The sequence below is a fragment of the Candidatus Paceibacterota bacterium genome, assembly GCA_035530615.1.
In the GTDB taxonomy this organism is placed as follows: Bacteria; Actinomycetota; Actinomycetes; order Nanopelagicales; family Nanopelagicaceae; genus QYPT01.
In genome coordinates, this window is sequence record DATKUL010000003.1 from 173014 (window position 1) to 230684 (window position 57671).

The following is a 57671-nucleotide window of genomic DNA, read 5'->3' on the forward strand; positions in this document are numbered from 1 at the left end:
GGTACAACTCTTGCTCCGTGGGGACTTGCTTTCATCCAGTCATATGCAGTTGATAAACGCCTTACTCGCGATGATCTAAAACTATTGCGCGTTGATGTATGGACTGGATCCTTGCTTACGGGAATCATCGGATTCTTCGTCATTGTTACTTGCGCCGCAACTCTGAATCGCGAAGGAATCTTCACCATCACAGATGCATCTCAAGCGGCAGCCGCATTAAAACCACTTGCCGGAACATTGGCGAAAGAGTTATTCGCGATTGGTTTAATTGGCGCGGCGCTATTAGCGGCATCAATTTTGCCTTTGTCTACAGCTTATTCAGTCAGTGATCTCACTGGCCGACCAGCTGCCCTCGATGATGGATTTAGAGAAGCTCCCCTCTTCTACGGAACCTTCGCTGCGATCACCATTATTGCGGCCGGGTTGATTCTGCTTCCAGGTGCCCCGTTGGTCACGATCTTGCTTTGGACTCAAGTACTCAACGCTGTTCTACTCTTACCTCTTCTTTGCTACATGCTCGGAATTGCACGAGACAAACGCCTGATGGGTGAATATCGAGCTGGAGCCCGTATGCAAAGTGTTTATCTACTTATTATTGGAATGGTCGCCGTCTGCATCGCTAGCATGATCTGGTTTACTTTTCATTAATTGATCTGCCTCGCGGGCGAGGGCGACAAGATCTGGCCGTGGGATTTTTGGAACATCACCTCTCATTAGCCGCCTCCATAGGTAGATGGCAACGCCAGCGAAGAATGGCCACTCAAAGGTGTAAACCCAAGCCCGCCAATTGCCCTCATGAGCGCGGCCCCACTCGAACCAACCAGCCCACATGCAGAATGGCACCGCGGCCACCATTGCCCCGGTGATCCACTTCTTCGCTTTATCGGAAACCGGTGTAGTGCCGGCTTCCTCTTCGTGGATCCAGGTTGGCTCATTTGTTTCAAAATCTTTCATCGCGCCTCATTCGCAATCTCTAGATCGACGGCCATTGAAGCGCGTTCCTCGCTTTTGATCCAGTGGTAGACAGCAAAAGCCATCCAGACAGTATCAATGATCATTCCGCCCGACCACATAATGGATCCACCGCGACGCTGATCCGAGAGCGTGAACATCTGGTTGTAGAGGGAGTTTGGCGCCACGTAGATAAAGAAGCCGGTGAGAGTTTCTGGAACCATCATCAGGAAGAGGGCGATAACCGACATTGCGGGCGTGACGCGACGACCCGTGAGATTGCGATCGAGCAGATTGAAATAGAAGAGATAAGGGAGCGCTATATAGAGAGGGACCTCGACAAAAGTGTGTGCCCAGGGGTGATTGGTGATGAATTCATGTGGTCCGGGTAGGTGGACGCCGATCATTAAGGCGGCGTATGTAACCCAACTGAGAATCGGATGAGTCAAAAGTCCGAAGACCTTATTCTTTGGGCGGAAGGTTCCAGGTGTCCCGAGCACCAGAAGTGGCCCGCTGATCATCATCAAAGTGATGTGCTGGATCATGTGACACCAGAAGAGATCAGCCGAGCGGACCCCAATGGGGGAGGTGATGACCAAAGCAATTGTGAGTAACCCGGCCAGGAAGAAGCGGCGCTCGCGTGCACTCGCCCACGTCGGATTGCGGAGGCCCTGGCGCAGATAGAGGTACTCAGCGGCGATGAGAGGGAGGGTGATCTCTGGAGCCACCTGCCACGAGGTCCAAAATTGGGCACTTTGGGTCATATTCATATTCGGCGAAGATTAGACCCCTCGCTGCCGTATAGATAGACGGCGGGTGTCAACCCCATTCGGGCCGGCAAGTTGTCGTTCCAACTCAGCAAATGCGGCGATAATTTCTGGGGCCTCATACACTCTATTGCGCATTCTGCTGGACATAGATTTAAGAATTTCGGCTTCCACCAATACAGATATGGCTTCATTGGTCTGCTTATGAGTTGTTCTTGTTAGATTCATCGCTGTTGCGACGGTTAAGATCGGCATGCCGACTAAGCCTTTCAAGAGAGTATCGAGGGAGGATCCCTTTCGTACAGTGCCCAACTTGCTCCGCCACCGCTGTTCGATTGTGCCCACCTTAGTTTCAAATTCCAATGAGTCGCTCACTGCTCGCTGACAAGCTGCCGCAAACCTTCCAACCCAAAGATTGAATCCTGCATGTGCCGATGCTGAGTCTGATTCCCCGACATAGCGAGTACCCATCAATCCCTCAACGTAGTCTCGTGCCCAGGTGGCAAGAACGAGCGAAACTGGTGGGATAACTCTTTCGGCAAGCCCTCGCCGACGCAGAATCATTTGAATGAGAACCCGCCCGGTTCTGCCATTTCCATCTAGGAATGGGTGGATTGTCGCAAATTGGGCGTGCGCAATCGCTGCTTGCGCTACTGCAGGTAAATCATCGCTGTTGCAAAACTCAACTAAGTCGGCCATAAGAGGGCTCACTACTTCCCAATGTGGTGGTACAAAATCGGCCGAGCATGGATTGAAGTTGTTGCCTCCGATCCAATTTTGCTGCTCCCTCAACTTGCCGCCTACGCTTGAGAGAGTTGTGCTCGCTAACAGTTCTCTGTTTATCTCCAGTATCTGATCCAACGTAATAAGGTCGCCTTTTTCGATCGACGCAATTGCGTAGTTCATTGCGTTGATATTGGCTAACACTTCCTTGGCCGATATTTCTACGTGGAGACCTTCAGTGCCTTGGTCGACTTCTGCTTTTAGTATCCGACGCGCTCCCATGACTAAGCCCTCAATCCGAGAGGACGCGACGGACTCGGCCCGCAGCAGAATGCGTGCGAGAGCCTCAGTGTTGACTAGCGCAGAGGCATCCGTGTTGAACCGGGCAATTGCTGCTTCGGCATCGGCCACATCGGCGGCGACCGGACCATCGAGTAGAAATTGCCTGCCCAGGAGATTGTCTGGGATGTATACCTGGTACTTACAGGGTTGCCGGTCCCTTCGAGATCGCCCGACACCGCCGTCTCTCCAGACCCTTTCTTCTATGTGGGACATGTGCTCACCTCTTGTGTTGGCTTATTGTACAGACCAACATAAGAAATGCCCCTATGTTGGTTTACAAATTAAACCAACATAGGGGTGGCCATAACTCACCCTCGTCAGTGCCTGCCAACCTGAGAAAAGGGCGTGAATTACCTTGGAAAATGGAGTGCCAGCCCCTATTCTCTGGTGATTAGGGTCACATTCTCGCAGAACTGATCCAACTAGGGGGATAGATATGAACAAACGCTTGTTTGCGGCACTTGGCACAGTGATTCTCGGAGCGGGGCTGATAACTGGCATTGGTACATATGTCTCATCGGCCAAGAACGACTCCCGCGTTTTGGCTGCAACACCGGCGGGCACGATCGATACACCGCAGGGAAAGCTTCCGCATTACACACTTGATCTGTCCTCCTATCCGGACAGCATGGCGGGAAGCCATGGAGCCGGCGGGGGTGCCCACCCTGACTGGGTAACTTTTGGACCGGTAACAAATTTTGAAGTCCCTGCGCACTCTGCAATCACGATAACGGTTAGGCAGTATGACGGCGGCGAAACGATAACCAACGATTTTTTCGCAACGGTGCGTGGCACGGTAGATGGCACGATGACAGTTAACGGCGAGAAGGTGACGTCAATCCCCGCTAATCAAATTGGTCACACCTGGACCTTGCACGGATTATCAGATGGTCAGGATCAATTATTTGTGAGCGTCCCATTAAAGGCTGTACCCGAGGAGGAGATGCCGGAAGAGGGTTACTCGAGTAATCCTCCGACCACAACATTTACTTTCATAACTGGGGATGCAGGTGAGTACATCTGGAACTGCGAATTTCCTTGTGGCGACGGCACAGTCGCACGATTTGGTGCAGCGATGTCCACCATGGGTTACATGTCCGGCCACTTCACTGTAGTGAACGCGTAAGGGGGCCGCGATAATGTCTGACTTAGAAACTCAGAAGCGCTCTTCTATATTCAAGCGCAAAGATGTGCAACAGACTGGATTGCTCTGGATTGTTCTAACAGCAATTATTGGATTCGTCGCTTCCGAAGTGCAGATTCGATCAATGGGTGCACCTGCCTCCGAAACTATGGCGACGACCATAAATATGATGCGCGTATTTACGTGGGCCGCCGCACCAATCGCTGGTTTGGTAGCCGCCATGGCTTTAACTACTTTGTTAGCAAAGCGCCACTATGGAGATACTCCACCAGATGATGCTGATCATGAAATCCGCGACAGTCCGCGGGTAGCAGGCACTTGGATAATTGTGTCGGCATTGATGTGTCTCTTCGCACTCATTTGGGGCATGGTTGCTTTGCAGCGCGAAAGTGCGGGGCTCTTTGATCCGAAGGCCATGCACGTCAATGTTGTCGGCCAGCAGTGGGCTTGGAATTTCGATTACGTGGATAATGGGACGGTTCGAAGTTAGGATCTGTATCTTCCAGTCGATAAACCAGTTGTCTTTAACGTAACAAGTAAAGATGTGATCCACTCTTTCTGGATCGTTCAAATGGGTATCAAGATTGATGCCAACCCGGGCTATATGACACAGACCTCGGTAACCCCCGACAAGATCGGCGTGTACGACTTAAGGTGCGCCGAACTATGCGGGCTACTGCACGCTTATATGCAGAAGAAAGTTCATGTTGTAAGCCAGGCCGATTACGACGCGTGGATTACGAATAATGGGGGGCAAATTTAATGACAACAATGATGGATCGTTCACCTTCTGCTCCCGGATATTCCGCGTCTAAGAAAGCTCTCATCGAGCGCCTTAACATGTGGACTGGGTTTGCACTCGGAATCATTATGGCGGTCGTTTTTTACTATCTCTCTAAAGCACTCCTGCCGGCAAACACTGAAGAGTCATTCATCAAGACCAATCAAGATCAGTATGTGCTTCTGTCAATGATCGGTTGGCTCATCGGATTCATGACAGGAATAGGTGCTCTTATTGCTCCCTTCCGTTGGGTCATGGGTAGAGATCTGAGCCATGATGAGAATTTGTTTTATGCCGGCAAGGATCAGGGGATTAAGCGATATTTTCGTTTTACCACAGATCACAAAGTGGTAGGCATTCAGTATTTAGTCATCACGATGGTGATTTTCGGCGTAGGTGGAATTCTGGCGATGTTGATCCGCACCAACTTGGGTCACGCTGGAGGAGGGTGGTTGCACCCACAGGCTTACAACGCAGTTGTCGGTTATCACGGCATCATCATGATTGTCGGAACGATCATCATGGTGACTGGACCATTCGGTAACTTCATTATGCCGATCATGATCGGCGCTCGCGATATGGCCTTTCCTCGTTTGAATGCACTGAGCTTCTGGCTCGTTGTGGCAGCTATTCCACCACTGCTTGCCTCATTCTTCCTGGGAGGAATTTCAACAGGGTGGTCGGCTTACAATCCACTTGCGTCACAGGCACCTCATGGCATGGATGGGTACATCATGTTCATCGTGATTTTCGCTCTCTCGACAATGGTCGCAGGTGCAAATATCACAACCACGGTAGTAAAAATGCGGGCAAAGGGAATGACATGGAATCGCACGCCAATATTTGTTTATGGTGTTGTCGCCTCCGTTGCGTTGGCATTGCCTGCGTTCCCAGTCTTCTTCTTGTCACAAGTTATGTCGGCGATGGATCGGGCAATGGGATCCACTTTCTTCGACCCGCGCGGTGGTGGGAGTGGCTGGCTTTATGAGAATCTCTTCTGGATCATGGGACACCCTGAGGTCTATGTCATTTTGATTCCAGCTGTCGCGGCGCTTATGGAGATGGCCCCGGTATTTACGCGCCGCCCACTCTTTAGTTTCAATGTTGCGGTTCTGGGGATTGCAGGAATTTCTGGCTTGAGCATTCTCGTTTGGGCCCACCATATGTATACGACTGGATGGGCACCGCTTCTCAACGGACCATTTATGTTGACGACTGAGCTAATTTCGATTCCAACGGGAATGTTGTTCTTTGTTCTCATCGGAACCCTCTGGCGCGGTCGGCTCTGGATGACAATGCCGACAGCGTCAATTTACGCTCTGCTCTGGAATTTCATGATTGGTGGCATCACTGGGATTTATCTTTCAGATGTGCCAATTGACGCCTTCCTGCATGGTTCGATGTACGTAACCGCTCACTTCCATTACACCTTGATGGGTGCTGGCTTGACTGGGGCACTTGCCGCGCTGGTCTACTGGTTCCCAAAGATGACGGGTCGTATGTTCGATAAGTCCCTGAGCTGGATTTCATTCTGGTTGGTGCAGATCGGATTCAATGTGACCTTCATCGGTATGTTCCTGGTCGGGCTTGCCGGACAACCTCGCCGAGTTGAGGCATACCCCGCGGCATTTAGCCAGGGCAATCTGATTACGACCATGGGCGCCTACACAATTATGGCCGGCATGCTGGTCCTGCTTTATGGCGTTATCTCCTCGTGGCGAAGTGGGGCGCTGGCTCCTGCGAATCCTTGGTTTGCCAAGACTCTGGAATGGTCGGTGCCTAACCCGGTGCCACTCGAGAACTTTGCGGTGCTTCCGGTAGTCACATCAGATCCTTACGGATACGGAAAGGCGAAGTCATGAGCGTCGAGACACATGGACATTCAACCCCGCATGATGAAAATCCTAATTACCATCACGAACATCCCGATGTAGTTGGTTCACGTAATCGACTTGGTCTCATATTGATCCTGGTGGCAGACATCGCCTTCGCGTTGAGTGTGATCTTTGTTTACTTCTACCTCAAAGGCCAGAACGTCAACGATATGTGGCTTCCAAAGGCGAGTACTCATGATGGTGTAGTCAGCCCTGGAACAATCCCGGTTTCAAGTATGGGCGCCTGGTATCTCACCGTCATTGCTGCCTTCGGATTGGTGATGCATCGGTACGCACTTGCTGGAGCGAGAGCTAAGAATCAAACCCAACTTGTCCTTGGATCTGGGGTCGCCTTCATTGCAAGCTTTGTTGCCCTCATCTACCAAGGAGTTCAGTTTGGTGGCGCCCCATTCACGATCACTATGGGTGCGTACGCATCGTGCTACTTCTTGATCGCCGGGTTGAACTTTGTGCATCTCTTTATTACTGCGTTTATCGCACTAGGCAATTGGAATCGCTCCCGTCTGGGGTTATACCAAGCCGACCACTGGCATGTTGAAATCGTAAAAGTTTGGTGGATCTGGATGACCGTCTCTTCACTGCTGGGAGCCTTCGCTCTTTCCTTTACATAAGTAGAGAGTAAGTAATAGCCCGCCCGGGAATTGGGCGGGCTATTACTATTCCTAGATGAAAGATCGCGGCTGGTTACCGGCTTACATAGCTCTCGGAATTGTGTGGGGCTGCTCCTTCATCTTTATCAAACTTGGACTCGAATTTCTCACTCCAGTTGGTGTTGCTTTTGGTCGGACCGCCCTTGGGGCACTCGCATTGGTGACGATCTCGAGAGCGAGAGGAATTGCCTTGCCGCGGACTCCAAGCGTATGGCTGCATCTCTGGGTCGTCGCGATGCTGCTCAACGTTGTGCCTGGAGTTCTCTTCGGAGTCGCAGAGGAGGATGTGACATCTGTTCTTGCGGGGATTATTAACGCTGTCACTCCGCTGATGACTTTGTTGGTAATCATGACTGTCTTTCGCGAAGAGAAGATTCTGGCTCATCATGTAATTGGTCTGATTATTGGTTTCCTGGGCGTGAGTACAGTCCTGGGGATTTGGCAGGGATTGGGTAGTAATCCGCTGCCCGCGATCCTTGCTCTACTGGGAGCAGTGACCTGTTATGGATTTTCATTTCCATACTCACGCAAGTTCATCTTGCCCCATAAGTTGCAACCAGAGGCACTTGCGACTGCTCAGGTCTCTCTTGCCGCGCTCACTCTTCTCCCCTTTTATCTCATCGATGGAATTGCCAAGGACGAGTACCGATTAGGTCCAGTCGCAGCGATGCTAGCTCTGGGTGTGCTGGGTACTGGATATGCATATATCTGGAACTTCAAAATTATGGCTGCTGCTGGAAGCGCAATTGCAAGTTCGGTTACCTATGTAACTCCGGTGGTTGCAGTCATCGTAGGAATAATTTTTCTCGGTGAGAAGATAACGTGGAACGAACCTGTTGGCGGGCTCATCGTCCTACTCGGTGCAGCAATCGGCCAGGGGAGAATCAAACTTAATCGAGTTTAAATGCCTCGCGGATTGGTCCTAGTTCGACGCCCGCCTTGGCGTGATCGGTATCTTCGCCCCGCGCAAGTTGAGCTGAATGTGCGTGCTCGTGCCAGCGTTCTTCGACCCGTCCGTATTTCCAGAGAAGTAGGGCAGCGCCCCAGACAACGACGAATAGCCCAACGATGACGTAGCCGGCGGAATTCAAATTGAATGCAGCCGCATAATCCCAGAATCCACCCGTGAGATTGAGTTGGCGGGCGGCCACTTGAAGGATCTCCAAGCCGCCAACGTAGAGAGCGACTGCGACTGACAATCCTGTGATGACAATGTTGTAGTAGACCTTTCGAACCGGTTGGGAGAAAGCCCAACCGTATGCAAAATTCATAAATGAGCCATCAATCGTGTCGAGCAAGCTCATGCCGGCGGCGAAGAAGAGCGGCAAGGAAATAATTGCCCACCAAGGTAAACCGGCAATTACGGAAGATCCGGCAAGAACTAGCAACCCTATTTCAGTTGCAGTATCAAAACCCAATCCGAAAAGTATTCCCAACGGGTACATCTTCCAACTGGCATCAATCCGACGTGCGATTGGACCAAAGAATCGCATAAGTAATCCGCGCGAATTCAAGTGTTTCTCTAATTCCGCTTCGTTGTACATCCCTTTGCGCATTTCTACGAAGACTCGAACTATTGAGACGAGGATGATCAGATTCAAGATTGCGATGAGCATGAGGAAGGCGCCACTGATTGATGTTCCTATCAACCCCGTGTAGTGGTGCAGTGTGGAATCAGAGTCTTTCAATTGAGATCCAAGCGCCTTAATTCCAAAGTTGAGCAAAATGGCCAGACCGGCCACCACGGATGAATGACCCAGAGAGAAGAAGAATCCGACGGCAAGCGGGCGCTGACCCTCACTCATAAGTTTGCGAGTGGTGTTATCAATTGCCGAAATATGGTCGGCATCAAAGGCATGGCGCATTCCCAGGGAATAGGCCAGTAGGGCTGTACCCCAACCAAAGAGGGATCCATCGGAGAGTTGGTAATGCCCGCTGGTCGCCGCGAACATCAGGGCCGCCCCGGCGATATGGAGAAAGGCGATAAAGCCAAACATGGCGTAAAGACGACGCCATTCAACTCGAGTAAGGCGTGAACGGATTCCCTGGACCTGGGAGGCTATCTGGTTCACTGATACCTCCCCACGTAGATGCGAACCGTTTGCAGGTAGAGATTAAACGCTCCCTGGGTCTCTGTCCACTTGAATTTTAGGGCCGTACGAGTGAGTGTCGTCTTCTGGAGGAGCGGCTAGCACGTTCTTATCTTCGCAGATGAACTCGCCTAAGTTGAGTGGTGCTATTCCATTGTGTTATTGCCTGCATCTCGGCAGGATGAGCCGATGTCAAAGGTGCGCCCTGCGGGCTGGAACACGATTCGCGTCATTGCTTCAGCACGTGCGCTATCTATTCTCGGCGACGAACTCGCGATCTTCGCTCTTCTACTACGTGAGAAGCACCATGGCGGGGGAGCCCTCTCCATCGCTGTTATTTTGGCGGCCGGGCATCTGCCTCTGATTCTACTTTCGCCTTGGGCGGGCACTGTTGCTGACCGAGTGCCTGTTCGTCGCTTGGCTCCTTTCGTCAATATAGGTCAAGCAGTCTTTGCTGCGCTCCTGGCATTTAACACGCCGCTGTTTGTTTCACTCGGGCTCATAATTTTGATCGGAGCCGGCCAGGCATTCACCGCTCCTGCATGGTCTGCCACCTTGCCAGAAATTGTTGGCAAAGATGCCTTACCGCGCGCCATGTCACTCATACAGGCGCTTTATGCATTAGCCGGAATAGCTGGGCCGGGGATAGCCGGGCTCATGGTTAGCCAGTTCGGTTACGTAACGCCCATGCTTACCAATGCTGCGACATTCGCCCTGCTTGCCCTCGTTCCTGCATTTTTGACTCTGCCGTTTCATGCTCGGGAGAGAGGAGCACGCAAGCGAGGGGAAGTATGGGCCGGATTGCAAATCGTGCGAGATGAACCCGTCATTAGGGCTCTGACCATTCTGCAGTTCAGTCTCATCGTTGCTCTCGGAGCGTTCGCTGTGGCTGAATTATTTTTCGTGATTGATGTCCTTCATGCATCAACATTTATTTACGGTCTTACCGCCTCAGTGTTCGCAGTCGGTAGCCTCGTGGCTGCGTTTGTCAACGAACGGCGCGACGTAAGCCAGGCTCGGCTACCCGCTAATGTCATCATGGGATCTTTGATGCTTGGCCTCGGAGTGTTGCTAACTGGTTGTGCTTGGCACTGGGGGCTCCTTTTCCCAACTGTCGCACTGGCTGGTATGGGTTTGAGCACATTGTCGGCATACGCAATCGCGCTCATCCTTCAACGCGCACCGGATGCAAGTCGGGGTCGCGTTTCCTCCGCGGTGCAGGCAGTACTTTCATTCGCGCAAATCACCTCGTTCGTAATAGCGGGTTTTGTTGTTTCTCTCATCGGTCCGAGAAATGCAATTCTGCTTAGTGGCATCGCCTCCACTCTTGTGGTTGTTGTACTTTCATCTTCGTTACTCCGATCCGTGGGCCGTAATTCAGTCAAAGAAATCACTCCACCACCACTTGTTACGGATTTGCTAGGAAACGAGACGGAGTAAGGACTCGGCTCAGGTATTTCTTTCTCGTCCAATCACCCCAACGAGGTGTTCTTTTTGGATTCTGCTCGGCGCGATCCCAAGAATGCTTCGGCTCGAAGCGTCGCCAGTCCAAGTTTGGGCAGATCTGAATTCTTTCTAAAGATGAGGTAGCGCGGAATCCACTCGGGACGGAACTTGGAATTGAATCTATAGAGCGATTCCATCTGCAACCATCGAGAGAAGAAGAGGAGAATATTGCGCCAGGATCGAATGACTGGTCCAGCACCAAGTTGGGCGCCGCGCTCAAAGGCGGATCGAAAGGCAGCAAAATTGAGTGAGATTTGCTCGATACCGTTTTCGGCACCGTACCTAATAACTGCGTTAATCATCAATTCGTTGATACCCGCATCGGCTTGCGGTGAACGACGCATAAGATCTAATGAAAGGGCGCTATCTCCCCACGGGACGAATTGGAGCAGTCCCCGCACCTGACCATCTTTGAGTGCTGTAACAATAAGTAGATCTGGCTCATCGATATCGGCAATTCTTCCCAGTCCCATCATGAATCCGCGTTCGGTTGCAGCACCGCGCCACTTTTTTGAATCCTCCGTAAGTATTGTTCGCATCTCAGGCGGCATCTGCGAGGTTCGGAAAATATTGGTCGTGTAGTTCTGTTTGAGAATACGCCTGGATGTTTGTCGGACATTCCGATAGCGCGGACTCTCGGGGTCGTACTCCTTCACATGGACTACCGCCTCATCGCCAATTTCCAATGCATTCATCTGCGTTTCACGGACCCAGATTTCACCGGCATCTTCACTGCATCCGATAGATGCCGGAGTCCAGCCGTTTTTGAGACAGAGATCGATAAATGCGTGGATAACTTGGGGCCACGCATCTGGATTTCCTATTGGGTCTCCGCTGGCGAGAGCGCAGCCACCAACAACTCGGTAGGTAATCGCAGCTTTACCTGTGTTGGACCAGATGACGCTCTTATCTTCCCGAAGGGCGAAGTACCCAAGAGAGTCGCGCTCCCCAAATTCGGCTAGAAGCACCCGCAGACTTTTTTCGTCTGCATCGCTCATGTGAGGCTTGGGTGGACTCGGTTGAAGAAGGGTGAGAATGGGGACAATGATTGTGAGAAATCCAAGGCTGGGCATTGCATAATTGAAAATGTCTTGTTCCCTGTGGCTTATAAAGTAAGCGGGACCAGAAAGACCGATGAGTCCTCTCAAGACGGTTTCGAAAATATGTGAAATTGTAATTTCACCACCGAATAATCGGTCGGGGGCAAGGATGAGGATAAAACCAATTAGAAGGCTCATAAACGCCATCTGTCCAAAGACAATCAACGCACGACTTATAACGCGCCTTACCGGCTTCGCATAGAACTCCCGCCGTATGAGAAATAAGAAGATGAAGATAGTGAGCGTCGCAACTGCCTCCACCACATACAAACCCCTTAGTAAGTTCAATGAAATACTTATGAGAAGAAGGAGTTGGGTGAGCAAGTAGGCTGCCCGATTTCGTCGCGCAAGTGCAAATGAGAGCACGATCAGGAGAACGCCGATGATGATGACCCCTGCAGTCGCCAAATTTGGCCAACCTGTGGGAAAGGTGGACTCAAGGATACGTAAGCGGCGACGGAAAGGTTTCAAAGTGCTGGACGCGATGCTCGCCGCACCAATAATGAGCAGAACTCGGGCTGCCAGAACAACCTTCCAGCGCGAACCTACTGGTCTTTTCACCTTTACTCAGCCTTCCTTCAAGTTGTGAGTATAGAGTTTAGTAATGGGGAGGCGACGATGAGCGATGACGAAGAAGCGGGACAGGACGAACTCATAACAGAGGAGATGCTCTGGGATCGGATTCCGGAGGTAGAGGGCGCCGAACGAGCCAGCACTTATTACGAGTTGAGTGCACGAATTTATGCTCGTGGTCAATATGACGAGGCATTGGCGTTGGCTGAAACTGCGTGTGACATCTATTCAGGTCTCGGTGTAGGCGCATCAACTGAAGGATTGGCACAGGCTTATTCGGCAATCGGTTACAACCTCAATCAACTCAAAAGGATGGACGAAGCAGCGACCGCAATGAGCAAGGCGGTGGAGATTCTGCGTCGCAATAAGTCGCCCATCGCTTTAGAACTCGCCTGCACTCTTGGGGAGTGGTGGTATTCGTCTAAGAATTACTTCAAAGTCATTGAGACGATGCAGGAGTGTGCGCAGGAGCATTTGCTTGATGGTAATGAGATTGGTGCTGCCAACGATTTACACCTGATTGGCTGCGCATACCGCGAGATTAAGAATTATGAAGATGCGATAATTAGTTTTAATGAGGCTAGGGCATTGTTTAAGAAGAACCGCGAGGTCATTCATGTTGCTCGTTGCGATCAGAAAATTGCGGCATGCCAGATTGAACTTGGCAGGGGAGAAGAAGCCCTTATTTCTGCTCGCAAAGCTTTGGATGTTTTTGAGACTGCCCATGATCACCGTCGGGAAACCTTTGCCTTATTTGAATATGCCAAGGCTCAAATTCTCCTTGGTCGCCTCGACGAAGGATTGATTACTCTCGAACAAGTCCTCCAGGCCTCAACAGATGAAGATTCGCGGGACTTCGAATTGATTGTGGATGTTGAAACTCGCATGGCTTCCGTGATGCGCTCGCAAGGGAAAGTGGCTGAAGCCGATGAAATTATCCGGCGGTTAGCGACGGTTTCGGAAGTTCTCGACGATAAGCAGGAGGGCTCCTAAAGCTGCACCGACCGCCGCGATCATGAGCGGCCATTCGCGAACACCTGAGGTCCATAGGGCGCCTCCCCATATTCCTGCACCAAGAATTGCGAAGTTCATGCTGGCTTGGTACACGCCTTGGGCGCGTCCGCGATGATCATTTTCGCTCAGGCCAGCAATCCACGCTTTACCTACTCCGTCCGTGAGCGCTGGGAAGATTCCATAAAGAATGAGGGCGAAAATCGCAACCAGATGATTACTCGTGTATCCCAGGGTGAAATATGCGATAGCAAAGGCGACTAATCCAATTGTGTAGACCGCTTGAGGTGAAAAACGATCTGCAAAGTATCCGGCGGGGAATGCCATCAGCATCGTGACACTACTAAAAAGGACGTATGCAATGACAACCCCTTGAGTATCGAAACCAATATCGTGCAAGCGAAGTAGTAAGAGCGCGTCTGGAATATTTGTCAATTGAATTAACACGAGAATGGTAATTGCCCTCTTTAAACTCGCCGGCAGCACGCCGTGCGAGGGCTTTGGCGGCTCTAACTTAATCTGCGCCCGAGACTTGTCTTTTATGAAGAAAGTGAAAGACACAGAAATAATCGCCGGGATGATTGCCCACATTGCGACTTTGCGAACATCTCCATCAAGCAAATAGAGACCGAACAACGCAAGAAGTGGTCCGATGACAGCGCCTAAATTGTCTCCCGCCCGGTGAAATCCGAAAGCCTTCCCGAGGTGCTCCTTCGGCACTGAATCATGAATCAGGGCATCTCGCGGAGTACTCCGAAGGCCTTTTCCTACGCGGTCGATGACGCGACCAAAAAAGAAAAGCGGCCAGGCGGTTGCTGTCACAACTAAGACTTTGCCTAAGCCGGCAACTGAGTACCCAGCCATGACAAAGGGTTTGCGTCCCAGGCGATCACTCGCTCTACCTGAATACAATTTTGTAAATCCCGCAGCAGCCTCAGCACACCCTTCGATTACTCCAAGTGCAAGCGGGGCGGCACCGATAACACCAGTAAGAAGTATCGGCAAGAGTGGGTAGAGAAGTTCGCTTGCTGCGTCTTGCGCTAGCGAGACAATCGTCAAGACCATGAGGTTGCGAGAGAGCCATCCGTATTTCATGATGTCACCTTTCTCATGTGCAGCCTGGCCAGGAATTATCGCGGAAGATGTTGGAGAGCCCAGTGGTACATAGCAATTGCGCCAGCGGCTGAAGCATTCATAGATCGTGTCGAGCCGTACTGCTCGATGGCGTAGAGCACCGAGCAGACTGCGACTGCTTCCTCTGACATTCCTGAGCCCTCTTGTCCAAAGAGCAGAACACATTCCTCAGGAAGTTCTGAACTTTCCAACTTGAGCGAGCCGGGAACGTTATCTATTCCAATGATTGGGATTGAATGCTCTTTGCACCAGAGGGAGAAATCTTGCACGCTCGGGTGATGGATAACGCTTAGGTATCGATCTGTGACCATTGCGCCACGCTTGTTCCAGTCACGCTTGCCAACGATATGTACCGCTGAGACGTTGAAAGCGTTTGCGGTGCGCACGACTGAGCCGATGTTGAGGTCGTGTTGCCAGTTCTCAATTGCAATCTGCAATTTGTGACGCTTGGTATTGAGGTCCGCAACTATTGCTTCAACGCTCCAGTACCTGTACTTATCGAGGACGTTGCGGCGATCGCCGAGTTCGAGTAATTCCGGGTCAAATTGGTTACCATCAGGCCATGGCTTTGGATGAGGTCCAACGCCGACAACCGGGAAAAATTCGCCGGGGCCGATAGTTGCAGGTGGAAGCATGAGTCGCACTCTAAACTGATTGGTTTAGAAAGGCTATCCGTGCATAATCAGAACCACTAGAAGGAGAATTTGATGGGCGCTTTAAGTTTGATTAGCGATGTAGCACTAGCAATACACATTATTTCCATCATTGGACTGATGGTTTTGCTTCTTATGCAGGTTAACAAGAGCCCGCGTCGGATTCACCCTGGCACATGGCACAGCGCCCTCACCGCCCTCGCAATGGGCCTTCTCATGGTTGGCATCCGCACCCCACTTCACAATGACGATCCCGCTAAGTGGCCCGAATTAGATAACACGATTATTGGAATCAAGTTCAGCATATTGATTGTGATTTTGGTGCTTATCCATCGCAATTACAAGAAGCCTCAAGTGCGCAATTCCATCTGGGCCGCGCTTATCGGGCTCACCACAGCGAATATTCTCCTCGCTTTATTCGGGTAGTCCTACACATGAAGCTTTCCCCATTTCGGTCAACGGCACTACTAGTTATTGCAGTGCTGGGGATCAGCACGCTCCCTGCCTCTGCTGCAAATCTTGTTAGTACCGCAGAGATCTCTCGAGTTTTTAGCAAGATTTCCTTATCGCCCCACCTGGCCAATCCTTCAATGATTTTGATTGATAGGAATACGGGTGAAGTGCTTTTCCAAAAGGGGACTGGAGCTCCTCGTAAACCCGCCTCAATTTTGAAACTCCTCTCAACTACAACCGCGTTAGAGTTTTTGGATCCAAACTACAGATACGTAACCCAGGTGTCACTCGCTACTACGCCGCAGACCGTCATTATCCAAGGCGCACTCGATCCTTGGATGACAACTAGTTATAAGTTGGCTAAAACTCAAAACCGTGCTCTATTGCCTTATCTTGCGACCAAGGCAATTTACGGACTGGTAGCGAAGGAGAATGGGCCACTTACAGACATCTCGGTTAGGCACATTGGACTCTTTACGGCAGATATTAATTATTTGCGCGAGTTTTTTAAGAGCAAGGGAATAACCGCACATTTTTCGACAATCGGACCGAATTACGTTGCTATCAATACTGAACGTGTGATCGCAAGTGTGACTTCGCCAACGATAACCGAGATGGTCAAATTCGCTCTTACTTGGAGTGACAACCTTCTAGCCGATCGACTAGTAAGAGCTGCAGCGCGTGCCACGGGTTTCACAAATGATGACGTTGGTATTTCGAATGTTATTAAGAAAATGTTGACGACTCTTCAGATTAGCGATGCCGGACTTTTTGTTCTTGACGGGAGCGGGCTGTCGAAAAGTGATCGCGTGACGGTCAGGCTGGTAGCGGATTTACTTTTGAAAATCAGGGGAGATGAGAAATTTGCAGCGGTTTATGAAGGTTTGCCCGTTTCGGGAATCACCGGGACTTTGGAAGATCGCTTCTTAACAACTGCCCCACAGGCGGTCGGGCTAGTGCGTGCCAAGACAGGAACACTCAACGGCACTGTGAGCTTGGCGGGTTACGTCGAATCCGGAGATCATGAGTATGTATTTGTGGCGATTGCAGACCGCATTAAAAAAGGATATGTGGCTGCCAAGATGGCTCGGGCGACCTTGGACAAATTGCTGGGGCGTATAACCGCCCCATTCATTTTCCCGACTCAGTCGTCGTCTTCGACGCCTTCGTCATCATCATCTGAGCCACCAGTGGGCATGACAGAGATGCCTCCTGCAACTGAACTACCGATTGGCGCAGATACGACTTCGTCGTCATCGGAGCCACCCGTTGGCTTGGTGAGCGGGGCAATTTGAGATGAAGGAGTCGTGGTGAAGGAAGACGAGGCTATCCGCGCTTGAGAACCCGATGGTGCGGCCTGATTGGTAGCTGGCGTTGAATTGGAACCTTGAGTCTGTACGGGCGCCGCTGCCAGAATCGAATGTGCAGGCACTCCGGCGTTCGAGCCCTGGGCGACCATATAACTCATCCCCAAGACGAGGAGAGGGGTAGAGAGGGCAAGCATCCGCGTGACCCGATTGATACGGGGTCTAGGTTGGATTGAATCATCCTCTGTGAGCTGGAACCATTCTGGTTTTGGAATCTGGGGTGTCATGGGCTTCCCTTTCGTTGACCAAAAAGTAACTGACCAATCTGGGAGGTATCTGAGAACGCGATTTGGCGTTGCTGAGTAATCTAAGCCAGTGACAAATTTTCCTCAGTTGCCCGCAAAGATGCCCGCAAGGATGAGCGCGAACCTGAGCAGTGGGGCGGCCATTCGCGGTTACGTCGATCTGATGAAACTTCGCGTGGTAGAACTCCTACTTGTTACTACGCTGCCGGCAATGGTTCTGGCCCGCAAAGGATTACCGCCGATTGATCTCACCTTAGCCACAATCCTGGGGGGCACTCTTGCCGCTGGATCGGCGAATGCCTTCAATATGGTCATTGAGTGTGATCTAGATAAATTGATGCTACGGACGTCAAAGCGACCCTTAGTCACGGGCGTTGTTGGCAAGCGGCAGGCGACGATTTTCGCGGCCATGATTGGGGTTATCTCACTAGCCATCTTCTGGATCTTCACAACTGCGTTGGCGACATTTTTAACGTTTGTTGCCATTGCCTACTACGTCCTTGTCTACACGGTTGGCTTAAAGCCCCGAACCGTGCAGAACATCGTGTGGGGAGGCGCAGCTGGGTGCATGCCTGTCCTGATTGGATGGGCTGCGATTACAAATTCACTTTCGTGGGCCGCGGTTGCTTTTTTCTTTGTAATTTTTTTCTGGACCCCGCCTCACTTCTGGGCGCTGGCAATAAAATATAAGGACGATTATGCAGCAGCTGGTTTTCCGATGTTGCCCGTGGTCGCTCCAAAATCAAAAGTCCGCGTTGAAATGTGGTTTCACACAATAGCAATGATTATTTCTTCCATTGCTCTCATCGAAATTGCGAAGCTTCCCATCTGGTCGTTATTAATTACTCTATCTTTGGGGTTGGTTTTTGCTTACCAACTTCTCCAACTCCGTGATGATTCGGACTCCTACGGAAAAATCGCGGGAAAAATTTTCCAGTGGTCTATCAGTTACCTGAGTTTATTCTCAGTACTGCTTGTGGTCGCGCAACTTATTGCGTGAGCGCCTGCTCGATATCTTTGAGTAGGTCAGATGGATGCTCTAATCCCACCGAAAGACGCATGACGGATTCAGTAATTCCCATTTCTGCCTGAACTTCTGGGGCAAGCCGTCGATGAGTTGTTGACGCGGGATGCGTAATCAGCGATTTGCTATCGCCAAGATTGTTTGAGATATCAATAACCCGCAAGGCATTCATGAATTCAAATACGTTCTTTTTTCCGCCCGCAAATTCGATGCCAATTGTTGTCCCGCCGCCCGACATCTGCTTCTGGGCAGTTTCGTAATCCTTATGCGATTTCAATCCTGGGTACCTGACACTTTTTACTTGCGGACAGGTTTCAAGATATTGAGCCAGGGTGTGCGCGCTGTTGCTCATCTTTTCCACCCGCATCGACATGGTCTCGAGGGATTTCACCAAGACCCAGGCATTAAATGGGCTCAGTGATGGCCCGGTGTGACGAATAAATGGATTGAGGCTCTCGTGGATATACGAGAAGCTTCCGAGTATTGCGCCTGCTAATACGCGACCCTGTCCGTCAATGTGTTTGGTCGCAGAGTACATAACAACATCTGCCCCAAGTTGGAGTGGCTTTTGAAGTATGGGTGATGCCATGACGTTATCGACAATGACAACTGCGCCGACTTGATGGGCGAGATCGCTCACCATTCTTATATCGACGACATCCAGCATGGGATTGCTCGGAGTTTCGATAAAAACCGCTGCAGTTGGCTTGGAGAGTGCTTCTGCCCAGGCAACTGGATCGTTGCCTTTCACCAATTCTGTAGTAACCCCCCACTTAGGAAGAATTTCCATGAGGACCACATAGCAAGAACTAAACATTGATGCGGAGGCGACGACTCGGTCTCCGGCCTTAACTAGGCAGGCGACGGAGGCAAACATCGCTGACATTCCAGATCCTGTTGCTACGCAATATGGTGCACCTTCGATTGCTGCCAGGCGTTCTTCGAACATGGCGATCGTTGGATTGGCAAAGCGACCGTAGACAAAGTGGTCGGTTTCGTCGGTGAAGGACTCAACTGCTTGTTCTGCGCTGGCGTAGGTGAATCCGCTGGTGAGGTAGAGCGCTTCGGCAGTTTCACCGAAACCTGACCGAGCCAATCCGGCGCGAACTGCGTGCGTTTCGGGATGAAGGGACCACTGTGGATCCGGACGTTCGGGCAGAGGCTGGTATCCCCACGGGCGTTTACTCATAGCCAAAGTGTAAGGTGGTCGCCATGTCCGATCTTGCACTCTCGGTTCTGGATCTGAGCAAGAGCTACGGCGAGCAGAAGGCCGTCTCCCATGCCAGTTTTGCAGTTCCTTTCGGCACCATCTGCGGTTTTGTCGGACCCAATGGCTCTGGAAAAACGACCACCATGCGGATGCTTCTCGGTCTAATAACCCCGACGGGTGGAAATGCACACGTGCTAGGCGAGCCAATCAGCCATCCGGAGCGTTACCTAGATCGGGTGGGGGCGATGATCGAGGGTCCGGCGTTCTATCCAGCCTTGAGTGGTGCGGAGAACTTGAGAGTCCTGGCCACACTGGGAGGGCTTTCAATTGATCGAGTGCAGGGGCTCCTTGATCGCGTAGGACTGGGCGATAGAGCCAATTCAAAATACAAAACATACTCGCTCGGTATGAAACAGCGGCTTGGAATTGCGGCTGCGCTTCTGCCCACTCCGCAACTTCTCTTACTGGACGAACCAACAAATGGTTTGGATCCGGCAGGGATTCAAGAGGTTCGCGAACTGCTTCGCTCACTTGCAGATGATGGGACAACGGTATTTGTTTCTTCACATTTGCTCTCGGAAATCGAAACGATCAGTGATTCACTCGTCATGCTCCGTAAAGGCGACGTTATATTTGCAGGAAAGACTCAAGAGCTCCTCTTGCAACAACAACCAACGATTATCGCAAAGAGCGCTGATCCGAAAGATCTCTTGAGATTGCTGGAGATTGCTCATCATGCCGGGCATGAGGGGTCGATAGTTGATGGCGTCGCTCGCATTCTTGGTCCAACTGAATGGGCTGTGACGCTAAATAAATTGGCATTCGACTCAGGAATTATTCTTTCGCAACTTTCTCCTGTCCTGCCAAGCCTGGAGGCGACCTTCTTTGAAATGACGGGGGACCCGCAGTGATCAATGTATTTTTTGCCGAGTGGCGTAAGTTGCGTCGCCCCGGACTCTTTGTTGGAACAATGGTGGCGGTTGTTGGAGTGAGTGCACTTGTGACCTCACTTCTCTTTCTCATGATCGACTCAACTCAAAATAATCCACATCAAGAGCAAATGGCCAATCGAGCAACTCTGGAACTTCCGATTGGAGTGTCGGTTGGATTTGCCGCTTCCGCAGGATTGCTTGGATTGGTTGCCCTCTGTATCTTTGCTTCCCAGACCGCGCAGGAGTTCACCTACGGGACACTGCGCAATTTGTTGGTTCGTCAACCGCGCAGGCTGACACTTTTGCTCGGTAAGTTTTTTGCGATGAATCTCTTTGCACTCATTTCTGTTTTTCTTTCAGCGATTGTGAGTGTTTCACTGGCCTTCGCACTGTCAGGAAAGGCGAAAGTTGCCACGACTGCCTGGTCAACATCGGAGGCGAGGACTGCACTCCTTCACACCTTTGTTAATGTCCTTATCTCTGTGATTGCTTCCGGAACTATCGGCATGATTCTTGGACTGCTTCTACGTTCGCCTATTAGTTCAATCTCAATTGGAGTCGGATGGTTGCTCGTGGTGGAAAATATAGTCGCCGCAACCGTGGATCGTTCAGGCAGATGGCTGCCTGGGCAGTTGATCAATTCAGTTGCAGCAGGAGGCGATTTCAACGCTTCTTATTCGCATGCATTGCTCATACTTTCCGCGTATCTGGCTACCGGAGTGATTGTCGCCGCGGTGCTCTTTGGCCGACGTGACGTAGCAAATTAAAGACACAGACTCCTAGGCAGGCGCATTCTCAGGATCGGCCTTTATTATTGACCCTTCAGGAGGTTTCCCTTGCGTTTGATTCCCCGCAACCGCGTTTTAGTTATCACACTAGCCCTAGGGCTAGTGTGTAATGTCGCGCCTGCCTTCGCAAAATCTCCAAAGCCGACTTTGGCGCAGATCGAAGCCGCCAAGAAAGCAGAAGCAGCTAAACGTGCGGTCGCAAATGCGGCCGCAGCTGTACTAGCACAGGCAAACCAAACCCTCCGAACCCTTACTTCCAAATCAGATGCTGCGCGCGCGAAGTATCTGCGCTCTCTCCAGGATCTGGCCGTCGCACAGAAGATTTCCAAAGCAGCAGCACGTCACGCACTCCAAACTTCAGCTGCAGTGTTCCAAGCGCATCGAGTGATCGGGCAACTTGCAACGAATGCTTACATGATGGGTGGTGGACTCGCAGATATCGAACCATTGTTAAGTTCGACTGGACCACAGGATCTTGTGGATCAACTTTCTAATTTGAATACGCTGGGTTCTAACAATTCAACTGCGCTCGATCGATACAAGGCGGCGGAAGTAGTTGCCCGAGCGGCACAAGCCGAGGCAGATGCGGCAAAGTTGGCACAGCAGAGGGCGACCATTGCAGTTGCAAGTGCAAAAAAGAGTGCGGACGAGGCCAAGGCGGCACAGCAAGCAGAAGTTGATAAATTGCAGAAGGTGCAAGACGATTTGATGAAAGAACTTGCAAGTGCGAAGCGAGTACGTATCACTCTTGAACAGCAACGGCAGTTAGCACTTCTGGAAGAGGCGCAGGCAAATCAAGCCGCACAAACTCCTGGTCAAGCAAAAATTTGGCCAGATCGTGGATTTAGGGGCCGATCAACGCAACGGACTAATGCGGCTCAACAGTTACAGGCGGTTGCGTATGCTCGTGCTCAAGTTCTTGCCGGAAAGCCTTATGTCTGGGGGGCACAAGGTCCCAATTCCTTTGATTGCTCGGGGTTGGTTTACGCCGCCTTCAAAGCCGCAGGATTAGGGTGGCCAAACTGGGATCGTCTCAATGCCGCTTTATATGCAGGCTATGTGAAGCATGTTTCGCTCAGCGAACTTCAACCCGGTGATCTTCTCTTCTACTCGTATAAAGGATCTATTGCTACGATTCATCACATCTCAATTTACGCTGGCGATGGCATGATGTGGGAAGCGCGATCAACCAAGTCGGGTTTGAGATTCTCAAATATGTACAGCGTGAGCGGACTTATGCCATTCGGCGGTCGGGTCTAGTCTTACCTGCATGAGAGCATCCGCCACCGGTTCGATGGTGGCAATTCGCAGTGCGCTCCGCTCAGAGTTAGCGAAAATTGCCCCAGGTGAGAAAGTCATTGTGGCCTGCTCGGGCGGCGCCGATTCTCTCGCTTTAAGTTTTGCACTATCTGTTGAGGCCAAGCAGCGCGCTATCCAAGTTATCGGGGTTACGGTCGATCATCAGTTGCAGGAGGGCTCTGGTGAACAAGCCCAGAGAGTTGTTGATCAATTAGCAAGGATGGGAATCCAGCTCTGTGAAATTGCGAAGGTGAACGTCTCGCTCTCGGATGGTCTGGAAGCATCGGCCCGGCGGGCTCGGTATCTTGCCCTGGATGCCGCATGCGAGAGGCATGGTGCACGTAAAGTCTTCCTGGGCCACACCCGAGATGATCAAGCAGAAAGTGTTCTCCTCGGCCTAGCCCGTGGATCCGGGACACGATCCTTATCTGCAATGGCTACCTATTCGGGCAAGTACGTCCGCCCCCTGCTGGGGATTACTCGCGAACAGACGGTGGGCGCGTGCAAAGAAGCGGGGCTCATTGTCTGGGATGACCCGCATAATGAAGATCCCAAATTCCTCCGTTCGCGGGTTCGAACCCAAGTCCTTCCTTTCCTGGAAGAGAAGATTGGTCCGGGTATTGCCGCGGCCTTGGCCCGCAGTGCGAGCCTGCTGCGAGATGATGCCGATGCGCTGGATGAATGGGCCATGAGCGAATTTGAGAAGGTGGACCCTACTTCGATGGATATTGCCGCTCTCGCACTGCTCCCCAGAGCGGTGCGGAGTCGGGTAATCCGAGCCGCCATCTATGCCAACGGAGCCCCGCCGGGCTCGATTTCGCTCGAGCACCTCAATCCAATTGAGGCTTTGGTCACCTCGTGGAGCGGGCAAGGGGCGGTCAGCCTGCCAGGCGGTGTGAAGGTGGAGCGATTATCGGGCAGACTTTCGCTCTCACCCCCAGTTAATTAAGACCGGCGAATTAGGACAAGCGAGGAACCGTGGAGTTATCAATGATTGGCAGCGATGTCGAACGTGTGATTGTGACTGAAGAGGAGATTGCCGCCAAAATAAAAGAGTTGGCGGCCAAGGTCGAGGAGGATTACCGCGGGCGAGACCTGCTGATGGTGGGAGTGCTTAAGGGCGCTGTCATGGCAATGGCCGATCTATCACGCGCGCTGCAACGCCACGTGGATATGGATTGGATGGCAGTATCGTCATACGGTTCCGGAACGAAGTCCAGCGGCGTTGTTCGGATTCTTAAGGATTTAGATAGAGATATCACCGGCCGTGAAGTTCTTATTGTCGAAGACATTGTTGATTCGGGCCTCACGCTTTCGTGGCTGAAAGCCAATCTTGAGTCGCGTGGCGCTAAAAGTGTTGAGATACTGGCAATCTTGCGAAAGCCCGAAGCCGCCAAGGTTGATATTAAAGTCAAGTATGTTGGATTTGAAATTCCGGCAGACTTTGTTGTCGGCTACGGCCTCGATTTCAATGAGAAGTATCGCAATCTTCCGTTCGTTGGCGTACTCGCCAAGCATATGTACTCCTAAGAGAAGAGAACCTCCAAAATATGGCTCAGCAGAAGAAGGATAAGACAGAGAAGAAGATGAATAAGAAGAGCGAACGAAAGAAGCCTCAAACGCGCCCGCAGCGAATTTTGCGTGGGCCGCTTTTCTGGATCATCATCGCTATCGTCGCGGTGACGATCTTTGGTCAAGTCTCTGCAGCCAGTAATAAATATACAAAGGTCACTACCTCCCAGATAATTTCGGCCATCTCTAATGGGCAGGTTGATTCAGCTCTGCTCATTGATAAAGAGCAGCGGATCCAAGTCATTTTGAAATCCGGAATGCAGATAAATGGCTCTTCAAAAGTTGAAGCCAACTACATAACCGGTCAGGAACCGACACTTGTCGAGTTGCTGGTTGGCAATCCACCACCGCATGCATGGTCGGTAAAGATTGCCTCGCAATCTCTCTTGATCTCGCTCTTCTTCTCCTTCGGACCAATTCTTGTGATCGGCCTCCTCTTCTTCTTGATGATGGGACAAGCACAGGGCGGCAATAGGGCCTTTTCCTTCGGTCGCTCAAGGGCAAAATTGCAGAGCAATGATGTTCCTAAAACAACATTTGCGGATGTAGCTGGCTCAGATGAAGCTGTGGCTGAACTCAGTGAAATTAAGGACTTCCTGGCGAATCCTCCCAAATACGTTGCGCTGGGTGCCAAGATTCCTAAGGGTGTATTGCTTTATGGCCCACCAGGAACCGGCAAGACGCTTCTTGCGCGCGCGGTTGCGGGCGAAGCCAACGTGCCGTTCTATTCAATATCAGGTTCTGATTTTGTGGAGATGTTTGTCGGTGTCGGTGCTGCGCGCGTTCGAGATCTCTTCAATCAGGCAAAAGAGAACGCTCCGGCAATTGTCTTCGTTGATGAAATCGATGCCGTGGGTCGTCAACGTGGGGCAGGCATGGGTGGCGGTCACGATGAACGCGAGCAGACTCTCAATCAATTGCTGGTTGAGATGGATGGCTTTGAGACAAACAGTTCTGTTATCTTAATTGCCGCTACTAACCGTCCAGATATTTTAGATCCTGCACTGCTGCGTCCGGGCCGTTTTGACCGTCAGATTCCAGTAGAGCGACCTGACTTAAAGGGGCGCGAGGAAATTCTAAAAGTTCACGCCAAGGGCAAGCCCCTTGCAGATGATGTTGATCTCCTCAATTTCGCGCGTCGCACTCCGGGATTTACCGGAGCTGATTTAGCGAATGTTCTCAATGAAGCCGCACTTCTCACTGCGCGTGAAGAGAAGAAGCTCATTACCAATACTGAATTGGATGAAGCGATTGACCGTGTCATGGCGGGGCCACAGCGTAAGAGTCGTTTGATGAGCGAAGAAGAACGACGTGTCACGGCTTACCACGAAGGTGGGCACGCCCTTGTTGCTCACGCTCTGCCACACACCGATCCAGTCCACAAGATTACGATCATGCCGCGCGGTCGCGCCCTGGGTTACACCATGGTTCTGCCAGATGATGATCGGTACTCCGTGACAAGAAACCAACTGCTCGATAAATTGGCCTACTCACTTGGTGGCCGCGCTGCTGAAGAATTAATCTTCCACGATCCATCGACCGGCGCGAGTGATGACATTGATAAGGCGACAACTCTTGCACGCGCGATGGTTACTCAGTACGGAATGACAGAGTCAATAGGTGCGATCAAATTGGGCACAGATGCTTCAGAACCGTTTATGGGTCGCGATTACGGACACACTCGTGATTTCTCTGAAAGTGTCGCTGCATTGATTGACAGAGAGATCCGCACCTTCATTGAGAATGCTCACCAGGAGGCTTTCGATATTTTGGATGAAAACCGCGCCATTCTTGATGAAATGGTGGTGCAACTGCTCGAACGCGAAACTCTGAATAAAGAGGAGATTGCGGAGATTTTTGCGCAGGTTAAGCCGCGCCCTAATCGTCCGGCATGGACAGGTTCGAGCACTCGGAAGCCATCCTCTGTGCCACCCATCGCCACGCGGATAGCACTGTCGCGGGTCGCGCAAGAAGAGGGTACAAAACCTGCGAAAGTTAAGCAGAAGAGAACTCGCGCAAAACGAGTAACGTCGGCTCCAACTGTCAAACTAACGCCTGCGGAAGAGGCGCAAGATGAGTGAGATCAGTTCGGTCTCTATGGGACCGCAGGATGGTCGTGCATCCGAACCTTACGATCAAGCGCGGGCCGAGCGCGCGGTCCGCGAACTTCTTTTAGCACTTGGCGAAGACCCCGAACGTGAGGGGTTGCGAGATACTCCGAGTCGAGTAGCCCGCGCGTTTGCAGAGAACTTTGCTGGACTATGGCAATCGCCAGAAGACGTGTTAACGACGACTTTTGATATCGGTCACGAGGAACTCGTGATCATTAAAGATATCGAGGTTTACTCTCACTGCGAACATCATCTCACCCCGTTTCATGGCGTAGCTCATGTGGGTTACATTCCCTCAGGAAGAATCACCGGCCTTTCCAAAATTGCGAGATTAGTCGACCTCTTTGCTCGTAGACCGCAGGTACAAGAACGAATGACAACGCAGATTGCGGATGCGCTCGTCGAAATTCTTAAGCCAGCTGGCGTGATAGTCATTATCGAGTGCGAACACCTCTGTATGTCTATGCGCGGTGTTCGCAAAGCCGAAGCACGTACGGTGACAAGTGCGGTTAGAGGAATATTGCGCGACCCAGCTACCCGTGCAGAAGCCATTAGTCTCATTACCCGAAAGTAGACCGTGATGGCTCTGTCGGATTTGGGCCTGCCTATCGACCGGACGATTGTCATGGGTATTCTCAATGTCACTCCTGATTCTTTTGCCGATGGCGGGCGTTACTCCAATTTTGAACGAGCCGTCGCGCGCGGAACCGAATTGCTTAAGGAAGGCGCAGACATCATTGACATCGGCGGTGAATCCACCCGTCCGGGATCGACAAGGATCTCGGCTGAGGAGGAGATGGAGCGAGTTCTTTCCGTTATCGAAGAGTTAAGCGCTAGAGGTGCTTTACTGAGTATCGATACGACGCGGGCCACCGTTGCGAATGCCGCATTTGCGGCTGGTGCCCGCATAATCAATGACGTAAGTGCCGGATTAGCAGATCCAGGAATTCTCGAAGTGAGCGCTGCTTTGGATTGCCCATATATCGCGATGCATAGCAGGGGCGATTCCAAAGATATGCAGAGTCGCGCAATTTATGGCGATGTTGTTAAAGAAGTCATTGCGGAGTTGAGTCAGCGAGTAAGCGCAGCGTTGGCGGCAGGGATTAAGCCAGAAAACATAATCTTGGATCCAGGTATTGGATTTGCCAAAGATGCGGATCACAATTGGGCTCTCCTCAACAATTTGAATTCAATTGAGGCGCTGGGATTTCCCGTACTGGTGGGTGCATCGCGGAAGCGTTTTTTAGGAGCCCTTGTTGGATCAGAGGCACCTGATGACCGAGAGTCCGCAACAATCGCATTGACGGCGTTGCTTGCCCAACGAGGCACTTGGGGAGTCAGAGTCCATAACGTGAAGTCACATCTGGATGCGGTAGCTGTGGCGGGGAGATTCAAATGAGTGACGCAATAGAGATTAAGGGAATCCGTGCGTTTGGTTATCATGGAGTTTTTGATCATGAACGTGAAAATGGGCAAGAGTTCTTGGTTGATCTTTCATTGAATTTAGATCTAGGAAAAGCTTCGCGGAGCGACTTAGTGGAAGACACTGTCGATTATGGAAGTGTTTGCAATTTAGTTTTAGAGATGATTGTGGGTTCACCCGTCTCACTGATCGAAACACTCGCTTCGCAGATCGCGGACGGGCTGCTTTCAAATTTCTCACTTATCAACTCAGTTGTTGTAGTGGTGCATAAACCACAAGCACCGGTGGAAGTAAATTTTGCGGATATCGCAATCAGAATTGAACGATCCCGTTGAGAGCAGTTGTCGCGTTAGGTGCCAATTTGGCAGAGCCTGCAGAAGCCGTTGAGTTGGCCCTGGTTCTTCTAAAGGAATCAACCGACCTCGTTAGTAGGTCCCGACTCTATGTAACTCGACCAGTCGGCGGACCTTCACAACCGGATTTTGTAAATGCGGTGTGCATTCTTGAATCGAACTTACCCGCACTTGATCTGCTGGGCGTGTTGCAAGGAATTGAAAAGAGCATGGGACGAGTTCGCACAGAAAAGTGGGGACCACGTGTTATCGATTTAGATCTCATTCAGTATGGACCCATTCTTAGCCAAGACGAGACTTTGACACTGCCACACCCTCTCGCCCATGAGCGACGCTTTGTTCTAGAGCCCTGGTTGGAGATAGATCCGGAAGCGGTCCTTATTACTCACGGGAGAGTAAGTGAAATTTTGGCGCAACTACCGCCTGCCTAGTAACCTGTAATTCTTAGCCCGGTACCACGGAAGGACTGGAGCAGATGCGCGAAATAACCCATCTCAATCAACTTTTGCCTCATGAGGCCAGCAACATCGCCTTTGTTCCAACCATGGGTGCGCTCCATGCTGGCCACGCAAAGTTGATAGAGAGAGCAAGGCAGTGCTCCGCGAATGTGCTGGTGAGCGTTTTTATAAACCCCCTTCAATTCGGTGATCCCAAAGATTTGGAGAAGTATCCGCGCAATCCCGAGGCGGATGCCGTAGTAGCCGCGCAATCTGGCGCGTCGATTCTCTGGCGGCCAGAGTTTAAGGAGATTTATCCCGGCCCGATCGACTTGATCTCTGCCGGCCCACTGGGCGAACTCTTCGAGGGAGTAAGCCGAAAAGGGCACTTTGATGGAATGCTGACCGTGGTGAATCGGCTTTTCAACCTCACCCGACCTCAGTGGGCTATTTTCGGCGAGAAGGACTTCCAGCAGCTCTTCTTGGTTGAGCAGATGGTGCGCCAGCAGGGCAAAAAGATCGAAATTATCGCCGTTCCGATTGTTCGGGATGTGGATGGTCTCGCTCTTTCTTCACGGAACATACGATTAAGCGATGAGGACCGGGTCGCAGCGCGCATCATATCCAGGGCGCTTATCAATGCTTCGATGGCGAATTCGCTTAAAGAGATGCAGGAGCGATTGGACAATACTCTTGGGCAGGAGCCAAGATTTACGCGTGATTACTCCGCAATTATTGATGAGGAGAATTTCACATTGGCGAGCGAGAAGAGTATTGCTAAACGTGCCTTGGTTGCGGGCTGGATTAACGGTGTTAGGTTGATTGACAATATGGCGATACGAAATCAGTCCCGATGAAATTACTAGCTCCCAGCCCTGGTTGGACTGCGCGCGCAGACGTCATCGTGGTTGGATCTGGAGTGGCCGGACTTACCACTGCTCTGCAAGTGAGAAGTTTTGGGCTTTCAGTTTTATTAGTGACAAAAGCTCGCGTAGATGAGGGTTCGACAAAGTGGGCGCAGGGTGGAATTGCTGCCGCATTAGGCCCGGGGGATACGCCCGACCAACACGAAAAAGACACACTTGTTGCAGGTGCTGGTTTGTGCGATAAGACCGCAGTAAAGGTTTTGGTATCCGAAGGTCCGGAGGCCGTCCGAAAGTTAATCGCCCGTGGCGCTGTTTTCGACAAAGAAGCAAGTGGGGAAATTTCCCTCACTCGTGAGGGCGGGCATCATCGCAATCGAATTCTGCACGCTGGCGGGGACGCAACTGGCGCAGAGGTATCTCGCGCCTTACTTGCAGCAGTAAGAGATGATCCAGAGATTGAAGTCATGGAGCACGCGCTCGTGTTGGACGCGCTTAAGGATTCAAACGGTGCCGTTTGTGGCGTGACACTTCACGTTATTGGTGCAGGCACTAGGGATGGAGTCGGCCGCGCCATGGCACGGGCAACAGTTCTTGCCACCGGAGGACTGGGCCAAGTTTTCGCACAGACCACGAATCCATCTGTATCAACTGGTGACGGAGTTGCACTTGCGCTGCGAGCTGGAGCCGAAGTGGCCGATGTGGAATTCATTCAATTTCACCCAACCGTTCTCTGGCTGGGTGACGCATCGCAGGGACAGCAGCCGTTGATTAGTGAAGCGGTGCGCGGTGAAGGCGCATTCCTGGTTGATGACGATGGTGTTCGATTTATGGTTGGGCAACATCCCATGGCAGAGCTTGCCCCGCGCGACGTGGTTGCCAAAGCGATCATGAGACATATGAATGAAACAGGTGCGCACCACGTCTGGTTGGATGTTCGCCACATTGCTGGCTTCGTCGAACGGTTCCCGACAATCTATGCATCTTGTTTGGTCCATGGAATAGATCCACTTACGGAATTGATTCCAGTTGCGCCCGCATCGCATTACGCTTCCGGCGGAGTACGAGTCGACCTTAATGGGCATTCAAGTATTTTCGGTTTGTATGCATGCGGCGAAACTGCCTGCACGGGAGTCCACGGTGCTAATCGCCTGGCATCTAATTCTTTGTTGGAAGGACTGGTCTTTAGTGCCCGCATTGCAGCCGATATTGCCGCGAATCCGCGGGAGTTTACTGAACCTGTTGATATTGCGCAGCCCACAATTCTCCTGGACCCAAAGGCGCGAAAAACACTACAGGTGAGCATGAGCAAGGGCGCCGGAGTTCTGCGATCTGCACGTTCACTTCATAGCGCTGAGAAGGATTTGGTAGAAATTGCCGATCGAGTGAGTCTAGAACCCTGCGTAGAAGCCTGGGAAACAACCAACCTCTTCCAACTTGCGCAGGCCATTGTTCGTTCGGCTCTGACGCGCGAGGAGACGAGAGGCTCTCATTGGCGCGAAGATTTCCCAGCGCAACTTCCACGTTGGTCGCAAAGAATTCTGCAGCGGATGAGCATTGATGGTAAATGGGAAACCAGTTTTGAGGCGGTGGAAGAGTCATGAGGTATGAAGAAATCTCCGATCAAACACGGGCAGATTTGTTTGGGGCATCGCTCAACCCTGATCAAGTGATTGACCTGATTCACCGGGCATTTGAAGAGGATTTGCAGGGTGGGGAGGATGTGACATCCGTGGCTACCATCCCGGCAGATCATTTTTCCACGGGTGAATTTCGCACCCGTGCAACGGGAGTGGTTGCTGGGATTCCCATCGCGAGAGCTGTTCTTGAAACGGTAGGAATCGGAGATATTACGACTCCAATTTTGTGCGCTCATAAAGTGGAGTCCGGCGCAGTACTTATGAGCGTGCGCGCAAACACGAGAGCACTTCTCTTAGCGGAGCGAACTGCCCTGAATTTCTTGGGTCACCTCAGCGGCATCGCAACGTTGACGAGAAGATGGGTAGATGAAGTAAGCGAATTTGGAACGTTGATACGAGATACGCGTAAGACAACCCCAGGTCTACGGGAGTTGGAGAAATACGCCGTGCGAAGGGGTGGCGGCACCAATCACCGGATGTCGCTCAGCGATGCTGCCCTCATTAAGGACAACCATATTGCGGCCGTCGGTGGAGTCGTCAAAGCTTTGCAAAGTGTGCGCTCGCTTTATCCAAATATAGAAGTCGAAATTGAAGTTGATACCTTGGAACAATTACAAGAGATACTTCCTTATAATCCTGATCTGGTGCTGCTCGACAACATGAGTGTTGAGGAGTGCCGGCAGGCGGTTGAAATTACTGCTGGCCGATGTGAATTGGAAGCATCGGGAGGGCTATCTCTTAAGAACGCCCGCGCATATGCGCAAACGGGTGTGGATTATTTAGCAGTTGGTGCCCTTACTCATTCGGCACCAGTTTTTGATATCGGACTCGACCTAAAGGCGGAGATCTAAATGTTACTTGCCATTGATGTTGGAAATACAAATACCGTTCTGGGAGTTTTTGATGGCAAAGTGTTGGTTCGCTCTTGGCGAGTAAAGACTGATCCACGCAATACTTCCGATGAGCTATGGCTTCAATTCGACGCCTTGGTTGACGGATATGCCATAACCGGCCTGGCTATCTGTTCGACAGTTCCGGCCAGTCTGCGCGAGATGCGAACGATGATCAATGCATATTTACCCGAAATACGGACCACTATCGTCGAGCCGGGAATCAAGACAGGCGTCCCACTGCTGGTTGATAATCCTAAGGAGATAGGTGCCGACAGGATCGTCAACACGATGGCAGCCCACACCCTTTATCCGCACGGCCCAGCAATAGTCGTCGATTTTGGGACTTCAACGAACCTAGATGTCGTCTCTTCGAAGGGCGAATTTATGGGCGGGGCGATCGCACCCGGAATTGAGATTTCAGTCGACGCTCTGGCATCGCGCGCGGCGCAGTTGCGTAAGGTGGAGTTGGTTCGACCGCGCGCGGCAATAGGAAAGAACACGGTAGAAGCGTTGCAGTCTGGGACGATTTTTGGATTTGCAGGTCAGGTCGATGCCTTGGTCCACCGAATTTCGGCCGAACTCAAAGAATCCCAACCGGGAAAGCCGGCGGTCATTGCCACTGGTGGATTGGCTCCGCTGGTAATAGGTATTTCAGAGACCATCGAGCACCACGAACCAGATCTCACATTGATCGGTCTACGTCTGATTCACGAGAGAAATGGCTAAATCGCTAGACTCACCCCATTATGGCTGAGAATATAAAGATGGTTCCGGATGACAACCTGCCGGAGCAGTTACGCATTAGGCGTGAAAAGCGAGCCGATCTTCTCGAGCGCGGAGTGGAGCCATACCCGGTCTCGGTCCCACGGACAACGTCTCTGGCGCAAGTGCGTGCTACTTATACCGATCTTGCAATCGATGTTGCTACCGGAGATATTGAAAGTGTCACGGGACGAATTATTTTTAAGCGCGACACCGGCAAACTCTGCTTCGCAACCCTGCGCGAAGGCGATGGAACCGAACTTCAAGCAATGCTTTCTCTGAATAAGGTGGGTGAGGATTCTTTAAATTCTTGGAAGAGTGACATTGACCTGGGCGATATTGTGAGTGTGACTGGAGAAATCATCACATCTAAGCGTGGCGAACTCTCCGTGCTGGCTAATGATTGGTCCCTTGCTGCCAAAGCCCTGCGTCCGCTTCCCAACGATTACACGCCGATGTCGGAGGAGACGCGCGTGCGGATGCGTTACGTCGATCTTATAGTCCGTCCCGAGGCGCGCAGTAATGCTCGTCTGCGCCCAGCTGTCATGCGATCTCTCCGAGAGACTTTTCATTCTCGTGATTACCTCGAAGTCGAAACGCCAATGCTGCAGGTGCAAGCTGGTGGTGCGGCAGCTCGCCCCTTCAAGACTTTTAGCAACGCATATGACATGGATCTTTTCTTACGTATCGCTCCCGAACTATTTCTCAAGCGGTGCGTAGTTGGCGGCATAGAACGAGTTTTTGAAATCAATCGCAATTTCAGAAATGAAGGCGCGGATTCCAGTCACTCTCCGGAGTTTGCGATGATCGAAAGTTATGAGGCGTATGGCGACTGGCGTACCACTGCTGAGCTTGCCCGTGCGCTGGTACAGAATTCGGCCCAGGCGATTTTCGGATCACACGTTGTTATCCACCATGATGGAAAAGAATCCAACTTGGGTGGCAATTGGCGGGAGATCTCTCTCTTTGACGTCATTTCTGAAAATGTGGGCGAACCTATTACCGCACTGACTCCAATGAATGAGTTGGAGAAGTTAGCAACTAAGTTGGGAATGAAGATTGACCCTAACTGGATTGCGGGCAAACTGGCTGAAGAAATCTTTGAGCATGTTGCGACTGGCAAACTGAACGAACCAACCTTTGTCATGGGATTCCCAATTGATAATGCCCCGTTGGTTCGCGGACATCGAGAGGTACCAGGAGTTGTTGAGAAGTGGGATCTCTATGTCGATGGATTTGAATTGGCGACTGGATATTCCGAACTCATTGATCCAATCATTCAACGCGAGCGCTTGGTCGAACAGGGCCGCCTGGCCGTGAAGGGCGACTTGGAAGCAATGGGAGTCGATGAGGATTTCTTGCGCGCGATGGAATTTGGAATGCCACCGATGGGCGGATTGGGAATGGGTGTTGATCGCTTGCTGATGGCTCTGACCGGACTGGGAATTCGAGAGACGATTCTCTTTCCGCTCGTGAAGCCCGAGATTGATTAGCAATGATTGAGATTCGTCCCGCGAAATCAACCGATGTTAAGGGCATCCGCAAGCTCATTGATGCATACGCACCGCAACGTCGCTTGCTCTCCAAAGAGACAGTCACTCTTTATGAGAGCGTGCAGGAATTTACGGTGGCCATTGAAGCCGGCGAAGTAGTCGGCTGCGGTGCGCTCCATGTTCTCTGGGAAGATCTGGCAGAGGTCCGTACGGTTGCGGTTGCAGACCACCTGCGCGGACAAGGTGTTGGTGGGAAAATTCTGGAGGCAATCATCGGGCGCGCCCGCACGATTGGGGTGAAGCGGATCTTCTGCCTAACATTTGAGACCGCCTTCTTTAGTCGCTTCGGCTTTGAAGAGATTCAGGGAACTCCCGTGGAGCCGGAGGTGTATACCCAGCTTCTCCACTCGTATGACACCGGTATTGCCGAATTCCTTGATCTGGAGTCTGTGAAGCCAAATACGCTGGGAAATACCAGAATGCTCAAGGTCTTATAGGTATTTGGGCATAAATAGTCCTGATCTACGGTTACAAGAATCAAGGAAGAGATTTCGCGCCTCACCCCCGCCTGGTATTAGGCTTAGAGCGAGAAGTCCAGCGAGTAAATCAGAGAGTTCGCAGAAGAAAACCAGAGGAGTTCCCCGATGTTTGAGCGCTTTACGGATAGAGCCAGACGGGTCGTTGTCCTGGCCCAAGAAGAAGCTCGTATGCTCAACCACAATTACATCGGTACTGAGCACATCCTCCTTGGTCTCATTCACGAAGGCGAAGGCGTTGCCGCTAAAGCCCTCGAATCCCTTGGCATCTCCCTGGAGGCGGTCCGCTCCCAGGTTGAAGAGATCATCGGACAAGGCCAGCAAGCACCAAGTGGTCATATTCCATTTACGCCGCGCGCCAAGAAGGTTCTCGAACTATCGTTGCGGGAGGCGCTTCAATTGGGCCATAACTACATTGGCACCGAACATATTTTGCTTGGCCTCATCCGCGAAGGCGAAGGCGTTGCCGCGCAGGTTCTGATGAAACTCGGTGCTGACCTAGCTCGGGTTCGGCAGCAAGTGATCCAACTTCTTTCGGGATATCAGGGTAAAGAGGCGGTTACAACTGGCGGTCCTGCGGAAGGCACTCCATCGACCTCTCTCGTACTTGATCAATTCGGTCGTAATCTCACCCAAGCGGCTCGCGAGGGAAAACTCGACCCAGTTATTGGGCGCGAGAAGGAAATCGAAAGAGTGATGCAGGTTCTGTCGCGCCGTACCAAGAACAACCCAGTTCTCATTGGGGAGCCGGGTGTTGGTAAAACCGCAGTGGTTGAAGGACTCGCTCAGGCGATCGTACGCGGAGATGTTCCAGAGATGTTGAAAGACAAGCAACTTTACTCACTCGACCTGGGCGCACTCGTTGCGGGTAGTCGTTACCGCGGAGATTTTGAAGAGCGCTTGAAGAAAGTCCTCAAAGAGATTCGCACACGTGGCGACATCATTCTCTTTATCGATGAGATTCATACTCTTGTCGGCGCCGGAGCGGCTGAAGGTGCGATTGATGCCGCCAGCATTTTGAAGCCAATGCTTGCCCGTGGCGAACTCCAGACGATTGGCGCGACAACACTTGACGAGTACCGCAAGCACCTTGAGAAAGATGCTGCACTCGAGCGTCGCTTTCAGCCGATCCAAGTTGCGGAGCCAACGCTCGAACACACCATCGCAATCCTCAAAGGTCTACGTGATCGATATGAATCGCACCACCGCGTTTCGATTTCTGATGCCGCACTGGTTGCTGCTGCGACCCTCGCGGACCGATATGTCTCGGATCGATTCTTGCCAGATAAAGCAATTGACTTGATTGACGAGGCAGGATCGCGACTTCGCATCCGTCGCTTGACCGCACCTCCGGAGTTGCGTGAATTTGACGAGAAGATTGCCAATGTCCGCCGCGAGAAGGAATCGGCCATTGATAGCCAGGACTTTGAAAAGGCTGCCGCTCTTCGTGACACAGAGAAGAATCTGATCAGCGAGAAGCATGAGCGTGAAAAGAACTGGAAGGCCGGCGACTTGGACATGGTCACCGAGGTAGATGAAGAACTCATTGCCGAAGTACTCTCAACCGCAACGGGGATCCCGGTCTTTAAGTTGACCGAAGAAGAGACTGCCCGTCTGCTTCACATGGAGGACGAGTTGCACCGCCGCGTGATCGGCCAGGATCAGGCCATTAAGGCTCTTTCGCAAGCGATCCGCCGCACGCGCGCAGGATTGAAAGATCCAAAACGTCCCGGTGGCTCCTTCATTTTCGCAGGGCCATCCGGTGTCGGCAAGACCGAACTCTCCCGAACTCTTGCTGCATTCCTTTTTGGAACAGCAGATGCGCTCATCCAACTTGATATGTCCGAGTACTCCGAGCGTCATACTGCTTCACGTCTTTTCGGAGCACCTCCCGGATATGTTGGTTATGACGAGGGTGGCCAGCTCACCGAGAAAGTGCGTCGCAAGCCTTTCTCTGTCGTGCTCTTTGATGAAATTGAGAAAGCACACCCAGATATCTTCAACTCACTGCTTCAAGTTCTTGAAGACGGCCACCTGACTGACGCACAAGGACGGCTCGTTGATTTCAAAAACACCGTCATCATCATGACCACCAACCTTGGCACACGCGATATCTCAAAGGGCGCGGGTCTTGGCTTTGCCAATTCCGAAGATGAAATGTCGAACTACGAGCGGATGAAGGCGAAAGTTGGTGATGAGTTGAAGACTCATTTCCGTCCTGAATTCCTCAACCGCATCGATGACATCATCGTCTTCCACCAGTTGACGAAGTTGGAAATTATTCAAATTGTTGATCTTATGATCACCAATCTTGATGAGCGGCTCAAGGCGAAAGATATGGGCATCGAACTCACGACCGCGGCGAAGAACTTGCTGGCGGCACGTGGATACGAGCCACTCCTTGGTGCCAGACCACTTCGACGGACAATTCAGCGTGAGATTGAAGATAGTCTTTCTGAGAAGATTCTTTTTGGCGAACTTAAGGCAGGCGAAATCGTTCTGGTTGATGTCGAGGGTGAAGGCGCTGAAGCAAAATTCACTTTCGTTGGCTCTCCGAAATCGCTGCTGCCTGACACGCCTAGTGATCTGACTGAAACTGAAGCACCAACTGCCTAAGTTCTTGGGAGAACTCTCAGCCCATTCTTCTTTGCACAATTTGCGAGGCGTTTGTCATATGTGAGGAAAGTCATCTGTTGCCCCTTGACCCGTAGAGCAGAGGCAAGATGGATGGAATCTAGCGTGGCAAGGTTGTTTCCGGCGGCGACGTCACTTGCCCGCAAACTTAACTCTGAATCAAACTCCACTACATCAAATACGTTTATGTCTGTTTGAAACAGCTTGGCTGCGATTGCAAATTCAGTCGTACTCAATCTCTTTCGCAAGTTGATCAAGGTTTCAGTAATAGTGATTCGAGACGTTATCCAGTGAGAATGCACATTTAGGATTGACTGACAGTCATCTGATTCAGGTTCTTGTACATACCGTTTTAACAGGGCGCTCGTCTCAACATAAAGGGAAGCCATTAGAAGCGCTCGGCGCGAGACTCGCGCAGGAGCTCGGTAGTGGATTTTCCAGTTTTCCTTGCCTTGATCGGCTTCACTATTTGACGAGTATGCACTTTCGCTGGCGTTAGCCAACCTTCCTCAATTCCCTTTGTTAGATATGCAGGTCGTTTGACTTGAGTTACTTCTGTGGGTGAAATCTCGCAAAGAGGGCGGCCATGATGCGTAATAGTGATTTTCTCTCCAGCGTGAGCTCGGTGCAAAATTTCTGAAAGACGGTCTTTCAGTTCGCGGATGCCAATTTCCATGTGGGTACAATATCATGAAATTGTGGCCACAATTTATCTGGTGCCGTTCCATTTCACGTTGCCTAAGGCGACGAGTGCGAGGATAAGGAGCACCTGAATCGCAATTGCCCAAGGCGACGTGATCTCACGGGTGATGAGCTTTCCGAGCGAGGAGTCCTTTAGCGCGCTCGCACTTGTGACGTAGAACGAATAACTAATGAGGCGTCCGCCCGCGAAGGCAATTAATAATGGTTTCAGGTCGATCCGCTTGATTATTCCAGCTCCCTCAAAGAGTTGTGCTGATGAGAGCGGGGAAATAAAGAAAAGAGCCAAGAGTCCGAAGACTCGACTCCGGTTCTTCTCGATCTGCATCCCCATGGTTTCCATGTTGGCGACATATCCCTTTGGCAACCAATTTCGAATTGCCCGGAAGGAGTAGGCAAGGATTGTGCGCCCCATTGTTGCGCTCGCAACTCCGCAGAGGACTAGTGCGACAGGGTCCAAGTGGTATCTAATTGTGAAGAAAACAAGCAGTGACCACGTTGGTGGCGCGAATGCCGGGAGCATATTTGCGAAGGTGATTATCGCTACAACCGCCAGATAATTGGACACATCTTTAGCCTAGACATATATTGAACTGTTTCCAATGAAACTAAGGTCGGCAAAACCTTGATTTGAACGGAAGGTCTTACATGGGCGGCATTAAAGATTCATCTCTCGGCTTACTTCGCACGGAGCAGGTGAATTCCAAATTTCGGCACTTGGATCAGATGAGTGTTTCTGAACTTCTGCGTGCGATGAATGAAGGTGATGCAGAAGTCCCAAAGGCCATCGCACTTGAACTTCCCAAGATTGAACGTGCCATCGAAGCAATTGTTGAGCGAATGATGCACGGTGGGAGATTGATTTATATTGGAGCCGGAACTTCGGGCCGCCTTGGCGTGCTGGATGCGGTTGAGTGCAGACCGACATTCTCGGTTTCCGAAGACCAGGTTCTTGGATTAATGGCTGGTGGTGAACGCGCGTTGACTCATGCAGTTGAGGGCGCTGAGGATGATTTCCAAGCGGGGGAGAAGGATCTGATTTCCATCAATCTTCGCCCCGCAGATTGCGTGGTTGGAATTGCTGCCAGTGGTCGGACTCCCTACGTCAAAGGAGGGCTGGCATACGCACGACAGGTTGGAGCCCTGACGATCGGGTTGACCTCCAATCCAGATTCGCAGATTTCTAAGGATGTGGAGCACCCTCTTGAAATCGACTCCGGACCCGAATTGCTGGCCGGATCAACCCGACTGAAATCTGGGACAGCTCAGAAGTTGGTACTGAACATGATCTCTACGATCACGATGGTCCGGCTGGGCAAAACATTTGGCAATCTGATGGTGGATCTGCAGATCACCAATGAGAAACTGCGAGATAGAGCGGTTCGCATCATTATGCAGGCCACGGACGCTCCTAACGAAAGGGCCTCGGCAGCGCTAGCGGAATCTGGGAATGAAGTGAAAGTGGCGATCTTGATGCTCCTTCTGAGCGTGGATGCTCCTAGCGCACGCGCACGATTGCTGGCGGGCTCGAATCGAGTGCAGGAAGCGCTCAATTTAAATTAGTTCTGCCCTTCATCTCCCAGTAGTCCGTCCAAAAGTTATGCGAACGTTATGAGGCTCTCCGCCTAGCTCCACTTGACCAACTCCAACTTTGAGGCAATGATTTCCACGGATAGACAGGGTCTATGAAGTTTTTTTTCATGATGCCGCTACCGATGTCTTTCACCTTGAAAGGGGAAATAAGTGAAATTAGGAAAGAAGATTGCAGTCGTGGGTGTCTCTGCCGCCCTTGTGGCTGGAGTTGCTTTCGTGGCGCCTGCACAGGCCGCGAGCAAAGATCTCGTCATCGGTATCACTCTTGATATCGACAAACTAGATCCGCAGGGCGCAACCGGTTTCGGAACCGTCCGTGTACTTGGCCTGGTTTATGGCAGTTTGGTTGAAGTGGGACCCAAGCTTGATATTCGCTCTGGACTGGCAACATCCTGGGCTTTTAACGCTGCTGGCACTGCGTTGCGTCTGCACCTTCGCAAGAATGTGAAATTCCAAGATGGATCTACCTTCGATGCAACAGATGTGAAGGCATCTATCGAGAGAATTCTTGACCCCGCCAATAAGGCGGCTGCGCGCGCTAACTTGCTAACCATCAAGTCGGTCACTGTCGTCAGTAAGTACGACGTCAATTTGGACCTGACGACCCCTAATTCAGCGATTTTGGCTTCGCTAGATGGCGTCAACATTGCGATGCTTTCCAGTGATGACATCAAAGCCGGCAACGTTGGAAAGGTCGTCAACGGAACTGGGCCATTCGAGTATGTTTCTTGGGAGCCAGGTCAGTCGGTTAAGTTGGTAAAGAATTCAACCTATTGGGGTAAGACTCCCAAGTTGGATACCGTCACTTTCCGAATAATTCCAAGTGAGTCATCAGTTCTTTCTGCTCTCAATGCTGGAACAGTGCAGTTTGCAGTCATCACTGATCCATTGATTGCCAAGCAGGTTGGCAAGAATCTAAGAATGTATAAGACTCCTGCCCTTGCTTACATGGCACTTCAATTGAATGCTAGGAAAGCCCCTTTGGACAATGTAAATGTTCGCTTAGCAATTCAATGCGCGATTGATCGGGCTGAAGTTGTTAAGACCGCTCAATCTGGTGAGGGAACCGTCATCGGACCGATCACCAGCCCAGCCTACAAATCAAACCCAAATGATCGTCCATGTCCAAAGGCCAACATTGCCAAGGCCAAGCAGTATCTAACAACGGCGGGCTATCCAAACGGTCTCACCATTAAGACAATGGTTGCTCCTACCCAATTCGCAACCGCATCTGCAGTTGCACAGAGCCTGAAGGCCCAGTTGGCAAAGGCTGGCATCACCATGGATCTCGAATTGGTCGATGACTCGACTTTCGTATCTCGTTGGTTGGCTGCCGATTTCGTTACTTCCATTGCAAATAACGGTGGACGCATCGATCCAGACACGATGTACACCCGCTACTTCACCTCAACCGGCAACCTCAACAAGGTTGCAGGTTACTCATCAGCGACACTTGATGCGCTCATGGCAAAGGGCAAGTCCACCGGCAACGTCACTCAGAGGAGAGCTGCTTACAAAGCAGTTTCTGAGGAACTTGAAAATAATGCAGTTTGGATTTGGCTCTTCTCGCCATACGAGTACCGCGTTACTTCAAAGTCGTTGACTGGATTCATTCCGCTAGCGACTGGTTCACTTCTCGAACTTCGCAAAGCAAACCTGAACTAAATAAGTAGGGAACGGTGTGTAGATTTCTATCTCCACACCGTTCCCATTTCTTAGCATTTCGCAGGCAAGTCTCGTAATTAATTCGAAGAATTCTTAAAGAGGGGAGTAACCGGAGATGCAGGGCGTAACTAAACTGCAACGGTTCCTCTTTTCTGCTATTACCTTACGTATCTTCAGCATCATCACCACACTCTTTGGTATCTCCATCTTTGTCTTCCTGGTTCTTCGGGTCATTCCAGGCGACACGATTACCGGCTCTTTCGGGATTGAGACTGGAGTATTAACACCAGGTCAAATTTCCGAACTGCGCCATTATTACGGCATCGATCAATCCCTCTTTCTCCAGTACATCTCTTGGATGGGGAGCTTTCTGACCGGGCACTTTGGATATTCTTTCTCAACTGGCGTCTCTGTCATGGCGTTGACCAAGTCAGCGCTACCGGTGACGATCGAACTTGCACTCATCGGCACCATTTTGGGTGTCATCATGGGTATTGCCATCGGAATGTTCAGTGCTCGTAAACCCGGCAGTTTCCGCGACTTCGGTGGACAGTTATTTGGTTTGCTGGCATTGGCGATTCCGGGATTTGTATTGAGCACTGCAATGGTGACAATCATGGCCAATGTTTTTCATTATTTTCCAAATGGTTTGGAGTACATGACACCATGGGAAGACCCCTGGGTTAATTTTCAACAGATGATGTTTCCGGGCCTAGTCCTCGGTATCGCCGTGGCTGCTCCCATTATGCGGACCACTCGTTCAGCTCTATTGGAGACGGTAGATAAAGATTTCATACGAACCGCCCACGGCAAGGGTGTCCCGCCACGTAAGGTGCAATTTCGCCACGTCCTTAGAAATTCTTTGATTCCTATTGTCACAATGACGGGAATTCAATTCGGGTACTTGCTAGGTGGCGCCGTAATTGTTGAGAAGATATTTGCCCTGCCAGGAATGGGCCGACAAGTCTTGGATGCGATCACCAAACGTGAGTACGCAACCGTACAGAGCAGCGTCATGATCTTTGCGATTATGTTCGTGACTATCAACGTTCTGACCGACGTCATTTATCGAAAGATCGATCCGAGGATTAAGTGATGAAGCGAAAAGAGGCAGGGACCAAGGGCGGACTGCACTACTACTTGCAGAGTACAAGTGGAATTATTGGGGCGATCTTGGTTTTCATTATGGTCATTGGAGCACTCTGCTCTGCTTTTGGTTGGCTGCCGCACGATCCCTTGAACCAGAATGTCAATGATGTTTTGAAGGGACCGTCAGGGAAATATTGGTTTGGCACTGATCAATTTGGCCGAGATATTTTCTCTCGAACCTTGGATGGACTTCGTCGTTCATTAACCGTCTCCATAGTGGCGGTCTCAATAGCGGCCTTTGTCGGCGTCACCCTGGGGATCTTGGGTGGTTATCTGGGTCGGTGGTTCGACATGCTCATTACGCGTCTGAGCGATGTTATTTTTGCCTTCCCTGCCATTCTCTTGGCTCTGGCGATCGTAAATAGCTTGGGTAACTCTTGGGTTGATACTGCGCTCTCCATTGCCATTGTTTACACGCCAATCTTCATTCGAGTAGCGCGCGGGCCGGTCTTGGCCGTGAAGGAGATGGATTACGTCAAAGTCTCGCGAATTCTTGGATATTCCTCGCCGCGAATTCTCCTCAAACATATTCTCCCTAACGTCACTGCCCCAATTGTCGTCCAGACTGCACTCTCACTCTCTTGGGCGATCCTGACTGAGTCTGGTCTGAGCTTTCTGGGCTTGGGCACGCAACCACCTGATGCCTCGTTAGGTCTCATGGTCGCTGACGCACAGTCACTGGCGGCATTTGCGTGGTGGACTCTCGTCTTCCCATCCCTCTTCATCACCATGGTCGTAGTAGGACTTAACCTTGTAGGCGATGGACTCCGTGACGCATGGGATCCGGCGCGGAGGAGTTCATGAGTACTCCGCTTCTGTCGGTAGAGAATCTCGCGATCTCCACTATTCAAGATCCACGCATCCTCATCAACGATGTCACCTTCGAGATTCGCGAAGGCGAAGCCGTTGGCGTAGTGGGTGAGAGCGGTTCTGGTAAGACGCTTACCGCGCTTTCGATACTTGGACTTCTGCCGCGCGGCGTTGCAGTGACACAAGGGTCGATAAAGTACAACGGGATTGATCTCAACGCCATCTCAGCGGAGGAGATGCGCAAGATAAGAGGATCTGATATTTCCATGGTCTATCAAGATCCTATGACGGCGTTGAACCCCGTTATGAAACTTGGCAAGCAGCTGCGAGAGGTCATTGAGTCCCATGAAAAGGTGGATAGCAATACGGAGCAGCGGGTACGTGATGCTTTGATGGAAGTTGGCATTCCCGATGTCGCTCGCGCTATGGAGAGTTATCCTCATGAATTTTCGGGAGGGATGCGTCAACGAGTGATGATTGCGATGGCTCTCATTCTCTCTCCCAAATTACTTATTGCCGATGAGCCGACAACGGCCCTCGATGTCACGATTCAACAACAAATTTTGGCATTGGTAGCCGAAGAGAGACGCAAGCGGAACATGTCCATGCTCTGGATTACCCATGATCTCGGAGTCGTTGCTAACTTGGTCGACAGACTCATAGTCATGTATGCCGGCCGCATTGTGGAAGCGGGTACCGTGAAAGAGATCTTTACCCATCCGCAACATCCATATACCTATGGACTTCTCTCCTCTCTTCCAACGACCGCTGATAAAGAGCGTAAACGTCTCACCTCCATTGCTGGGGTTCCGCAGAAGCCCTGGCTCGTAGGTCAATCTTGTTCCTTTGCACCGCGTTGCTTCAAAGCCACACCTGAGTGCCGCAGCACGATCCCCCAACTCGTCGGGACTCTTGAAAAGAGTGTCTCCTGCTTTCATCCCATAGGGGCCAAAATATGAGCCTAAATATTGAAAAAGTCGAGAAGCAGTACAAGATTCTTGCAACTGGCACCCTCATTAATGCTCTCAATGGCATCTCCATTTCTTTAGAGAACGGTCAAACCCTTGGCATCGTTGGGGAGAGCGGTTGTGGAAAATCCACCCTGGCTCGTGTGATTTCTGGCCTGGAGAGGCCAACAGTTGGAAAAATCACGTGGGAGGGTGGCGAAATTGCTGACAAGGCGAAGAATCATATGCGTCCACTTCGCTCCAGGGTCCAATTAGTTTTTCAAGACCCGTACTCATCGCTAGACCCACGCCAGCAGATTGGTGCCGCGATTTCTGAAGTGCTTACCGTGCATAAATTGGTTCCGAAGAATCAAATCGTGGCACGCGTGGAGGAGCTTCTCTCAATCGTCGGTCTTACATCGGATCTAAAAAATCGCTACCCTCATCAACTTTCGGGCGGACAGAGACAACGAGTGAGTATTGCGCGAGCTCTGGCATCTGAGCCAGATCTTCTCATTCTGGACGAGCCAGTGTCTGCCTTGGATGTTTCGGTACGCGCAGAAGTCATGAATCTCTTAATTGATTTGCGTGCCAAATATGGACTCACTTACATTTTTATCAGTCACGACCTAGCAATGGTGCGCTATGTAAGCGATGTAATTGCCGTGATGTACTTAGGAAAAATAGTGGAGTTTGGTAGTTGGGATCAGATTATTGAAAGGCCGCTGCACCCTTACACCCGAGCTCTTATCGCTGCTATGCCCGATCACAGCATTATTGGAAACCCCGAGACTCTTTCAAAGACACTTCAAGGTGAAGTACCAGATCCGGCACACTTGCCAACTGGCTGTGCCTTTCATGCGCGTTGTCCGATTTCAGTGCCGGAGTGCAGCACTCGAGTGCCTCTCTTACTAGAAGTTTCGCCGAAACACTACGTTGCATGTCCGGAGGTTAGTGAATGAAAGTAATTGGAATGATTTCCGGAACGTCCTACGATGGGATAGATGTCGCCTGCTGCGAATTCACACAGGTGGGCGACGTGATCGAAGTCAAGCAAGTAGGTTTTTCATCCCTTGAGTATTCAGATGAACTTCATCAATTGATCGCTGATTCAATGCCTCCTCGTTCGATTGATATGGAGCGAGTATGCGTCCTGGATACCTTGATCGGCCAAGCTTTTTCACGTGCCGCTCAGAAGGCAATTGCAGAAAATTCCTTTGAGCCCGATCTCATAGTTTCACACGGACAGACACTCTTTCATTGGATTGATGCCAGCCACAAAGCCAAGGGGACGTTACAACTCGGAGAGGCTTCATGGATTGCCGAAGAAACGGGAGTGCAGGTGCTCTCTAACATCCGCTCCCGCGACATAGCCGCGGGTGGGCATGGGGCGCCACTGGTGAGTGTTTTGGATCAATTGCTTCTGGGCCACAGTGAAAGTCCAGAAGGTGCCCTTAACTTGGGCGGAATTTCGAATATAACAATTGCTGGAAAATCGGTCCTTCCGATTGCCTATGACATCGGTCCGGCAAATGGATTACTTGATGCGGCAATCTCCGCCCATTCGCAAGGTCGCGTCTCCTTTGATGAGGATGGGAAAGTTGCAGGCGCAGGAACTGTTGATACCGAACTCCTCAACTCATTTCTTGCGGAGCCTTATTATGCTTTGCCCGCCCCAAAAACCACTGGCAAAGAACTATTTCATCTTCCGTATCTCATCACTCATGCAGGTCCTGTGGATTCGTGGAATATCGAAAACCTGATGGCCACATTATTGGAGCTCACCGTCGAAACGGTGGCACGTGAAGTGGAGAGAAACTCCCTCTCAAAACTATTCATTGCAGGTGGCGGAAGTGCGAATCCGGTCATGATGAAGCGACTGCAGGATCGCTTAACACAATGTAAAGTCTTATCGATCTCCGAATTAGGAATAGATCCACGAGCAAAAGAGTCAATCACCTTCGCGCTGATTGGATATCTCACTCTTCATGGGTTGCCTGGCCAGATACCGAGTTGCACCGGGGCGGATGGCGAGAGACTCCTTGGTTCACTGACACCCGGCTCAGGGCCTTTTGTCGTGCCAACACCGCTTGATGTTAAGCCGGCAAGAATTAGAGTTGTGAAGTAACTTGGCTGCGAAGCAGTTCCATTTCCAGAGTGCGCCAACGAGGATCTGTGCGCTCTCTGCCAGTAGGTGCAAAGCCCAATTTCTTGTAGAGGCCGATTGCGCCAGGATTAGCTTTGAAAACCCAGAGTGAGATTTCACTAAATTTACGCACTGATAATTTATCTAGTGCAGCGGTGAGGAGCGCCTGTCCAAAGCCCTTTCCGGCACTTTTTGGGTCTACATATAAAGAAAATAGGTGTCCTCGAGACGGAAAATCAGGATCGGAGCCTATGCGAGCAATTCCGATGGGAGCATCATCAATACAGGCAACGAGAGTCTCCCGATCAGCATGTGTAGATAAAGACGGTAACCAAAGTTCGTATGCTCTCTCTTCCGTCATGGCATTTCGAACTTCCTCATTCAGTACATCACGGTATGACTTCGTCCAGCAAGAACGAAAAATCCGGACGATGGCATCAATGTCTTCCGCTGCGCCAGTGCGAATTGTGAATTCCATGGAAGTTAGCCTACTCAATTTTTGGAGGTTCGATGAATTCGGTTAGTCGCATCTCTATTCAAACTAAGTTGCGCCAACTGAAGGAACCTTTCCGAACATCCTTGCGCACTGTCACAAACTTTGAAGTAATTGAATTCAAGATTGAAACAGATGATGGATTTATTGCATACGGTGAGGCAGTTGAGACACCAGCAATTACCGGCGATACCCTGGAGATGATACTTGTTGATTTAAATGGGCCCATAAAGGAATTTCTTAGTGGTTCTACATTCTCCTCTGCACGTGAACTGTGCGCCGGTATTGCAGAGTTGTCGGTCGTATCGAGTACAAAAGCTGCTGCTGACGTAGCACTCTTCAATCTCTCCGCGGTGATGGAAAATCTATCCTTACCTGCATTTCTTGGTTGCCGAGCGCAATCTATTGCTACCGATGTGACGATTCCGATCTCCGAGTTGGCTGACCTGTCTGCAATAATCCAGAACCGCATTGCAGAGGGATTTCATTCGTACAAAGTGAAACTTGCCATGGAGTCAATCGAGTTATCTGTTCAAAAACTTCAGTTGATCGATCATATGGTTGGGGATCTATCGAGCATTAGGGTGGATCCAAATCAAGCGTGGACAGTAGGGCACACCCTTGACTTTTTGAAAAGGGTTGAGTCGGCAGGGCTCATCATTGAATATTTGGAACAGCCAACTCCTGCGAAGGATAAGACGGCGTTAGCGCAGATTCGCCGTAATACTGATGTGCCGATCATGGCCGATGAATCATGTTTTACCATGCAAGACCTTCATGAACTCATTGAGTTGGATGCGGTGGATTTCGTAAATCTCAAACTTCTTAAATCTGGCGGGATTTCTCCGACACTTGAAATGGCTGAGATAGCCAAAGAAGCCGGAGTAAAAGCCCTGGTTGGAAGCATGATGGAGGGTGATCGAGGCGTGTATGCCGCCGCAGCATTGGCGGCCACCATTGCGCCTGATGCGGTTCATGACCTGGATGCATCTTGGTGGGCGACAGATTCCCAGATCAAGTATGCCAATGGAGAGGTGAGCCTGACATGAAGCATTTGATTGATCAGACGCTTACCCAAGTCCCGGGAATGGTGCTGGGGCTCTCCGTCGGCGGAGTCAGAACAATTGATGCCTATGGAGATAGGCAAATCTTCGGACTCGATTCCCCTTTGCCCATGACAGTGGAGACATCTTTTGATGCAGGTTCGATTACCAAAGTTCTCGCAACCACGGCTTCGATAATGCGATTGGTCGATGTAGGTGAAATTTCCTTAGATGCTAAAGCATCGAAATATTTAAGTGCATGGTCAAATTCCGATAAATACGAAATAACGGTGCGTGACCTACTTCTCCACAGAAGCGGATTATGGGAATGGCGACCACTTTACATTTCGGTGCACGACCCTGCGATGATAGTTGAGGAAATTGCCCGGATGCCCTTGAGATATCCAATAGGTGAAGGCCGGCATTACTCTGATCTTGGCTTCATTTCACTCGGGCAAATTCTCATCTCAATAGTCGGTGCAGATTTGCCTACCTTGGTGAAGAATCTGGTTCTACAACCTCTTGGCATGAATGCAACATGGTATGCAAGGCCACGGCCGGGTGTCCCCGTGGCTGCTACATCCCTTGGGGATGTAATTGAAAAGCAGATGGTTGTTTCCAAGATTCCATTTCCAGTTCCGGAGGAAGCCACGCAATTCAATCGGTGGCGAACTCACGTGTTAGTCGGCGAAGTCAATGATGGAAATGCATTTCACCTCTTCGGAGGAGTCTCCGGACACGCTGGACTTTTCACGGATGCCGAAGATATGTTGACATTTGGCGAAGTGATGAATGCAAGTGCGCGAGATGAGGGGAGTTACTCTGGAAAAGTCACAAGTGAGTTCCTCACAACTGGCCCTGATTCTGGCCAGCAACTTGGTTTGAGGAGCTGGACTGATACTTACGAGGGGTGTACCTCTGAATTTTTTGGGCACACCGGCTTCCCCGGTGTTGTCCTTGCTTTCTCTCCGGAGCATGATTGCGTGGCTACTCTCCTGACAAACCGCCTTCACTGTGAAGGAGAAATACCCGTCACGGAACTGCTCTGGCAACCTTTTTTGAGGGCAATTCACCAGAAGATTCACGGCTAAGGGGACACTATGGTTATGGATGATGGTACGAGGCAGATATCCAAAAATTACCAAGATCTTTTAGGAGATATTGCCAATTCATTCTCTTCATTTCACGCAAGCGAGGCGGCGATTGCGCATGCGGTCCTCGATCATCCTGACGAGGTGGCTGGGATGAATATCTCTCAACTGGCGACATTTAGCGAAACTTCAGCTGCCTCTGTTGTTCGCTTTAGCAAGGCCATGGGTTTTAAGGGGTTTCCAGATTTTCGCATGGCTCTTGTCGGCGATTTGAGTCGGAGAGAGCACCTCGGAATTCATGGAAGTGAACTTGATGGTGGTATCACCATTCAGGATTCACCAGAGGAAGTCATTCGCAAGATTTCGCAAGCGGATGCAAGAGCCATTCAATCTACAGCTGAGCGCCTCGATGTAGATAGTTTTGTGGCCACCGTTGATGCTTGGGAGAAAGCGGATGTAATTGGGTTGATCGGCGTGGCATCCAGTGGTTATGTGGTGATGGATTTGCAGTTGAAGTTGAATCGACTGGGTAAGAAGGCGATTGCATGGAGGGATGCCCATTCTGCCCTTACTTCGATCTCATTGCTCAAACCCAATGATGTTCTGGTGGCCGTTAGCCATAGTGGAACAACCGTTGATATTGTCGATGTTATTACTGAATTCAAAGCACGTGGTGTGAAGATTGTTCTGATTACCAATGGTCTGCGCAGTCCTTCTACCGCTCTTGCAGATGTTGTCCTCTATACATCGGCCCGAGAAACCACTTTTCGAAGTGGAGCGACAGCCAGTCGCATCGCACAATTAACTGTTGTGGATTGTCTCTGCGTCGCACTGGCCCAGCGAAACTGGAGAGATACGAAGGCGGCTTTGGATCTCTCGAGAGAGGCGGTTGGAGCCCGCTCGGGTAAGAAGTAAGGAGTTCATTCCCCAGTGATCTTCACCCTCTGAAGTGCCTGGTCAAGTCTGGAAACTTCAACAATTTCCATACCATCTATCTTTGTGTCGCTTCCCGTTGGCACGAGAGCGCGCTTGAATCCCAGACGAAATGCCTCCGCCAATCTCCGATCGACACCGCTCACTTTTCGTATTTCGCCCGCAAGTCCGACTTCACCGATTGCAACCAGATCTCCAGGAAGTGCTAATCCTTTTGCTGCGGATGCGACTGCTAGGGCGAGGGCCAAGTCGGCCGCTGGCTCGGTTATCTTCATTCCGCCGACGGTTGCGGCGTAAACATCGCGGCCAGCAATCCTAATATTGGCGCGGAGCTCAAGGACGGCCAATGTCATTGATGTACGTGCAGAATCAAGTCCACTCGTGACTCGGCGGGCATTTCCGTAATCGTTCTCGCGACCGGCCCCGACGAGTGCTTGTATTTCTGCAAGTAGTGGGCGACGGCCTTCTAATGTCACCGTCACACACGTGCCTGGTACCGGTTCGGTGTGTCGTGAAGTGAATAGTCCAGTTGGATCCGCAACGCTTTCAATGCCACCGTCATGTAAGTCAAAGCAGCCAACTTCATCGCTTGTCCCGAAGCGATTCTTCGTTGCACGGATAAGTCGCAGTCGTGAATGGCGTTCGCCTTCGAATTGGAGTACGACATCGACAATGTGTTCGAGCAAGCGGGGACCGGCGATTGAACCGTCCTTCGTAACATGACCGACAAGTAAGAGCGTGATGTCGCGCTCTTTTGTAAGCCGGATGAGTGCGGCTGCGACTTCGCGCACTTGAGTTACTCCGCCGGCGGCGCCTTCGGCGGCTCCACTGCTCATTGTCTGGATGCTGTCGATAATAAGTAGGTCCGGCTTTACCGAATCAATGTGCGAGATAACCGCACCGAGATCATTTTCAGAAGCAATCCAGAGAAGGGGATCGACCGCACCGATTCGCTCGGCGCGAAGCCGCACCTGTGAAGCTGATTCCTCACCACTTATGTAGAGCGCGCGCATTCCGCGCGACGCGCTCTTTGCGCAAACACTGAGGAGAAGCGTCGACTTTCCAACACCTGGTTCGCCCGCGAGAAGGATCGCTGCACCTGGAACCAACCCCCCACCAAGGACGCGGTCTAACTCCGATACACCAGTTGAACGAGCAGCAGCGCTGGAGAGGTCAACTTCACCGATAGGGGAGGCATCTTTTGTCACCGCACCGGGCACGAGCGAGAGGCGTTTTGGTGCGGCAATCTCTTCGACACTGCCCCACACCTGGCACTCTCCGCATCGACCAACCCATTTGTTGGTTGTCCATCCGCATTCGGAACAGCGGTATGGGTCCTTCTCGGGTTTTGCCATGGGGACAGCCTAGAGCGAAGGTCTGACTAGATCCGCCCGGATGCGATTGAGGCGGGGTGGGAAAGCACGAATAGGGGGAGTTGGCGCTTTGAGAGTTCTTTGACTGCGGCGACTCTCTCATCACAGTACTTCACCAAAATGTCATAGACATCCTGGCCCAAGAGTGCGATGAGTTCGCTCCGGTTGGAGATATACACAGGTTTGAGGCCAACATGCGCCTCGGTATTACTCGTGCAGTACCAGTCGAAGTCGTCTCCGCCGTCGCCCCAGGCAAGACGTTCGTACTCGCCAATGACCGTTATTGAGTATTCGCGCTCGCCGACTTCGCGAGTTTCAAAACTTCTACGGAGTGGAAGTTGCCAACAGACATCCGGTTTTGTATCAACGAAGTGTTTTCCTTCTTTCTGTGCGAGGTGGTGAAGTACGCATCCGAAAGTTCCAGTGAATCCTTCCGCCTCAAAACCTTTGCGATTGAGGAAGATGCATGATCCATCGACCGTTCGTGTCTTGCGTTCATTTTCTTCATCTGTCTCTGAGATTTGCAGAGAACCACCTGAGAGATCGGTATGTGCGCGGTCATAGAACTGCCACATATCGCGAGTAAGTAAATTGGCTGCCTTCTGAACTCGAACTTCGTCGTCTTCGTCTGAGTACATTGCACCCTCAGTACAGCAACCATCATTGGGGCGATCGGCGAAAACTCCCTTACAGCCATCTCCGTAAATACAGGTCCAATATGAAGTAAGCCAAGTTAAGTCGCACTTGTATATTTCAAGTTCGTCTTTAGGATCGGTAAATTCGATCCAATCACGAGCGAAGCCTGGCTTTATTTCGGACATAGTCTCAGAGCCTACGGGCTATGGCTTCATAACGCACATCAGTTGCGGGTAGCCTTGAGACATGACGAGCATCGACAAACCTGGACACATTGGTGTGATTGGCGCGGGCATTATGGGTGAAGCGCTTATCAGCGCCATGATCTCAGCGGGTGTCAGACCCGAGGCCATCACCATTTCGGAGAAGCGCGAAGAACGTGCGGCCGAATTGACTGATACTTATGGGGTAGGAGTCGCTGACTTGGAGAGCAATGTCGCAATGAGCGAAGTAATGCTCCTTGTCGTTAAACCGCAGGATATGGCATCTCTCTTATCTGAGATGAAGGGTCTAATTCGCCCAACGACGTTGCTCGTTTCATTTGTCGCCGGAAAGCGCATTGAGTTCATTTCACATCTTCTAGATTCGGCAAATCCGGTAATTCGCGTGATGCCAAACACGCCTGCACTGGTTGGCGAGGGAATGGCAGCAATTTCAATTGGCCCAAATGTAACGCCCGAACAATCTCAATTTGTCCGCGACTTTCTTTCCGCCACGGGCCGAGTTGTCGAAGTTGATGAGAGTTTGCAGGATGCGGTCACGGCGGTTAGTGGTTCAGGTCCGGCCTATTTCTTTTATTTTGTGGAGTCAATGATCAAAGCTGGGGTAGACCTTGGACTCTCCGAAGCGATTGCAACCGAGTTGACGATCCAGACAATAGTTGGGTCGGCAAAATTGCTGTCTGCTTCTGAGAAAAGCCCCGCAACCCTTCGTCAGAATGTGACAAGTCCAAATGGAACGACGGCTGCTGCGATTGCTTCCTTCTCGCAATCTGATCTGCCGGCAATAGTGAAAAAGGCGATGGTCGCAGCACGTGATCGTTCGCAAGAATTGGCCTAACGAGGCGATCATGAAGAAAGCTTCCCTATTTTTGGTCTCCGTAATACTCCTAGTTGCTCTTCCAATGGCTGCCCAGGGCGTGACTCCTGCCGTTGCTATTCAACCTATGTCACTCATCACGAAACTTTCCGGTGCAGATCAAACGTACGGAATGCTCGTGAGAGGCAGAAACATCTACCTGTTTGGAAACGTGACTGGGGTGGTTAGCACCGACGGATATGTGCAGGCGCTCGACGAAACTGGACAAGTTCAGTGGTCTCTCGCACTCGATTCAGGGCAGAATGAAATCGCGACTGCTGCGACGATAGATGCACGGGGAAGTATTTGGGTTCTTGGCTCCTCAGCCACTGCGACCCTCCCGAGTCCTTCTGACACTGCCACAGCCACTTCTGCTCCTTCGACCACTCCAACTCCCATCGCGCTCAATCCTGATTCGGTTCAGGTTGAACCTGCGTTGCCGCAACGCCTCGATCTCACAAACGTGATTGCCTGGAAGGTTTCACGAAGTGGAAACTTGTTGGGGACTTTCACCCTGGCGATGAGTCGACCAGTTCTGGTACGAGCCGCGATCGGTACTTCTTCTGGAGTTGCCTTTGCTGGAATCACGTCCACCACGTCGGGCAGCGCTGGTTTTTATGCCACATCCGATTTGAGTGGAGTAATGAGCAAACCCATGAACCTCGGGAGGGTGGACACTGAATTAAACGCCCTGGTGAAAATGGCAAAGAACACAGTTGGTATTTTTGGGGCTAGTTCTGAATCAATTTCAGGAACAAAATTGATGGGTCGGAGAGATGGAATCATCTCCTCAGTTTTGGAGACAGGAAAACTCGGCAAGGTCATCCGGAGTTCGAATGCGAAAAGTACCCGATCATGGCAGAGTGCAACCAACTCGTTATTCCTTGGTGGTGACGCAATAACGGCTGGGAAAATGGAAGCCGTCGTCACGAAGTTCTCTTCCACCTTTGTGCCAACCTGGACTACCCGCTACCCGTCATCCTCACCAGCGATGACGGCCGATGGAGTCATCTCCCGCTTTGCCCTCTTCTCATCTACCTCCCTCATCCAAGGGGTAAAAGGTTGGAAGCCAGCCAGCCAGACCTCTGTAATGATTGCATTTGACGCTAAAGGGGCTATTACTGGTGCATATCGAGTTGCTGGCACGCCAGTCTCCATTGGATATACCCGAGACCTGGGAGTTGTGGTCCTAGGCAGGGGCGCTTTGGGCGTTTCCATCTTTCATACCTTGACCAGGTAATGTAACCCCCTTAGAGGGTCAAGCATTAAATCAAAAGGAGAAAGTGGCGTATGGGTTCAGTTATTAAGAAGCGACGTAAACGGATGGCCAAGAAGAAGCATAAGAAACTTCTGAAGAAAACCCGTATTCAGCGTCGCAACGCCAAGTAATACATCTTCTCTCCTTATTCCTAGGGTCTAACTAGGCTTATTTTACCTGCGACCGAAACCACCGCATAGCGCACCTTATTGACTCTCACCCAAGCACTATCTTGGGTGAGAGTGCCTCGTACATTTGAAATAAGGTGAATAGAGTTTTTAGCTCCGGCGGAACTGAGATCGGCAGCGCATAGCCGACTCTGACATCCAAAAATTAAGGTTCGAGTATCAATACTGAGTTGGGCGTTTGGGAGTCCATAATTCTCGGTTGTGAGTGTCACGGGAAGCGTCGGGTCGGAAACATTGTCCCATCGGATTTGAGTCGGTTGTGGAATTGAGATTCGGCTGGCGGTAAGCCAACTCGCAATGACACCCGCAGCCGTCTTATTGAGGGAGACTCCATAACCTGCAACAGCAATCGCGCCGTTAGAGGCATCCAAAGTTCGGTAGTTCCACTGTGGCGAATTTCCTGCTCTAGTTGCAAGTCGGACTTCACCAGCGATGACCTGTTTCTGTTGATTGACTTGGAGTACCGAGTCGTAGAGGACACTTACTTTAGAGCCTACGGCGACGGCACTTAAATGAGTACCAACATCGCCAGTGGTTCGATTGTCAGTCTTTCTATCGCCGTCAACTAGCTCGTATGCCCATTTTCCAGTCACCCCTTTGAACGCACCAAGCAGAATTCCTTGCGTTTCATCGCGATAGAAAACCTGTAGGCCAATTGCAGTACTCGCACACGCATTGCTAATGCTTACATCGCTTGCGGTCCTAACTCTGTTTGGCTGATCGTATGGTTGAACGATGGGTCCATTTCCATCGACGATCTCAAACTTGAATTTGTTGCCGTCGTATGTTGCATGGCGCAAATCATCATCTACGAGATCGGAATAGAAAATGTGTAATGTCTGATTTCGATTGCTCCCACTTACACAAACTGAGACGGGCCCAGATGTGTCGTGAACCGTTCTCCCGAGTGTGCCACCTCGCCCATCAACCGTGATCTTTCTCCAGATTTTGCCAGTCCAGAGGGCCAATTTGAGATTCTTCCTTGTGCTCGATGTATAAACAATTGCGGGTTGAGATCTAAAAAGTGTGGAAGCTATGTGCTTTCCGTCAGAACCTGCATCCAAAATAGTCGCCTTCCACGCGGTTTGTGGTGTGACTGGATTTGTCTGGACCGTTTCGGATTGTCCTAGATCGTTCTTTGCGAAGATGGAGAAGCTGTAGGTAACGCCATTTTTTAGCCCAGAGACAAAAACCGGACTTGATGTGGTGGTAATTTGCTCGCCCGTTTTCTCGTTTCTGATCCCGTATTCGGCTATTTGGGCGCGACGCACATTGGCGGGCAGATCGAAAGTTATGATCGTCGAACGGTCTCCAACCAACGCAGAGGGATTTTGTGGAGGAAGCGGAATTGCGCTGGGGATACCGGCGGGTGGTTTATTTCTTAAGTCCGTGAGCATGGCGACTAACAATGGACCAGGATCGTGAAAGACCTCACCCGATCCTAAATCGGGAGTCATGATTGCATTTTGCGAGGAGGCAAAAGTTGCTTCATCAAGATGGCTAACAGAAGATCCGACTTCATACCGAGATGGAGTGTAAAGAAGCGGCTTCACACCATTATTCGCCGCGATTCCTAACGGTCCAGACCACACGAGAGTATTCGTAAGTGCGATTCCTAAGTCATGCGAGGGGGATTGGAAGTCGGAAAGCCGTTGGCCGTCCAGGGTTTGCGCGTAGGCATCAAAGGCAGTTGGCTGATCGAGGATTCCATACTTGAAATATGGATCGAACGCATTCGTGGAGAGGAAACCTAGCCCGTGGCCAAGTTCGTGGATAAAGACGGATTCCAAGTCATATTCAGTTTTCGTTGGTGCGCCATCGTTGCGCATGTCCCAAGCCGCATCTGAGTTTGCCTGGATGACTATCTCTGGGTTTGCTGGGTCCAAATCTTTGCCCGCAATTGCATTTGCTAGAGCTGAGGGATACCAGAGGGTTGCATCCGGTGTGTTTTCAAAATTCGAGAAATAGTTGCCGGGACGCGCGCTCCCCAGAATTCCAGAAGAGGACGAGCGACCCCAAGTTGCGTCCACCAAAATTGGGACACTTGATGCGAAATTCGCCGACCAGGTATCGATTGCGGCTTGTACATCTCTCTTAGCCCACTCAGGGAAATTGTTGTAGGTGACGACGAAATTGCTCTGCTTCTCCAGGTTGGTACTTGAAGTTTTCGCTGCGGTTGCATATGTGGTTGCAGATCCTGCGTACGTGTGCCCCCAAATAGTGGATGGGATTTCATGAAAGGCAGACAGCGCAGGAGCAGAGGGGGCGCTTACGAACCCAGCAAGTACCGCCACAAGAGCAAAGCTGATGCGGATTCGGTTACGTAGGTCAGTTTTCATATTGGGAAAAGGTATCAGGATGAGAGGGTGCCGCGATCGTGGGCTACAGTGCTATTAGTGGTGCTATTAGAGGCGGCGTTGGTCGCTCAGAAAGGTCGATGATGCGTCCTCTCGTAACTGTTTACGGCCGGCATGGCTGCCATCTCTGTGAAGTTGCTGTCAGTACGCTGGAATTACTACAAAATGAAAGAGAATTTGATATAGAAGAGCGGTTCATTGACGGGGATGTTGCTCTGGAGAAAGCCTATGGCGAGCAAGTACCGGTGATTCATATTGACGGCGAGCATCACGATTTTTTCCGAGTCGACCCAGATAGATTCAAATCTTCCCTTGATAAACGTCGTCGGCATCAATAATTCGATACGAGTATCCCTGCTCGGAGAGAAAGCGTTGACGATTCTGGGCAAAGTCTTGATCGATAGTGTCACGTGAAACCAGGGAGTAAAATCGTGCGGTCCGCCCATCTGGCTTAGGACGCAGAATTCTGCCAAGGCGTTGTGCCTCTTCTTGTCTTGATCCAAATGCACCGGAGACTTGAATAGCCACCGTTGCATCCGGTAAGTCGATGGAAAAGTTTGCTACTTTCGAAACGACAAGGCATTTGATTTCGCCTTTCCGAAATAGGTTAAAAAGTCGTTCACGCTCTTTAATAGGTGTCTCACCCTTAATGAGTGGTACGTCAAGTACCTCTGCGAGCTCATCAAGTTGGTCGATGTACTGCCCGATAACAAGTACTTGGTCATTGGCGTGGTGCTTGGCCAATTCTTCGACAACCTTCCTTTTGGTCACGGTTGTCGAGCAGCGACGGTATCGATTCTCCGGTTCGGATGTTGCGTAGGCAATTCGTTCAGCTTCAGTCAGTGTCACTCGAACTTC

At 51.1% G+C, this 57671-nt stretch carries 59 protein-coding genes (2 of these 59 only partly in view); 43 read left to right on the plus strand and 16 right to left on the minus strand.

Going from position 1 to position 57671, the window contains the following annotated elements:
* A protein-coding gene (locus VMW30_09340; protein ID HUW88554.1) for a divalent metal cation transporter crosses the window boundary here: on the plus strand, positions 1-648 show its 3' end. Its footprint begins 648 nt before the window's first position; only the last 648 of its 1296 coding nucleotides appear in the window; its start codon lies beyond the left edge, outside the window; its stop codon occupies positions 646-648.
* Here the strand turns inward: VMW30_09340 and VMW30_09345 are convergent.
* The 3 genes from VMW30_09345 to VMW30_09355 are packed head-to-tail and all read right to left on the minus strand — an operon-like array spanning position 586 to position 2996.
* Positions 586-954, minus strand: a complete 369-nt coding sequence (locus tag VMW30_09345; GenBank protein HUW88555.1) for a hypothetical protein — start codon at positions 952-954, stop codon at positions 586-588. The genes VMW30_09340 and VMW30_09345 overlap by 63 nt on opposite strands.
* Positions 951-1721 carry a cytochrome c oxidase assembly protein gene (locus VMW30_09350; protein ID HUW88556.1) on the minus strand — a complete coding sequence of 257 codons (771 nt, stop codon included), beginning with the start codon at positions 1719-1721 and terminating at the stop codon, positions 951-953. The genes VMW30_09345 and VMW30_09350 overlap by 4 nt, the downstream gene beginning before the upstream one ends.
* 12 nt (positions 1722-1733) lie before the next feature.
* The gene (locus VMW30_09355) at positions 1734-2996 is read right to left on the minus strand and encodes a Fic family protein (GenBank protein ID HUW88557.1); all 1263 of its coding nucleotides are present in this window, start codon (positions 2994-2996) and stop codon (positions 1734-1736) included.
* Positions 2997-3219: 223 nt separating this feature from the next.
* On the opposite strand from VMW30_09355, the gene VMW30_09360 reads away from it, so the two are divergent.
* From VMW30_09360 to VMW30_09385, 6 genes are read left to right on the plus strand one after another with little or no spacing between them, the layout of a single operon-like run.
* Positions 3220-3909, plus strand: coding sequence for a hypothetical protein (locus tag VMW30_09360; protein HUW88558.1), 690 nt, complete (start codon positions 3220-3222; stop codon positions 3907-3909).
* Between the two features lie 13 nt (positions 3910-3922).
* Positions 3923-4417, plus strand: a complete 495-nt coding sequence (locus VMW30_09365) for a hypothetical protein (protein ID HUW88559.1) — start codon at positions 3923-3925, stop codon at positions 4415-4417.
* Positions 4418-4420: 3 nt separating this feature from the next.
* A complete protein-coding gene (locus VMW30_09370; protein HUW88560.1) occupies positions 4421-4690 on the plus strand; it encodes a cytochrome c oxidase subunit II in 270 nt (89 codons plus the stop codon).
* Positions 4690-6570, plus strand: a complete 1881-nt coding sequence (locus tag VMW30_09375) for a cbb3-type cytochrome c oxidase subunit I (GenBank protein ID HUW88561.1) — start codon at positions 4690-4692, stop codon at positions 6568-6570. The genes VMW30_09370 and VMW30_09375 overlap by 1 nt, the downstream gene beginning before the upstream one ends.
* On the plus strand, positions 6567-7214 hold the full coding sequence (locus VMW30_09380) for a cytochrome c oxidase subunit 3 (protein ID HUW88562.1): 648 nt from the start codon (positions 6567-6569) through the stop codon (positions 7212-7214). Before VMW30_09375 ends, VMW30_09380 begins: the two co-directional genes overlap by 4 nt.
* Before the next feature lie 55 nt (positions 7215-7269).
* A complete protein-coding gene (locus VMW30_09385; GenBank protein ID HUW88563.1) occupies positions 7270-8157 on the plus strand; it encodes a DMT family transporter in 888 nt (295 codons plus the stop codon).
* On the opposite strand, the gene VMW30_09390 is transcribed toward VMW30_09385, so the two are convergent.
* On the minus strand, positions 8144-9325 hold the full coding sequence (locus VMW30_09390) for a HoxN/HupN/NixA family nickel/cobalt transporter (protein HUW88564.1): 1182 nt from the start codon (positions 9323-9325) through the stop codon (positions 8144-8146). The two genes, VMW30_09385 and VMW30_09390, sit on opposite strands and share 14 nt — an antisense overlap.
* A gap of 207 nt (positions 9326-9532) precedes the next feature.
* Between VMW30_09390 and VMW30_09395 the strand changes: the two genes are divergently transcribed.
* Positions 9533-10783, plus strand: coding sequence for an MFS transporter (locus VMW30_09395; protein HUW88565.1), 1251 nt, complete (start codon positions 9533-9535; stop codon positions 10781-10783).
* 32 nt (positions 10784-10815) lie between these two features.
* On the opposite strand, the gene VMW30_09400 is transcribed toward VMW30_09395, so the two are convergent.
* Positions 10816-12510: a phosphatidylglycerol lysyltransferase domain-containing protein gene (locus VMW30_09400; GenBank protein HUW88566.1), complete on the minus strand. Its 1695-nt coding sequence runs from the start codon at positions 12508-12510 to the stop codon at positions 10816-10818.
* A 57-nt stretch (positions 12511-12567) separates the two neighbouring features.
* Here VMW30_09400 and VMW30_09405 point away from each other — a divergent pair, with 57 nt between their 5' ends.
* Positions 12568-13515 (plus strand): tetratricopeptide repeat protein, encoded by a 948-nt coding sequence (locus VMW30_09405; GenBank protein HUW88567.1) that lies wholly within the window; start codon positions 12568-12570, stop codon positions 13513-13515.
* Here VMW30_09405 and VMW30_09410 read toward each other — a convergent pair.
* Positions 13468-14628: an MFS transporter gene (locus VMW30_09410; protein ID HUW88568.1), complete on the minus strand. Its 1161-nt coding sequence runs from the start codon at positions 14626-14628 to the stop codon at positions 13468-13470. The genes VMW30_09405 and VMW30_09410 overlap by 48 nt on opposite strands.
* Before the next feature lie 35 nt (positions 14629-14663).
* Positions 14664-15302, minus strand: coding sequence for a TrmH family RNA methyltransferase (locus VMW30_09415; GenBank protein ID HUW88569.1), 639 nt, complete (start codon positions 15300-15302; stop codon positions 14664-14666).
* Between the two features lie 72 nt (positions 15303-15374).
* Here VMW30_09415 and VMW30_09420 point away from each other — a divergent pair, with 72 nt between their 5' ends.
* The 3 genes from VMW30_09420 to VMW30_09430 all read left to right on the plus strand — a co-directional run bounded on the left by VMW30_09420 (position 15375) and on the right by VMW30_09430 (position 18385).
* A complete protein-coding gene (locus VMW30_09420; GenBank protein HUW88570.1) occupies positions 15375-15746 on the plus strand; it encodes a hypothetical protein in 372 nt (123 codons plus the stop codon).
* Between the two features lie 8 nt (positions 15747-15754).
* On the plus strand, positions 15755-17068 hold the full coding sequence (locus tag VMW30_09425) for a D-alanyl-D-alanine carboxypeptidase (protein ID HUW88571.1): 1314 nt from the start codon (positions 15755-15757) through the stop codon (positions 17066-17068).
* Positions 17069-17548: 480 nt separating this feature from the next.
* The gene (locus tag VMW30_09430; protein ID HUW88572.1) at positions 17549-18385 is read left to right on the plus strand and encodes a heme o synthase; all 837 of its coding nucleotides are present in this window, start codon (positions 17549-17551) and stop codon (positions 18383-18385) included.
* On the opposite strand, the gene metZ is transcribed toward VMW30_09430, so the two are convergent.
* Entirely contained in the window at positions 18375-19598 is a 1224-nt protein-coding gene (gene metZ, locus VMW30_09435; GenBank protein HUW88573.1) for an O-succinylhomoserine sulfhydrylase, read from the minus strand. The two genes, VMW30_09430 and metZ, sit on opposite strands and share 11 nt — an antisense overlap.
* Before the next feature lie 23 nt (positions 19599-19621).
* On the opposite strand from metZ, the gene VMW30_09440 reads away from it, so the two are divergent.
* The 17 genes from VMW30_09440 to VMW30_09520 all read left to right on the plus strand — a co-directional run bounded on the left by VMW30_09440 (position 19622) and on the right by VMW30_09520 (position 37337).
* The gene (locus tag VMW30_09440) at positions 19622-20530 is read left to right on the plus strand and encodes an ATP-binding cassette domain-containing protein (GenBank protein HUW88574.1); all 909 of its coding nucleotides are present in this window, start codon (positions 19622-19624) and stop codon (positions 20528-20530) included.
* Positions 20527-21318 carry an ABC transporter permease subunit gene (locus VMW30_09445; protein ID HUW88575.1) on the plus strand — a complete coding sequence of 264 codons (792 nt, stop codon included), beginning with the start codon at positions 20527-20529 and terminating at the stop codon, positions 21316-21318. Before VMW30_09440 ends, VMW30_09445 begins: the two co-directional genes overlap by 4 nt.
* A 123-nt stretch (positions 21319-21441) precedes the next feature.
* On the plus strand, positions 21442-22599 hold the full coding sequence (locus VMW30_09450; GenBank protein ID HUW88576.1) for a C40 family peptidase: 1158 nt from the start codon (positions 21442-21444) through the stop codon (positions 22597-22599).
* Positions 22600-22609: 10 nt separating this feature from the next.
* Positions 22610-23587: a tRNA lysidine(34) synthetase TilS gene (tilS, locus tag VMW30_09455; GenBank protein ID HUW88577.1), complete on the plus strand. Its 978-nt coding sequence runs from the start codon at positions 22610-22612 to the stop codon at positions 23585-23587.
* A gap of 29 nt (positions 23588-23616) precedes the next feature.
* Positions 23617-24168: a hypoxanthine phosphoribosyltransferase gene (gene hpt / locus VMW30_09460; protein ID HUW88578.1), complete on the plus strand. Its 552-nt coding sequence runs from the start codon at positions 23617-23619 to the stop codon at positions 24166-24168.
* A 56-nt stretch (positions 24169-24224) separates the two neighbouring features.
* Entirely contained in the window at positions 24225-26291 is a 2067-nt protein-coding gene (gene ftsH / locus VMW30_09465) for an ATP-dependent zinc metalloprotease FtsH (protein ID HUW88579.1), read from the plus strand.
* Positions 26284-26895: a GTP cyclohydrolase I FolE gene (gene folE / locus VMW30_09470; protein ID HUW88580.1), complete on the plus strand. Its 612-nt coding sequence runs from the start codon at positions 26284-26286 to the stop codon at positions 26893-26895. Before ftsH ends, folE begins: the two co-directional genes overlap by 8 nt.
* A 6-nt stretch (positions 26896-26901) precedes the next feature.
* Positions 26902-27720, plus strand: a complete 819-nt coding sequence (gene folP / locus VMW30_09475; protein HUW88581.1) for a dihydropteroate synthase — start codon at positions 26902-26904, stop codon at positions 27718-27720.
* The gene (gene folB / locus VMW30_09480; protein HUW88582.1) at positions 27717-28079 is read left to right on the plus strand and encodes a dihydroneopterin aldolase; all 363 of its coding nucleotides are present in this window, start codon (positions 27717-27719) and stop codon (positions 28077-28079) included. Before folP ends, folB begins: the two co-directional genes overlap by 4 nt.
* Positions 28076-28528, plus strand: a complete 453-nt coding sequence (gene folK, locus VMW30_09485; GenBank protein HUW88583.1) for a 2-amino-4-hydroxy-6-hydroxymethyldihydropteridine diphosphokinase — start codon at positions 28076-28078, stop codon at positions 28526-28528. The genes folB and folK overlap by 4 nt, the downstream gene beginning before the upstream one ends.
* A 44-nt stretch (positions 28529-28572) precedes the next feature.
* Positions 28573-29391 (plus strand): pantoate--beta-alanine ligase, encoded by an 819-nt coding sequence (gene panC, locus VMW30_09490; GenBank protein HUW88584.1) that lies wholly within the window; start codon positions 28573-28575, stop codon positions 29389-29391.
* A complete protein-coding gene (locus VMW30_09495) occupies positions 29388-31001 on the plus strand; it encodes an L-aspartate oxidase (GenBank protein ID HUW88585.1) in 1614 nt (537 codons plus the stop codon). The genes panC and VMW30_09495 overlap by 4 nt, the downstream gene beginning before the upstream one ends.
* A complete protein-coding gene (gene nadC / locus VMW30_09500) occupies positions 30998-31888 on the plus strand; it encodes a carboxylating nicotinate-nucleotide diphosphorylase (protein ID HUW88586.1) in 891 nt (296 codons plus the stop codon). The genes VMW30_09495 and nadC overlap by 4 nt, the downstream gene beginning before the upstream one ends.
* A complete protein-coding gene (locus tag VMW30_09505) occupies positions 31889-32656 on the plus strand; it encodes a type III pantothenate kinase (protein HUW88587.1) in 768 nt (255 codons plus the stop codon).
* A 38-nt stretch (positions 32657-32694) separates the two neighbouring features.
* Positions 32695-34185: a lysine--tRNA ligase gene (lysS, locus tag VMW30_09510; GenBank protein HUW88588.1), complete on the plus strand. Its 1491-nt coding sequence runs from the start codon at positions 32695-32697 to the stop codon at positions 34183-34185.
* 2 nt (positions 34186-34187) lie between these two features.
* The gene (locus tag VMW30_09515; GenBank protein HUW88589.1) at positions 34188-34682 is read left to right on the plus strand and encodes an amino-acid N-acetyltransferase; all 495 of its coding nucleotides are present in this window, start codon (positions 34188-34190) and stop codon (positions 34680-34682) included.
* A gap of 147 nt (positions 34683-34829) precedes the next feature.
* On the plus strand, positions 34830-37337 hold the full coding sequence (locus tag VMW30_09520) for an ATP-dependent Clp protease ATP-binding subunit (protein ID HUW88590.1): 2508 nt from the start codon (positions 34830-34832) through the stop codon (positions 37335-37337).
* Here the strand turns inward: VMW30_09520 and VMW30_09525 are convergent.
* The 3 genes from VMW30_09525 to VMW30_09535 are packed head-to-tail and all read right to left on the minus strand — an operon-like array spanning position 37334 to position 38622.
* The gene (locus VMW30_09525; protein HUW88591.1) at positions 37334-37744 is read right to left on the minus strand and encodes a type II toxin-antitoxin system VapC family toxin; all 411 of its coding nucleotides are present in this window, start codon (positions 37742-37744) and stop codon (positions 37334-37336) included. The two genes, VMW30_09520 and VMW30_09525, sit on opposite strands and share 4 nt — an antisense overlap.
* Positions 37744-38031, minus strand: a complete 288-nt coding sequence (locus tag VMW30_09530) for a type II toxin-antitoxin system prevent-host-death family antitoxin (protein ID HUW88592.1) — start codon at positions 38029-38031, stop codon at positions 37744-37746. Before VMW30_09530 ends, VMW30_09525 begins: the two co-directional genes overlap by 1 nt.
* Positions 38032-38064: 33 nt before the next feature.
* Complete coding sequence (locus tag VMW30_09535; GenBank protein ID HUW88593.1) at positions 38065-38622, minus strand: hypothetical protein; 558 nt, start codon at positions 38620-38622, stop codon at positions 38065-38067.
* Positions 38623-38702: 80 nt separating this feature from the next.
* On the opposite strand from VMW30_09535, the gene murQ reads away from it, so the two are divergent.
* The 7 genes from murQ to VMW30_09570 all read left to right on the plus strand — a co-directional run bounded on the left by murQ (position 38703) and on the right by VMW30_09570 (position 46346).
* On the plus strand, positions 38703-39617 hold the full coding sequence (gene murQ, locus VMW30_09540) for an N-acetylmuramic acid 6-phosphate etherase (GenBank protein ID HUW88594.1): 915 nt from the start codon (positions 38703-38705) through the stop codon (positions 39615-39617).
* Positions 39618-39797: 180 nt separating this feature from the next.
* Positions 39798-41312 (plus strand): ABC transporter substrate-binding protein, encoded by a 1515-nt coding sequence (locus VMW30_09545; protein HUW88595.1) that lies wholly within the window; start codon positions 39798-39800, stop codon positions 41310-41312.
* Positions 41313-41427: 115 nt separating this feature from the next.
* Entirely contained in the window at positions 41428-42408 is a 981-nt protein-coding gene (locus VMW30_09550) for an ABC transporter permease (protein ID HUW88596.1), read from the plus strand.
* Positions 42408-43265, plus strand: a complete 858-nt coding sequence (locus VMW30_09555) for an ABC transporter permease (protein HUW88597.1) — start codon at positions 42408-42410, stop codon at positions 43263-43265. Before VMW30_09550 ends, VMW30_09555 begins: the two co-directional genes overlap by 1 nt.
* The gene (locus VMW30_09560; protein HUW88598.1) at positions 43262-44230 is read left to right on the plus strand and encodes an ABC transporter ATP-binding protein; all 969 of its coding nucleotides are present in this window, start codon (positions 43262-43264) and stop codon (positions 44228-44230) included. Before VMW30_09555 ends, VMW30_09560 begins: the two co-directional genes overlap by 4 nt.
* A complete protein-coding gene (locus VMW30_09565) occupies positions 44227-45180 on the plus strand; it encodes an oligopeptide/dipeptide ABC transporter ATP-binding protein (GenBank protein HUW88599.1) in 954 nt (317 codons plus the stop codon). Before VMW30_09560 ends, VMW30_09565 begins: the two co-directional genes overlap by 4 nt.
* The gene (locus tag VMW30_09570; protein HUW88600.1) at positions 45177-46346 is read left to right on the plus strand and encodes an anhydro-N-acetylmuramic acid kinase; all 1170 of its coding nucleotides are present in this window, start codon (positions 45177-45179) and stop codon (positions 46344-46346) included. Before VMW30_09565 ends, VMW30_09570 begins: the two co-directional genes overlap by 4 nt.
* Here VMW30_09570 and VMW30_09575 read toward each other — a convergent pair.
* A complete protein-coding gene (locus VMW30_09575) occupies positions 46330-46842 on the minus strand; it encodes a GNAT family N-acetyltransferase (protein ID HUW88601.1) in 513 nt (170 codons plus the stop codon). The genes VMW30_09570 and VMW30_09575 overlap by 17 nt on opposite strands.
* A 32-nt stretch (positions 46843-46874) precedes the next feature.
* On the opposite strand from VMW30_09575, the gene VMW30_09580 reads away from it, so the two are divergent.
* The 3 genes from VMW30_09580 to VMW30_09590 are packed head-to-tail and all read left to right on the plus strand — an operon-like array spanning position 46875 to position 49906.
* Positions 46875-47906 (plus strand): enolase C-terminal domain-like protein, encoded by a 1032-nt coding sequence (locus VMW30_09580; GenBank protein ID HUW88602.1) that lies wholly within the window; start codon positions 46875-46877, stop codon positions 47904-47906.
* Positions 47903-48991 (plus strand): serine hydrolase domain-containing protein, encoded by a 1089-nt coding sequence (locus VMW30_09585; protein HUW88603.1) that lies wholly within the window; start codon positions 47903-47905, stop codon positions 48989-48991. Before VMW30_09580 ends, VMW30_09585 begins: the two co-directional genes overlap by 4 nt.
* Positions 48992-49006: 15 nt before the next feature.
* A complete protein-coding gene (locus tag VMW30_09590; protein ID HUW88604.1) occupies positions 49007-49906 on the plus strand; it encodes a MurR/RpiR family transcriptional regulator in 900 nt (299 codons plus the stop codon).
* 5 nt (positions 49907-49911) lie between these two features.
* Here the strand turns inward: VMW30_09590 and radA are convergent, their stop codons facing one another.
* A complete protein-coding gene (radA, locus tag VMW30_09595) occupies positions 49912-51279 on the minus strand; it encodes a DNA repair protein RadA (protein HUW88605.1) in 1368 nt (455 codons plus the stop codon).
* 26 nt (positions 51280-51305) lie between these two features.
* Positions 51306-52118 (minus strand): hypothetical protein, encoded by an 813-nt coding sequence (locus VMW30_09600; GenBank protein HUW88606.1) that lies wholly within the window; start codon positions 52116-52118, stop codon positions 51306-51308.
* A gap of 61 nt (positions 52119-52179) precedes the next feature.
* On the opposite strand from VMW30_09600, the gene proC reads away from it, so the two are divergent.
* From proC to VMW30_09615, 3 genes are read left to right on the plus strand one after another with little or no spacing between them, the layout of a single operon-like run.
* Positions 52180-52992, plus strand: a complete 813-nt coding sequence (gene proC / locus VMW30_09605) for a pyrroline-5-carboxylate reductase (protein ID HUW88607.1) — start codon at positions 52180-52182, stop codon at positions 52990-52992.
* A 10-nt stretch (positions 52993-53002) separates the two neighbouring features.
* Positions 53003-54250: a hypothetical protein gene (locus tag VMW30_09610; GenBank protein ID HUW88608.1), complete on the plus strand. Its 1248-nt coding sequence runs from the start codon at positions 53003-53005 to the stop codon at positions 54248-54250.
* A 50-nt stretch (positions 54251-54300) separates the two neighbouring features.
* The gene (locus VMW30_09615; GenBank protein ID HUW88609.1) at positions 54301-54399 is read left to right on the plus strand and encodes an AURKAIP1/COX24 domain-containing protein; all 99 of its coding nucleotides are present in this window, start codon (positions 54301-54303) and stop codon (positions 54397-54399) included.
* A 20-nt stretch (positions 54400-54419) separates the two neighbouring features.
* Here the strand turns inward: VMW30_09615 and VMW30_09620 are convergent, their stop codons facing one another.
* Positions 54420-56795 carry a fibronectin gene (locus VMW30_09620; protein HUW88610.1) on the minus strand — a complete coding sequence of 792 codons (2376 nt, stop codon included), beginning with the start codon at positions 56793-56795 and terminating at the stop codon, positions 54420-54422.
* A gap of 38 nt (positions 56796-56833) precedes the next feature.
* Between VMW30_09620 and VMW30_09625 the strand changes: the two genes are divergently transcribed.
* The gene (locus VMW30_09625; protein HUW88611.1) at positions 56834-57151 is read left to right on the plus strand and encodes a glutaredoxin family protein; all 318 of its coding nucleotides are present in this window, start codon (positions 56834-56836) and stop codon (positions 57149-57151) included.
* On the opposite strand, the gene VMW30_09630 is transcribed toward VMW30_09625, so the two are convergent.
* Positions 57114-57671, minus strand: the 3' end of a protein-coding gene (locus VMW30_09630) for a DNA repair helicase XPB (GenBank protein HUW88612.1). 1092 nt of this gene lie beyond the right edge of the window; 558 of the gene's 1650 nt are visible here — the last part of the coding sequence; the start codon falls outside the window, past its right edge; its stop codon occupies positions 57114-57116. The two genes, VMW30_09625 and VMW30_09630, sit on opposite strands and share 38 nt — an antisense overlap.

Bases quoted from the DNA above. Each gene is read 5' to 3' on its own strand.
- VMW30_09555 (HUW88597.1), top strand. From the start codon at position 42,408: ATGAAGCGAAAAGAGGCAGGGACCAAGGGCGGACTGCACTACTACTTG.
- VMW30_09440 (HUW88574.1), top strand. From the start codon at position 19,622: ATGTCCGATCTTGCACTCTCGGTTCTGGATCTGAGCAAGAGCTACGGC.
- VMW30_09425 (HUW88571.1), top strand. From the start codon at position 15,755: ATGAAGCTTTCCCCATTTCGGTCAACGGCACTACTAGTTATTGCAGTG.
- VMW30_09550 (HUW88596.1), top strand. From the start codon at position 41,428: ATGCAGGGCGTAACTAAACTGCAACGGTTCCTCTTTTCTGCTATTACC.
- VMW30_09355 (HUW88557.1), bottom strand. From the start codon at position 2,996: ATGTCCCACATAGAAGAAAGGGTCTGGAGAGACGGCGGTGTCGGGCGA.
- folE (HUW88580.1), top strand. From the start codon at position 26,284: ATGAGTGAGATCAGTTCGGTCTCTATGGGACCGCAGGATGGTCGTGCA.
- VMW30_09505 (HUW88587.1), top strand. From the start codon at position 31,889: ATGTTACTTGCCATTGATGTTGGAAATACAAATACCGTTCTGGGAGTT.
- lysS (HUW88588.1), top strand. From the start codon at position 32,695: ATGGTTCCGGATGACAACCTGCCGGAGCAGTTACGCATTAGGCGTGAA.
- murQ (HUW88594.1), top strand. From the start codon at position 38,703: ATGGGCGGCATTAAAGATTCATCTCTCGGCTTACTTCGCACGGAGCAG.
- VMW30_09495 (HUW88585.1), top strand. From the start codon at position 29,388: ATGAAATTACTAGCTCCCAGCCCTGGTTGGACTGCGCGCGCAGACGTC.
- folP (HUW88581.1), top strand. From the start codon at position 26,902: ATGGCTCTGTCGGATTTGGGCCTGCCTATCGACCGGACGATTGTCATG.
- VMW30_09430 (HUW88572.1), top strand. From the start codon at position 17,549: ATGAAACTTCGCGTGGTAGAACTCCTACTTGTTACTACGCTGCCGGCA.
- VMW30_09410 (HUW88568.1), bottom strand. From the start codon at position 14,628: ATGAAATACGGATGGCTCTCTCGCAACCTCATGGTCTTGACGATTGTC.
- VMW30_09515 (HUW88589.1), top strand. From the start codon at position 34,188: ATGATTGAGATTCGTCCCGCGAAATCAACCGATGTTAAGGGCATCCGC.
- VMW30_09360 (HUW88558.1), top strand. From the start codon at position 3,220: ATGAACAAACGCTTGTTTGCGGCACTTGGCACAGTGATTCTCGGAGCG.
- VMW30_09575 (HUW88601.1), bottom strand. From the start codon at position 46,842: ATGGAATTCACAATTCGCACTGGCGCAGCGGAAGACATTGATGCCATC.
- VMW30_09350 (HUW88556.1), bottom strand. From the start codon at position 1,721: ATGAATATGACCCAAAGTGCCCAATTTTGGACCTCGTGGCAGGTGGCT.
- VMW30_09415 (HUW88569.1), bottom strand. From the start codon at position 15,302: ATGCTTCCACCTGCAACTATCGGCCCCGGCGAATTTTTCCCGGTTGTC.
- VMW30_09380 (HUW88562.1), top strand. From the start codon at position 6,567: ATGAGCGTCGAGACACATGGACATTCAACCCCGCATGATGAAAATCCT.
- VMW30_09405 (HUW88567.1), top strand. From the start codon at position 12,568: ATGAGCGATGACGAAGAAGCGGGACAGGACGAACTCATAACAGAGGAG.
- VMW30_09600 (HUW88606.1), bottom strand. From the start codon at position 52,118: ATGTCCGAAATAAAGCCAGGCTTCGCTCGTGATTGGATCGAATTTACC.
- VMW30_09375 (HUW88561.1), top strand. From the start codon at position 4,690: ATGACAACAATGATGGATCGTTCACCTTCTGCTCCCGGATATTCCGCG.
- VMW30_09590 (HUW88604.1), top strand. From the start codon at position 49,007: ATGGATGATGGTACGAGGCAGATATCCAAAAATTACCAAGATCTTTTA.
- VMW30_09565 (HUW88599.1), top strand. From the start codon at position 44,227: ATGAGCCTAAATATTGAAAAAGTCGAGAAGCAGTACAAGATTCTTGCA.
- VMW30_09420 (HUW88570.1), top strand. From the start codon at position 15,375: ATGGGCGCTTTAAGTTTGATTAGCGATGTAGCACTAGCAATACACATT.
- VMW30_09585 (HUW88603.1), top strand. From the start codon at position 47,903: ATGAAGCATTTGATTGATCAGACGCTTACCCAAGTCCCGGGAATGGTG.
- metZ (HUW88573.1), bottom strand. From the start codon at position 19,598: ATGAGTAAACGCCCGTGGGGATACCAGCCTCTGCCCGAACGTCCGGAT.
- VMW30_09520 (HUW88590.1), top strand. From the start codon at position 34,830: ATGTTTGAGCGCTTTACGGATAGAGCCAGACGGGTCGTTGTCCTGGCC.
- VMW30_09525 (HUW88591.1), bottom strand. From the start codon at position 37,744: ATGGCTTCCCTTTATGTTGAGACGAGCGCCCTGTTAAAACGGTATGTA.
- ftsH (HUW88579.1), top strand. From the start codon at position 24,225: ATGAATAAGAAGAGCGAACGAAAGAAGCCTCAAACGCGCCCGCAGCGA.
- VMW30_09365 (HUW88559.1), top strand. From the start codon at position 3,923: ATGTCTGACTTAGAAACTCAGAAGCGCTCTTCTATATTCAAGCGCAAA.
- VMW30_09580 (HUW88602.1), top strand. From the start codon at position 46,875: ATGAATTCGGTTAGTCGCATCTCTATTCAAACTAAGTTGCGCCAACTG.
- nadC (HUW88586.1), top strand. From the start codon at position 30,998: ATGAGGTATGAAGAAATCTCCGATCAAACACGGGCAGATTTGTTTGGG.
- folB (HUW88582.1), top strand. From the start codon at position 27,717: ATGAGTGACGCAATAGAGATTAAGGGAATCCGTGCGTTTGGTTATCAT.
- VMW30_09385 (HUW88563.1), top strand. From the start codon at position 7,270: ATGAAAGATCGCGGCTGGTTACCGGCTTACATAGCTCTCGGAATTGTG.
- VMW30_09620 (HUW88610.1), bottom strand. From the start codon at position 56,795: ATGAAAACTGACCTACGTAACCGAATCCGCATCAGCTTTGCTCTTGTG.
- VMW30_09610 (HUW88608.1), top strand. From the start codon at position 53,003: ATGAAGAAAGCTTCCCTATTTTTGGTCTCCGTAATACTCCTAGTTGCT.
- VMW30_09615 (HUW88609.1), top strand. From the start codon at position 54,301: ATGGGTTCAGTTATTAAGAAGCGACGTAAACGGATGGCCAAGAAGAAG.
- VMW30_09395 (HUW88565.1), top strand. From the start codon at position 9,533: ATGTCAAAGGTGCGCCCTGCGGGCTGGAACACGATTCGCGTCATTGCT.
- panC (HUW88584.1), top strand. From the start codon at position 28,573: ATGCGCGAAATAACCCATCTCAATCAACTTTTGCCTCATGAGGCCAGC.
- VMW30_09345 (HUW88555.1), bottom strand. From the start codon at position 954: ATGAAAGATTTTGAAACAAATGAGCCAACCTGGATCCACGAAGAGGAA.
- VMW30_09570 (HUW88600.1), top strand. From the start codon at position 45,177: ATGAAAGTAATTGGAATGATTTCCGGAACGTCCTACGATGGGATAGAT.
- VMW30_09560 (HUW88598.1), top strand. From the start codon at position 43,262: ATGAGTACTCCGCTTCTGTCGGTAGAGAATCTCGCGATCTCCACTATT.
- VMW30_09530 (HUW88592.1), bottom strand. From the start codon at position 38,031: ATGGAAATTGGCATCCGCGAACTGAAAGACCGTCTTTCAGAAATTTTG.
- proC (HUW88607.1), top strand. From the start codon at position 52,180: ATGACGAGCATCGACAAACCTGGACACATTGGTGTGATTGGCGCGGGC.
- radA (HUW88605.1), bottom strand. From the start codon at position 51,279: ATGGCAAAACCCGAGAAGGACCCATACCGCTGTTCCGAATGCGGATGG.
- tilS (HUW88577.1), top strand. From the start codon at position 22,610: ATGAGAGCATCCGCCACCGGTTCGATGGTGGCAATTCGCAGTGCGCTC.